Raw genomic sequence first — 45,939 nt, forward strand, 5'->3', positions numbered from 1 at the left:
TCAGGCGCACCTGGCCGGCCGTGAGATCGAGCTTGAGGCGCTCAGGCAGGAATTCCTCGACGCGCAGGCTCAGCGCCTGGTTGGCCTCTTTCGCCGCGGGGTCGAGACGGAACTCGATCTGCCAGCGTCCGGTCGGCGCGTCGGCCGGCAGTTCCTGCGTCCATTCCAGATAGCCCAGTTCGCGCGGTTCCAGCTTGGCCTGGCTCCAGGGGCGGCCATCGGGCTGCTTGAGCGTCAGGAACACCGGCTGCGGCGGAATCGGCTTGCCGTCGCTGTCGCGCAGCAGCGCGGAGACACGCAGGGTTTCGCCCGGCCGGTACAGGTCACGGCCCGACCACGCGAACACGTCGAACCATTCCTGGCGGCGCCCGGCGACGGCGAAGTCGGACAGGTCCAGCGCGGGCTGGTTGAACGGCAGCAGCGAGACGTCCTCGCCACTGCGCGCGACCAGAACCTGATTGGCGGTCAGCGTGTAGTTCAGCAGCGCGTTGCCGTCGGCGTCGGTCTGCGCGGTCAGCACGGACTCGCCCTTGGCATCGAGAATCGACAGTTCGACCTTGGCCAGCGCGTCGCCGGACTTGAGCGACGCCGCATGCACGAACAGCTGTTCGCGGTAGGCGCGCGTATGCAGGCCGATGTCGCTGACGAAGAAGAAGCTGGTTTCCCATTCGCCCTGGAAGCTGCCGGCGCGCTTCATCGCGGCGAAGTAGAGGCCGGGCTTTGAGAGTTCCGGCAGGTTCTGGATCGGCAGGTAGGTCAGCGTGCGCTCGTTTTCCTTGCCGCCGAGCACGAAGCGGTTGGCATAGACCGAGTCGGCGATGCGTGTGACCGGCGCACCCTTGCGGCCCCACCAGCCGCTTTCGGCGTCGAGGTCGTAGCTCGAGCGGCGTTCGTTGCTCTGGTAGCCGGCGAAGAAGGTGGACAGCTCCTTGTCGCGCACGCGCAGGAATTCGACATCGACCTCGCGCACGTTGACCGATACGACCGGAATGCCGCGCGTCTCTCGTGCCGGCAGCACGCTGCCCTGCGAGGCGAAGCCGACGGCGGGTTCCAGCGGTCCGGTGAAGACCTCGCGCGTCGCGTCGCTGGCCAAGGTGCTGCCGTCGACGGCGGCGAGAGCGCCCTTCAGCGTCACGCTGTACGTCAGGTTTGCCTGCACATAGGGAAAGCGCAGGGTCTTGCCGTCCTCGTCCAGCGCCCAGCTGCCGCTGACTGCGGCGCCTTTCGCATCCTTGACCGCAAGCAGGTCATCGAAGCTCTGCGCGCCGACCAGCGGCTGGCTGAATTCCAGCACCAGCGCGAGCTGCCCCTGGTACTGCTGCGCATGCGCCGCGGTGAGCGCGAAGGCTCCGCCGGTCGCGGTCGCCGCATCGGCGGGCCTGGCGACCGGCGTACCCTGGGCTTGCGGCAGACGCGGTTCGGAACGGTCGCAGGCGGCGAGCGTGCAGAGGCAGAGCGCAAGCAGCGCGCCGCGCCAGACCCGGTACGAACGCGACGAGGGTGCGAAGGCAGGTATCACTGTCATTCCCTGTTGACGATGGCCGCGGCAGTATACGGCCGCTGTTCTGGCGATCCGCAGGCAGGATCAGGGAAGGACGGCGACGCGGTTTGCAGCGCACCGCGCAAAACAAACACCATCCCCACCCAACCCTCCTGCCCGTTGGGCCTTCAGGGCAACCAGAGTGTACGGTTCTGAGCGGTTGCCCGTTCACCCCCTTTCAAGTGGATGGCTTTTCGAAGGAGTTCCGATGGAAACCCGTGACGCATCCGCAGCGCGCCTTGGCTCTTGGAGCCCCCTTAAGTCAAGGGGGGTGAAGAGTGATCGCTCAGAACCGCAGGTTCTGATCACTCTGAACGCCCGACGGGCCGGACGGCCAATGCGCAGCATTGGCCAGGGCTGTGGAGATCGGGTGCACAACCCAATAGCGACCGTGTCGGGATCGTGACGGTCGTACAGATGACCCTCGCCATCGTCTGGTTCCGCCGCGATCTGCGCCTGAGCGACAACCCCGCGCTCGAACTCGCGTTGCGCGACCACGCGCGCATCCTGCCGCTGTATATCCACGCGCCGCACGAGGAGTCGCCGTGGGCGCCCGGCGCGGCCAGCGACTGGTGGCTGCATCATTCACTGACCTCGCTGCAGCGCGATTTGCGGGCGCGCGGGGTCGAACTGCAGATACGCTCCGGCGATAGCCTCGCAGTGCTGCAGGAGGTACTGCATGCGAGCGGCGCGGCGGCGGTGTACTGGAACCGGCTCTACGAACCCTCGGTGATCGCACGCGACAAGCACGTCAAGCAGCAGCTGAAGGAACAGGGCTGCGACGCCCACAGCAGCAACGCGAACCTGCTGATCGAGCCGTGGGAGATCAGCACCGGGCAGGGCGGTCCGTATCGCGTGTTCACGCCGTACTGGCGCAATGCGCGCGCGAAGCTCGAGCCGCGTCCACCCGCACCCGCACCGGCGCGGATCCCGGCGTCGGCGATCAACGAGGTCGCCACCATCGACGATCTCTCGCTGCTGCCGCGCATTCCCTGGGACACCGGGTTCCACGCCGCCTGGCAGCCCGGCGAAGCCGGCGCTGCGGAGGCGCTCGACGATTTCTGTGCTGCCGCATTGCGCGGCTACGCCGAGCGCCGCGACTATCCGGCCGAGGTCGGCACCTCGCGCCTGTCACCGTATCTGCATTTCGGCGAGATCTCGCCGCAGCAGGTCTACTGGAAACTCGAGGAACTGGGACGCGAGCAGGGCAAGACCTTGCGCGAGGCCGGTGAACCGTTCCTGCGCGAGCTCGGCTGGCGCGAGTTCTCGCATCACCTGCTGTACCACTTTCCGCAGACGCCGCAGCGCAATCTCAATCCGGGCTTCGATACTTTCCAATGGCGCGAGCCCGACGCGGAGCAGCTTGCCGCCTGGCAGCGCGGCCGTACCGGCCTGCCGATCGTGGATGCCGGCATGCGCGAGCTGTGGCACACGGGCTGGATGCACAACCGCGTGCGCATGCTGGTCGCGAGTTTCCTGTGCAAGAACCTGCGTGTGCACTGGAGTCACGGCGCGCGCTGGTTCTGGGACACGCTGGTCGACGCAGATCTCGCCAACAATACGCAGGGCTGGCAATGGACCGCGGGCACCGGTGCGGATGCCGCGCCGTATTTCCGCATCTTCAATCCGGTCACCCAGGGCGAGCGCTTCGATGCCGACGGCGCCTATGTCAAACGCTGGGTGCCTGAGCTGTCGCGGCATGCGTTCAAATCGGTGCACGCGCCGTGGAAGCAGCCGGACCTGCTCGCGCGTAGCGGCTATCCGGAGCCGATCGTGGACCTGGCCGAATCGCGTGAGGCGGCGCTGCAGGCGTATCAGGCGATCAAGCAGTGATTTCGCGCACGCCGGTGCCCTGGCGTGCGCGACGCTGCTTACGGTTGGCGCTTGAACTTTAACGTCACGGTCTCGAGATATATCGCCGTCGGGCTCGATGTCGCGACGCGCACTTTCCAGATACCCGCGAGCGTGGTGCTGTTGACCGCGCTGAGCAGGCTGCCGCCCAGCGGCGGTGTCGTGGCGTCATCGAGGCGGAGCTGGCTATAGGTATTGACCGTCGGCGTCGTGTAGCCAACCGGGGGACTGTTGCGGTCCCACAGCGTCAGACTGAGGCCTGACGGCGATTCGAGCACGATCTTGATCAATGGGGCAGCGTCGGCGGCCCGAAGCCCCGGCGGGCTGATTAAGTTGTCTTCAACGAAGCTGAAGTCGAGATCGAGGTCGCCCACGGTCTTGCCGGTCAGATGGGACAGGTCGACTGTCATGTCCGCGTAAGCACCGAACGTGTTGCCGCCGGTCGGCGCAGCTAGCGGTACGGCCGGGTTCGGGATCTGGTACGACTGCTCGCCGGGAGCGAACGAGACATCCATGCGTTCATTGCCGCGCACGCTGCAGCCTGCGGTGGTCGGCGCGAACGTCACTTCTGCTGCTGCGCGTGTGCCGGGAGCGACCAGAGCTTCCGCATTGCTCGCGAATGAGACGATCACGCTCGCGCTCGAACCGCTTGCGCCCGCAGCGGCCAGATTCACGGTCGCCGAACTGCCGCCGTTCACCTTCAGCCAGGACTGCGATGCGCTTGCGATCAGCGAAACCGCATACGGCTTCGTGTTGGTCACAGTCAGTGTTCGCGTCGGATAGGGGCCGACAATCTGGGTGACGTCCCAGAGACTTTCCGGCGTCACGTTGAAGTCGATGGTGCTCAGATCGAAGCGATGCGGAATTACGCTGGCGAATTTACCCGCGCTCGCCGGAGAGACGCGCACTTCGGCATCGAACTGGCCGCAGATGCTGACACTGCTGGTCGCCGCCACAGTGAACGGCAGTGTTGCGCCGGGTGCCAGGGTATAGGTGCCCGCAGGCGGCACGAGCGTCAGTGCCAATTCGGTCGGGCCGGAATTCTGCGGAGAAATGCTCGTCGTCGCCACACGAAAATCCTGTGAGGCGGTAGCACTGGCCGGCAGGCTCACGCTGAACTGGCTGACCGCGTTCGTGATGCCGCCGCCGCTCGCATTCGTGTGATGCACCGGCGCCAGCGAAGTGACCTGCAACTGGTCGGGAGGCACCGGCACGTGGGTGACGAACTCGTCCATCGGCCCGTTGTTGATTTCGTTGTATCCGGCACCGAGATCGGCAGTTTGCGGTACCGGACGCCAGCATTTTCCGGCCGAATCGTATGCGCGTGCCAACCCCCCCTGTGACCTTGCGACCGCGGTCTCGACGACCTGCGAACGCAGATTGAAGACCGGTGAACCGGATGCACCGTGGCCAACCATCGGATTGCCGATGTCCAGGCCGGTCGGGCCAACGCGGCCGATATAGCCGCCGCCGACCAGCTTGAGCGGAAGGCGATGGTTGTGAGCCGCGATCAGCAGCGGATCGCCGAGCAGCGGCGCACCCGAGCGGCGAAGGGGCAACGGTTCCACACCGGTAACCGGCCGGTCGAGTTCGAAGACGACGTAGTCGGGCGAATAGGTTCCCGGAATGTCGTTCGTGTTGTAGGAAAACCCGCCGCTGAAGGTATAGATGTCCGACGCGTGGATGTATTCGAAGTCGGGCTCGCTGCAGGTGATGTCGGGCGAGTCGCTGCCGCCGGTCTTGTTACGCCGCAGACTGCGGAAGATCACGGCGTAGCCCGTGAGGTCGTAGCCGCTGGAGTTGTCGTGCGGCGCCGTGACCAGGTGCTGCTTGCCGACGAGGAACCCGGTGCGTCCCCAGTTGGCACGGACGCGGTCGTAGTAGGGGACGTCGGGGCAGAGATCGTCACCAGGGGAATGGACCTGGTACGTGTAGTTCGAGTGCAGGATCCGGTAATAGTCGAACATGCTGGTCGTTTCCAGCTGGCTGAGCGGAACAATGAAGGCCGTAGCCTGGGCAACGCGCTGGGAAAGGGGATCGGCGGTGCAGTAGTCCTGCTCGGTCGGAACCTGGGCATTGGCCGTGATGGCCAAAACCAGCAATGCCGCTGAGCAAAGTGCCTGAGTACGCATGAAGAAATTCTCCGACATGGTCCATTGATCGGGGCCGCACGGTGCGGCCGATTGGCGGCGTGCCGCTGCGCGGCATCGTCGTGCTCATACCTAACGCGAAGCTGCGTGATGCGTGATCAACAGCGTCGTACTGGACGAACCGGACCAGCGTTCCATGCGCCTGTCTCACCAGGCGCGCCGCCAGGCGCCGCAGCCGCACCGTTTCGTGAAGATCATTGCCAGGCAACCGATCGCTTCGCGCAGGATCAAGGCGAGATGCCCTACCTGCAGCTTGCCGGCCGGACTGCAGCGCCACGACCACGCCGAGCAGCAGCATGGGGAGGATGGCGTCGATGGCCGCGGCGCCGAGGATGGTGCGGCTTTGCACGCGTTACAGCGCGCCGGGTTCCTGCAGCACGCGGGCCGTGATGCCGGCCGAGGTCGCGACGAACGCTCCAGCGGCCCGCACTGCCGCGACTTGGCGCAACGACGCGTCGCGGCGAACGACACCGGAATGCTCGGAAGCTCGCGGGTTGCCGCACTCGCCGTGCCTGGCCGGTATTGCGCGACGACCCTTTGGCTGTCATACGGCCGCCACATTGTGTTTTTCCAGGCCTGCGCGGATGCTAGGCGACGCAGAGCGACCGCTGCTGCACGGTTCGGGGAGGAATCGATGTTCGAAGTATTGCGGGGCAAGCGCGACGCCATGTCCAAGGTCGATACGGCCTGGCTGCGCATGGAAAGTCCCACCAACCTCATGATGATCACCGGCGTGCTGATGTTCGAGACCCGGCTCGACCTGGCTGCGCTGAAGAAGATCATCGCCGAACGCTTCCTCGCCTTCCGCCGCTTCCGCCAGAAGGCGGTCGACAACGGCAGTTCGGCCGCGTGGGAAACCGACAAGGACTTCGATCTCGACTGGCACGTGCGGCTGACCGCGCTGCCCGGTGCGGCCGACAAGTTCGAGCTCGAGCGCCTCGTCAGCCAGCTCGCCTCCAGCCCGCTCGATCATTCCAAGCCGCTGTGGCAGTTCCATGTGGTGGAGAACTACCGCGGCGGGAGCGTGCTGATCTCGCGCGTCCATCACTGCTATGCGGACGGACTGGCCCTGGTGCAGGTGCTGTTGTCGCTGACCGACGCCGCGCCCTCGCTCGAGCAGCAGGCCGAGCTGGCGAAGGTATGGCTCAAGAAGGACCAGGGCAGCGTCATGGAGCGCCTGCTCGAACCGACCAAGGCGGGGCTGGTCAAGGCCCTGGGCGCCGGCGAGAAGATGCTCGGCAAAGGTCTGGAAATGTGGAAGGATCCGGCGCTCGCGGCGGAACTCGCACGCGAAGGCGGCGAGATCACGCGCGAACTCGCGATCGCGCTGTCGCTCGCGGACGATCCGCCGACTGCGTTCAAGGGGCCGCTCGGCGTCAGCAAGCGCGTGGCCTGGGCCGAACCGCTGCCGCTCGAAGACGTCAAGACGGTCGGCAAGGCACTGGGCTGCACCGTCAACGATGTACTGCTGGCCTGCGCCGCCGGCGCGTTGCGCGGTCACCTCGTCGATGCGGGCGAAGCGGCCGACGGACTGACGATCCGCGCGACCGTGCCGGTCAACCTGCGGCCGCTCGAGCATGCGAAGAAGCTCGGCAATCACTTCGGTCTGGTGTTCCTCGACCTGCCGATCGGCGAAGCCAATCCGATGCGCCGGCTCGAGCGCGTCGCGGCCAACATGCGCGAACTCAAGCGCTCGCGTCAGGCTGCACTGACGTTCGGCCTGCTCGCCGCGGTGGGCATGGCGCCAGTCGCGATCCAGCGTGCCGCGCTGGAGCTGTTCAGCCGCAAGGCCACTGCAGTCGCGACCAACGTGCCCGGGCCGCAGATGCCGCTCTACCTCGCCGGTGCGCGTGTGCGCGAACTCATGTTCTGGGTGCCGCAGAACGGTTCGATCGGCATGGGCATCTCGATCCTGAGCTACAACGGCAACGTGCATTTCGGCCTGATCGTCGACGCCAAGCTCGTCGCCGATCCCGAGCCAGTGGTGCAGCGCTTCGCCGGCGAATTCGAGAAGCTCGTGCTCGCGACGCTGATGGAAGACTGGGACGGTGAGCTCAGTGCCGGTGATGTGGAGGCGACGTATCGGCACTACGACACGGCGGCGGCGGAGGCAGCGACGCAACCACCGCACAAAGCGCGTGCGCGCAAGCCGAAACCGACCAAGCCGGTCGCGCCCGATCCCGCAGCTAAAAAGCCCGCGCCAAACGAGCGGCGTGCGCGCAAACCGGCGGTGGCCAAGACGCCGCCGGTCAAGTCGACCCCGGCGAATAAACGTCCGGCGCAGCCTCGTGCGGTCGCTTCCAAGGCCGGTACCAGTTCGAAGAACGATGCGTCGCCCGCGCGGCCTGGTTCAGCCGCGTTCGGCGCGCAGCTGCGACAGTTCCGGGCCAAGGTCGGCGTCGAAGACGGCGGCTGAGCGAGGCTGGGAGTCAGTCGATGCTGCTCTATGTCATCCTGGCATTTTTCTTCAGCATGATCGCGACGAGCTTGTTCGCCGCGGTGTGGCTCTCCGAACTGCGCGCCCGGCTCCGCCAGATTGCGTCTGAGCATGAGGCGGCGGTGGGAAGCGCGCCCGGGTGGTTCGGCAGAGAACCGGAAATTCTGCGTCGGTCGCTGGTGTTTGCGCCGCCGCCGGAGCTGCTGGAGCATCCGCGTATCGCGGCGCTGCTCACTCGTCTACGCTGGAAATGGGCTGTGCCGATACTCTGGGGCGTGTTGTTCATCGCTGCGTCCATCTTCGATCGCGGGTAGCGTGCGACGGTAGCTCCGGCCCGCTACACTGCCGCGCCGCGCGACACCGAAGCCTGCCATGTCCGATCTTTCCGCCTTGTCCCTTCCGCCGTCCCTGCAGCAGGCGCTGGATGCGCTGTCGTTCGACACCCTGACGCCGGTGCAGGTGCAGGCACTGCCGAGCCTGCTGGCCGGCCGCGACGTGATTGCCCAGGCCCAGACCGGCAGCGGCAAGACGGTCGCCTTCGGGGTCGGCCTGCTGTCGCGTATCGACGCGGTCGGCGGCCTGCAGGCACTCGTGCTGGTGCCGACACGCGAACTTGCCGACCAGGTTGGCAAGGCGATCCGCCAGCTCGCGCGCTTCCTGCCGAACCTGAAGCTTTCGATTCTCTGCGGCGGCGTGCCGCTGCGCGTCCAGGTCGAATCCCTGGTGCACATGCCGCAGGTCGTCGTCGGCACGCCCGGGCGAATTCTGGAACATCTGGAAAAAGGCAGTCTTGAACTCTCGGCGCTGCGCGTGCTCGTGCTCGACGAGGCTGACCGCATGCTCGACATGGGCTTCGCCGACGACATGCGCAGCGTGATCAAGTACGCGCCGCGCGAATGCCAGACCAACCTGTTTTCGGCCACGTTTCCCGACGAGATCCGCGCGCTGAGCAACGAGTTCCAGCGTGATGCGGTGCAGATCAGCGTCGACGGCGACACGCAGGTGCCCGAGATCGTGCAGCGCTTCTTCGAGGTGGAACCGGAGCGCAAGCTCGACACCGTCGCCTGGCTGCTGTCCGAGCACAAGCCGGTGTCGGCGATGATTTTCTGCAACACGCGGCGCGACACGCAGGACGTGGCCGCCGCGCTCGACGAACGCGGCTACTCGGTGCTCGCGCTGCACGGCGATCTCGAACAGCGCGATCGCGACGAGGTGCTCGTGCGGTTCGCCAACCGCAGCTGTTCCATCCTCGTCGCGACCGACGTCGCCGCGCGCGGTCTGGATATCGAAGACCTGCCGCTGGTGCTGATGTATGACATCGCGAGCGACGCGGACACGCATGTGCACCGCAGCGGCCGCACTGGCCGTGCCGGTCGCAGCGGCCTCGTGCTGACCCTGTGCAGTTCGCGCGAGATGAGTCGCGCCAAGGTCATCGAGGAACGACTCGGACAGCCGCTGCGCTGGGAACCAGCGAAGACCACGCCGGGCCGCCTCAGAACCGGCCAGCTCGCGACGATGCAGACGCTGGTCATCGACGGCGGCCGAAAGGACAAGCTGCGCCCGGCGGATATCCTCGGCGCGCTGACCGGCACGGCCGGCATCGCGGGCAGCGATGTCGGCAAGATCGCGATCTTCGATACGCGCGCCTATGTCGCGGTCACGCGCGGCATCGCCGAGCAGGCGCTGCAGCGCCTGCGCGAAGGCAAGATCAAGGGCCGCAACCTGCGCGTGCGCAAGCTGGGTTGAGGGCAGCCGGCGCACACCATGCGTGCGCCGTTCGATCGGGAGAGGGCTGATCCCGAGTGCGGCGTCGTCTCAGCGGCGCAGCTTCGACGGGTCCACGCCGTCGTCGACGCGCTGAATCTCGACCGTTTCGCTGCCGCGGCGGAAGATGCAGAGCATCCGCACGTCGTTCTTTTTCGCCCTGCCGCGCACGAGCAGGGCGGTGCCGACCTCGTCGGAAAACAGCATCAGATGGCCGTCGGGTCGCGGCTTGTCGAGCTTGCTCGCGGCGAGGCAGCGCTCGACGACGACACGGTAATGGGCGTTCCAGGCGTCCGGTGCGCTCGCTTTGGCAGGAGCCAGCGGGCTGAGGACGAAAAGCAGCGGCAACAGTCGGCGCATGGCGGGCTCTTTGAAGCCGGAAAACATCCGGGACGAGGAGAGCGTGGTCGATTGCGCGTCCAACGCGTGTGAGCAGCGGTGCGTCGCGCGGCTCGCCTACACTAGGCGACCCGACGTCGCCCTCCGCCGCGCCCATGTCCGATTTCATCGTCGCCATTCCCGCCCGCTACGCCTCGACGCGCCTGCCCGGCAAGCCCTTGAGCCTGATCGCTGGCGAGCCTATGGTCGTGCATGTGGCGCGGCGCGCGTTCGCTGCCGGCGCGCGCGAGGTCGTCGTAGCAACCGACGACGAGCGCATCGCGCACGCGCTGAAGGATCAGCCCGTGACGGTCTGCATGACCCGCGTCGACCATGCGTCCGGCAGCGATCGCCTGGCCGAATGCGTGGAGCAGCGCGGCTGGTCCGACGACACGGTCGTGGTCAACCTGCAGGGCGACGAGCCGCTCGCACCGCCGAGCGGCATACGCGCCGTCGCCGATGCCCTGATCGCGAACGATGCGCCGGTGGCCACGTTGGCCACGCCGATCGCGAGCGCCGAGGAACTGTTCAACCCGAACTGCGTCAAGCTCGTCGCCGCCGGAGAAATCGCGCTGTATTTCAGCCGCGCGCCGATCCCCTGGGCGCGCGATGCGTTCGCCGCGGCACCCGGTGTGCTGCCGCCCGGCATACCGTTCCTGCGTCATATCGGCATCTATGCCTATCGCGCCGGTTTCCTGCGGCGCTATAGCCAACTCGCGCGTACGCCGCTGGAAGCGGCCGAGTCGCTCGAGCAGCTGCGCGTACTCGAACATGGCTATCGCATCGCCGTGCGTCTCGCGCCGGACGCGTTCCCGGCCGGCGTCGACACGCCTGAAGATCTCGCGCGCGTCAACACCTTGCTGGGCCGGCCGTGAAGATCCTGTTCGTCTGTTTAGGAAATATCTGCCGCTCGCCGGTGTTCGAAGCCGTGCTGCGTACGCAGGCGGCGCGTGCCGGACTCGACTGGCAGATCGCCTCTGCCGGCACTGGCGACTGGCATGTGGGGCAGGGCGCCGATCCGCGCAGTTGCGCTTCGGCGCTGCGCCGCGGTTATGCGCTCGATGCGCACCGCGCGCGCCAGCTCTGCGCGGCCGACTATCGCGACTACGACTGGCTGCTGGCCGCCGACCGCGCCAATCTTGCCGAGATCGCGCGGCGCCGGCCCGCCACGGCGTCGGCACAGGCCGCGCTGGCGCTGTCCCATGCCGGCATCGCTCAGCCGCTCGAGGTGCCCGACCCCTATCACGGCGGTGCGGCCGGTTTCGACCGCGTGATCGATCTGGCCGAGGCGTTCGCGCGCAAAGCGATCGAACGCGCGTCGCGCTCAGACTAGCCCGCGATTCGCGCGGCACGAATCCCGGCTGGCGCGCATCGGGCAGACTGAGATCCAATCGGTCTGATCCAATGGGCGTGCGAATTCCGCATAATCGGCACGCACGGTAGCAACGGGACGAGAGCGATGGCGCAGCAAGTCGAGACGTTCGAATTCCCAGCCGGGCTGGAATGGGTCAATACCAGTCAGGTACCGCAGATGGATCAGCTGCGCGGACGGGTCACGCTGCTGTATTTCTGGACCTATGACTGCACCCATTGCCTGAACCTGCTGGCCGATCTGGCCTGGCTCGAGAATCGCCATCATGACGGCCTCTGCATGATCGGCGTGCACACGCCGCGCTATGCTGCGCAACGCAACGGCGCGGCGGTGCTCAAGGCGGTCAACCGCCACCAGCTGCGCCATCCGGTCGCGAGCGACCCGGGTTTTGTGTTGTGGCAACGGCTCGGCGTACAGGCCTGGCCCAGCGTCGTGCTGCTCGATACGCAGGCACGGCCTGTCTCTATCTTCACTGGCGAGGGACGGCGCCAGGAACTGGACCGGCGCATCACCGACCTGCTCGATGCCGCGATCGCGAACGATACCCGCGTCTATGACAGCTGGCCCGCGGTTGGCCGGCCGGAGCCGCGCCTGCCGCTGGCCTTCCCGTCGCGCGTGATCGCAACGGAAAGCCATTTGTACATTTCTGATACCGCCCACCACCGGGTGCTCGAAACCACACTCGACGGCACCGTGCAGCGCCAGTTCGGTGCGGGCAACGCCGGCTATTGGGACGGGCGGCTGGCCGATTGCGGACTGTCTTCGCCGCAGGGACTGGCCCTGGGCAAGGACTGTCTCTACATCGCCGATACCGGCAATCATGCGATTCGCCGCGTGCGCCTGCTCGCCGGCGACGTGGATACCGTGGCCGGTACCGGCAGGGTCGGGCGCGAGCGCCCGCAGCTGCATCCGGAGCCGACGAGCGTGAGCCTTTGCGCGCCCGTGGATGTCGTCGCCCACAACGAGCATCTGTATTTCACGCTGGCCGGCCAGCACCAGGTCTGGGATCTGGACCTGACCCGGCGCACGCTGGACGTCCTGGCCGGCTCCGGACGCTTCGGCGTGGACGACGGCGCCGGCAACTATGCGAGCTTCGCCCAGCCGGCCGGCATCGCGGCGCTGGGTTCGGCGCTGATCGTTGCCGACGCAGGCGGCGGCGCGATCCGCGCGATCCGGCTCGCCGATCGCCAGGTCACCACGGTGGTCGGCAAGGGACCGTGGGAGTTCGGCGACGCGGCCGGCAATCGCGACAGCGTGCGCCTGCAGCACCCGCTCGGCGTCGCGGTCGACCCGCGTGGCCTGGTCTTCGTCGCCGACAGCTACAACAGCAAGCTCAAGGCCATCAACCTCAAGAGCGGCGAAACGCGCAGCTTCAACCTGCCGTACCGCTTTGACGAACCCGAAGGCGTGAGCGTCAGCCACGGCGCCCTGTGGGTCGCCAACACCAATGCGCACGAGATCGTGCGTGTGGATCTGTCCAACGGCAGCTGCCAGCGCATCGCGGTCGGCGAATGACCGATGCGGCGGTGTTGCGCCAGGACTTGAATAAGCGCGATCCGGGCCAATAAGCCCTGCTTTGCGCGATCATCCGGACGCAATGGAATCCAGCCCCGCCACCGCACCCTTCGACGGCAAGGCCTTCGTCCGCCACCTGAGCAGCTCGCCCGGCGTCTATCGCATGATCGACGCGCGCGGTGAACTGCTGTACGTGGGCAAGGCGCGCGACCTGAAAAAGCGCGTCGGCAGCTATTTCCTCAAGCCGCGGCTGGAGCCGCGCATCATGGCGATGATCGCGCAGATCGCGCGGGTCGAGACCACGCTGACGCGCACGGAAGGCGAGGCGCTGATCCTCGAGGCGCAGCTGATCAAGTCGCTCAAGCCGCGCTACAACATCCTGCTGCGCGACGACAAAAGCTATCCGTATATTTTTATCTCGGCCGGCCCGGACGCGCAGCGCATGAGTTTTCATCGCGGCGCCAAGAATGCGAAGGGGCGCTATTTCGGCCCGTACCCGAGCGGCTATGCGGTGCGCGAGAGCCTGAGCCTGATGCAGAAGCTGTTCCTCGTGCGCCAGTGCGAGGACAGCTATTTCAAGAATCGCTCGCGCCCCTGCCTGCAATACCAGATCAAGCGCTGCAGCGCGCCCTGCGTCGGGCTGATCGACGAGACCGACTACGCCGCGAGCGTGCGCCATGCGGCGCTGTTCCTCGAAGGCAAGAGCAACCAGGTCATCGACGAGACCGTCGCGCGCATGGAAGGCGCGAGCCGCGCGCTCGAATTCGAAAAAGCCGCCGCGCTGCGCGATCAGGTCGCAACGCTCAAGCAACTGCAGGCCCGCCACTACGTGCACGGCGCCAGCGCCGACATGGACGTGCTTGGCTGCCGCATCGACAACGGCCTGGCCTGTGTGTCCGTGCTGTTCTTCCGCAACGGCGTGAGCCTGGGTTCGCGTGATTTCTTCCCGCGCCTGCCGCTGGATGCGAGCGAGGCCGACGTGCTCGCGGCGTTCATCGCGCAGTACTACCTCGAACGGCCGCTGCCGGAGGAGATCATCGTCGGCCAGGTTGCCGAGGAATTCGACGTGCTGGCCGAAGCGTTGGGAGTTCAGGCCGGGCGCAAGGTCGAGATCAAGTCGAGCGTGCGCGCCGAGCGCGCGCGTTTCCTCGAACTTGCGCAGAAGAACGCCGCCGCCGCCCTGGCCTCGCGCCTGGCAAGCCGCCAGACCGTGCGCGACCGCTTCGAATCGCTGCGCGAGCTGCTGGAACTCGACGAGCTACCGACACGCATCGAATGCTTCGACATCAGCCATACCATGGGCGAGGCCACCGTGGCCTCGTGCGTGGTGTTCGGCCACGAAGGCGCGGAGAAATCCCACTATCGCCGCTTCAATATCGCCGGCATCACGCCGGGCGACGACTATGCCGCGATGCACCAGGCGCTGGAGCGGCGCTACAAGCGCCTTTCGGCAGGCGAGGGCGTCATGCCCGACATCCTGCTGATCGACGGCGGCAAGGGCCAGGTGGCGCAGGCGCTGGACGTGCTCAACGAACTCGGCATCACCTCGGTGCTCGTCGTAGGCGTGGCCAAGGGACCGGAACGCCGCGCCGGGCACGAAACCCTGATCCTCGGCGCGAGCGGCCGCAGCGTCTGGCCGGGGCCGGATTCGCCGGCCTCGCATCTGGTCCAGTCGATTCGCGACGAGGCCCATCGCTTCGCCATCACCGGTCATCGCCAGCGCCGCGAGAAGGCGCGCGAGAAATCCAGCCTCGAGGAAATCCAGGGTGTCGGCGCACGCCGGCGCTCGGCGCTGCTCAAGCAGTTCGGCGGTCTTTCCGGTATCGCCGCCGCGGGCGTGGAGGAACTCATGCAGGTCAAGGGGGTCAGCAGGGATCTGGCCGAGCGCATCTACGCGCGATTTCATGGTTGAGTCACGCGCGGCCATGTCACACTCGTCGCGGCAGCGCCGGTCAGGGCAAGCTCATAACCGATCGCGTCGCGACGGCGTGGATGTCCGGCAGCCGACGACGGTCGTCCTCTCGTCCGGCTGTCGTGAAACGCCGGGTCGCCGCCGTGATCCGGACGGGGCCGGCAACCTGAGGTCGCTCCCGTTGTTTCAGCGATTGCGTAGCTACAAGGATGCCTGGTGCGACCGATACGTCTGACTCTGCCGACGATGCTCACGCTGTTCCGCATCGTGCTGCTGCCTGTGATGGTGATCGTGTTCTATCTGCCGTTCCGCGGCGCGAATCTCGCGGCGGCCGGTATCTTCATCGCCGCCGCACTGACCGACTGGCTCGACGGCTGGATTGCGCGGCGTTACGGCATGACATCGGCGTTCGGCGCGTTCCTCGATCCGGTTGCCGACAAGCTCATGGTCGCCGTGACCCTGTTCCTGCTCGTGCAGCAGAACCCCACACCGATGCTCGCGGTGACCAGCGCGGTGATCGTCGGCCGCGAGATCAGCATTTCCGCGCTGCGCGAATGGATGGCCGAGATCGGCCAGCGCGCGCGCGTCGGTGTCGCGAACCTCGGCAAGATCAAGACCATCGTGCAGATGGTCGCCCTCGTGGTGCTGCTGCATCAGCACGATGTCCCCGAGCTGCGTCTCTACCGCATCGGCGAATACCTGCTCGTTGCGGCCGCTACGCTGACGATCTGGTCGGCTCTGGTCTACGTACGTGCCGCGTGGCCCGTGCTGCGCGACCGCGAGGAGTAGCGCGCCGGAAGGCGCAAGAAAGTCCTCGTCGAGTGTTGACATCGACCCGCCAATCCCTAAAATGCGCGGTCTCCGGTGCGGGAATAGCTCAGTTGGTAGAGCACGACCTTGCCAAGGTCGGGGTCGCGAGTTCGAGTCTCGTTTCCCGCTCCATGATTTCCTCAAAACCTCGGCCAACCGAGGTTTTGTTTTTTTCGGAACGGCGCTCATTTGCTCCGTTGCAGCAACACAAGATGGCCTGGTGGCAGAGTGGTCATGCAGCGGCCTGCAAAGCCGTGTACGCCGGTTCGATTCCGACCCAGGCCTCCATCTTGTGGACAACTCAATGCGGGAATAGCTCAGTTGGTAGAGCACGACCTTGCCAAGGTCGGGGTCGCGAGTTCGAGTCTCGTTTCCCGCTCCAGTTCGAAGAAACCCCGCGCCGCGGGTTTTTTTTTTGTGCGCGTCGCGGCCCTGATCTTTTCGGCTGCCGCAGAATCGCGCATGCTTCCGGACGCGCGCCCCGATGGCGAAATCGGTAGACGCAACGGACTTAAAATCCGTCGACCGCAAGGTCATGCCGGTTCGAGTCCGGCTCGGGGCACCAATCCATATTGCCGTTGGCCGCAGGCGTGCGACGCCGCCCAGTGCCCCGTTGCGTCCGGCACCCTTGTTGCCTTGTTGGGTTTTTCTTCGCGTTGCGCCGTGTGTGGCCGGGCACGTCGCCGCACTGTATGCCTTGCCGGTTGAGAGTTTCCGCGCCGACGAGGCAGAGCGGGAAGAGTCGTCGCGCGTCTGCGACGCACCCTCCGACCCGCCGTCGTGGCCAAGGAGCTGTCGTGGCATTGCGCGTATTTCTGTCTTATTCCCACAAGGACGAGGAGCTTTTCGAAAAGCTCAAGGCTCACCTGGAGATCGTGGAGCGCAACGGTCATGCCGAGTTCTGGGACGACAGCCGCCTGACCGCCGGTACGTGTCTAGAGCCCGCGATTTACTCGAGGCTCGATGACGCGCACGTCATCCTGCTGCTCATCAGCGCGGATTTCCTCCATTCGGAATTCTGCTATTCCAAGGAAATGGAGCGCGCGCTGGCGCGCCAGCGTGCCGGAACGGCGCGGGTGATTCCGGTGATCCTGCGCGATTGCCAATGGAAAATAGATGGGCGCTTGGCCGCCCTGACGGCACTTCCTCACGACGCGCTCCCGTTTACGAAGTGGCCCAATATCGACAGCGCCTGCGACAACGTCGTCAAAGGTCTTTTCCGCGTCCTCGATGAGATGGCGGCGAATCGCGCGGCACCGAGGGAGGTGCCGGCGAAGCCTGCGCTCGCAATTCGTGCCGTGAGAAAAGAGCTGCCGGCGAAGCCTGCGCTTGCAATTCGCGCCGCCAAAGGAAAGGCGTCGGCGAAACCCGCACTCGCAATCGCAGCGTCCGGGCGCACGGGCCAGACAGTCGATCGTGTACGTTTCCTGCGTGATGCGCATGACTTGCTCGCATGCCACTTCGAGCGCGAACTCGCCGCGTTGCGAACCGCGCACGCCGCGCTGACGACTGAGTTCACGCGCGTCGACGGCAGCACCTTTGTCTGCCGCGCAGAGCCGGCAGGACGGCGCGCGACTGAATGCGCAATCAGTCTCGTCCCGGATCGCGGCTGGATCACGTTCTCGGACGTCGCGGCATCGCGCGGAAATCTCTACATCGAATGCCTCGGCGCTGCGGTCGACGAGCGCGGCGTGTTCCTGCGCTGCCTGGGATTGGGCTACGGCGCCGATCCGTCGCGACGGCTGACGCCGGACGATGCTGCGACGTTGCTGTGGAATCGCTTCGTCGCGCCCTTGCGGGCATAGCGCAGCGCGCCGACGCGTGCCGACGATGCAGCGGCAGTCGGATTCGGGACGGGCAGAACGCTGCATCGGCGTGTGAGAGAACGGCCGCGGGCAGGACAGTGAGCGTTGGACGCCAGGAGCGATGTCAGCGCGCCGCCGCTGATTCCGCACCAGGCATCGCTTCTCCACTGACGATGAATTCCGATGAGCGACGAGCTGCCTGATCCACCACCGCTGCCCGTTTCTGCAGGGCTGGGGCCGATGCCGGCCGCAGAATCGCCGCGCGTCATGCCGGAGTGCCTTGCGCCAACCGCGAACGCCGGCGATGGGCAGCGCGAACCGGAAGCCGTGCAGCCGGGTTCGCCAGTGCCGTCGACGGACATGCCTAAACTCGATGATGACGCGGAACGTGCCCGCGGCGGCGCGCCCGATGACGACGCCGATCCGCTGCTGCCGTCCGGCGAAAAGCAACCCGGCGGCGTTGCGGCGTTCGCCCACGACGCCGCGGAGCGCGGCACCACGGTGCTGTTGTGCGACCGCAGCACGGCGCTCAGCGACGACTGGCAGGACTATCTGATCGAAGCCATCCCGTTGCCCGGCGAGATCGCCGCCGAAGATGCCGGCAGCTTCGAGGGCTGCCTCGCCTTGCTGCAGCAACGCCGCCTGCTGCTGATCTGCCATGCGCCGACGACGTCGGCGGAGGCACGCGCAACGGCGGCACTGCGCAAGGCTGTGTCGGAACTGCTGCGGCGCGAACCGCGCTGCTCGTCGCTGTCCAGCAAGTACGACCGGCCGTTCGCGCCGCAGAACCTCGCCCACACGCCGACGTGGCGTGCCGACCGTCGGCGTTCCGTCATCTACTTGTTCCGCAGCGGCAGCGCCGACAGCGTCGGCTTCTTCAATCGGCAGGTAGAACCGGTGCGCCATCTGTGCCGCACGCTCCGCGACAATGACAGTTATTTGCTGCTGACCGTCGCCGTTGCCGACATGGCCAGCCTTTGCGAGGAAACCTTGCTGTCGCGGGAGATCGCGCTGTGGCGCCTGCGCGATGCGCCGGCGGCACCGACGGAGGCGCCGGTCGTGCTCAACGACAGTTTCGACGCCACGCTCGTGGCCTGCGCCGCGCTGTTCCCGGGACTGGGCTTCCGCGAGTTCGGCGCGCTGGTCGAGAGCCTGGTCACCGCACCTGAACCGCGGGCCGACGCGACGCCGGAGACGCGCACGCGCGCGGAGCGCTGGCAGGCTGGCGAACGCGATGCGGTGCGCGCGGAATTGCACGTCGTGCTGCGCGCGCCCCACACGCTCGACGATGTGGCGACCGCGGACGCGACTGCCGAACCGGGCATGTATCTCGACACGCGCAGTCGCCGCGTCGACATGCCCGGCTGGTTGTACGAGCGGCATGCCTCGGTGTTGGACCGCATGGCCGAAGTCCTGGCCGAGCCGTACTTCGCTGGCACCCCGACAGCGCGTTTCGGCGCTGCCTACCGTCGCCTGCTGCTGGAGCTGGACAAGGTCGGCGTGCGCCGCCTCGACACGATGTGGATCGTGCGACAGCTTGAGGCGGCGCTGGCGCGCAACCGCATGGAGCACGCCGTCCTTCGCGTCGCCGATCTGCTGGATGACGTCGTAACGGCCGGCGCCCACCGGCAGTTCGCAACGGACTGCGCGACCGACGTTGCCGCGCTGCTCGCCACGACCGAGGCGCGGCTCGTCAGGGCGCTGCGGGCGGACGATCTGCTGGACCAGCTCGGCAGTCAGCGCCGCGCGCCGTATGCGCCATTGTTCTGGAGCCGGGTAAACGGACTGCCGCGCGGCAACGTGTGTCTCGCGAGCATCGTGCAGAACCAGGGCAGTGTGCTCGACCTGCTGCTGGGCCGGTCGTTCCTGGACCCGGCGGCCGCAGTGACGGCGCTGGCAAGGCATATGGAAGAATGTGGATCTGTGCACATTGAATGGCTTACGGAGTGGGGGCTGCGGCGGCCCTCGCAGGTGCCGTTTCCGTTCGCGCGCCACGTACTACGCGATACGCTGGCGCGCTTCCTGGTGGCGTCGCCGGCGCGTTGGCTCGACTATGCGGCAGCAGCGGTGGCGCAGGGCAATCCTGCCGGCAGCAGCGCCGAGGCGGCAGCCAGCGCGCGCCGGCTCGCCCGCGATTTCGTCTCGGCCGTGGCGGAGAACTGCGAAAAGCTTCAGTCCGGCGCGTCGCCTTCCGCCGTCTATCGTTCCCTGTTCGGCGACGCCCGGATGCGCCAGCGCTTTGCCGACACCCTGGCCGGTCTGTTCGCCGTCACGAGTCCAGCGGAAGGTGCGGGTGTGCGCGAGCCGGCAAGCGTCGACCTGCCGGCCGCGATGTCGATCTACTGTTCAATCGTGCAGAGCCTGCTGCGCCACCATACCGACGCGGCCGAGCAGTTGCCGGACGCGATCGCCACGCTGTCGCGTCCCTGGGTGCGGACGCTGCGCCGGGACCAGCAGATCAGGATCGCGTCGGTCGTGGGCGACCAGTTGCGGAAGCTGCAGCAGGCGTGCACCGACTGCGTCGGCGACATGCCGTCGCTGCGCGCGGCCAACGATGCCGTGAGGGCGCTGCAGATGCTCGTGCGTAGCTGGCAATCCCCCGTCCGTCCCACCGCTTCCGGTGGATCGGCTTCCGATCAACCCGTCCTGCGGAGACTGCCATCGTGAACGAACACGATCTCGACAAATTCCTGTATCTCATCAATGCGGCCACGTTCTCGGCCAAGGTCAGCGGCGAGGGGCATCGCTTCGTGCTGCGGGACGGCAAGGTCGAACCGTTCCGGCCGCGCCAGTTCGGCTGGCTGCGCGGTGACCTCTCCGGACGCCACGTTTTCGTGAGCGAACCCGGCGTGCCTATGCGCGTGAGCAACTGGACGATGCACTGGTCCGAAGGAGCCAGCGCGATCGAGCTTGATTTCGACATCAATTTCGAGATCGAGTGCTACGGTGCGCACGCCGCGGGGCGACTGGCCGTGGCCCTGCTTTCCGGCGTGGAGACGGCGGGCACGGCGCTGCACCGGATGATCGCGCGGCACTTGAACCGGCAGCTGAAAGTGCTGCTGCAGCAGTGCGAAAAGCGCGGCGAGAGCCTGCACGACTGCTTCCTGCCGACGGCCGCCGGCATGAGCCAGCGGCGCGAGCTCGACGCCGAAGTCGGCGCGGCGGTCAGTGCCGAACTGGGCGTGCCGTTCCGCGTCGGCTTCCAGATGCGCGATCCGGCGCCGCGGCAGATCGAAGTTCGGTGCACGAACGCGTTCACGCTGCTGGACCGCAACGGCAGCAGCGAGGTCGTCACGACCGCCCTGCTTCAGTTCGACAATATCCAGGCGCACAAGCGCAGCGGCCTGCATGACGAGGCGTCGATTCGCGCTGCGCTCGAGCGGCAGGTCGCCGAAGCGGTGAAGGAATTGCTTTTTGGCAAGCGCTACTACGCCGTCGCGCGCGCCTTCGCCGCGGACGACAACGCAATCCGCGCCGACATGGCGCAGCGCCTCGAAGCATTCGCGAAGTCAATCGGCTACCGCATCCGGCTGTTCAGCACGCTGATCGACATATCGGCGCTGAAGCTGTTCCACGGACTCGTCGTCGAGGTGCCGGCCGGCGACACCTACCAGCTTCGTTCGCGCGGCGTGGTCGAGCTGTCGGTCAGCGTGCAGGTCGAGGCGGGCAGTGACGACGAGGCGATGCGGCGCCTCGTCGACGCGAACGTGACCGATCCGGCCGAACCCATCGCCGGGTTGGTCCGCCGCTGCTGCCGCGAGACGCTGGCGCAGTTCGACTACACGGCGGCCAGCGTCAAGTTCGACGTGGAAGTGCGTCCGGCGCTGGAGGCGCGGATCGTGGAAGAGCTTGCGGGCTTCGGCCTGCGCGCCACGATACTGCGCCTGCGCTCCGAGCCGACCGAGGATGTGATGCGCTTCATGGAGCTTTGCCGGCTGCCCGCGATCGACTTCACGGTCGCGGCCTCGCCTCAGGCTGACGGAGGCCACGGCGACACGATCGAGGTCGACGGCATCATCGACATCATGGACATCGCGCCCGACGAGATGGCGTGGTTACGGTTCCAGTCCGGCAATTTCGGCTATCGGCGCGACTCGCCGCGCACGCTCGATGACATGCGCGTGCAGGCGCGGCGCCGCGGCATCAGCGATGTCGATGCGAAACCCAGGCGCGCGCTGGCCGTGGCCATCGAGGTTGCCGAGATCCGCGAGCGGGTCATGGCGACGCTGCGCAACGGCATCGCGATGCAGCGGGACTTCGCGCGCGTCTGGGCTTCCGCGGAGAACGCCGCGAGCATCGAGCGCTGGGCGAACGAACTCGTCGCCAGTGCCATCGCCGACGAGTTCGGCCTGCGCGTGCAGCTGCGCGGCTTCGGCCGCCGCGACACGCTCGCCGCTTCCGCGGCGCAGGCCATCCGCATCGCTCGACTGCGCAACGACAAGGAAGCCGCCGAGCTGATCGCACAGCAGGAAAAGCGGCACGACGTGCAGGACCATGAACTCATGCACCAGCAGCGTGTGGCGCGGCAGCAGAAGCTGGCGGAGGTGGAAGCCGCCGCGCTGGGCAATACGCTGGATATCGATCACGCGACGCAGCGCGACCGGGCCGAGCGCGAGATCGTTGCGATGAGCGAGCATCTGCGTCAGCGCGAGGATCAGTGGCACCAGCCCGCCACGTCCTCGTCGCCGCCGTCGTGGCGGCCGCCGCCGATTCCCGGTACGCAGGCCGGTGCGATGCTGACGGGCACCGGTTCTCCGGCGTCAGCGTTGGAACAGGCGCGCCCTGCCGCGCAGGACGACTCCGCTGCCAGGGCACTGCCGACATCGCCGCAGTAGCGGCGCTGCTGGTGCGGTCGGGCCTGCATTGCGCGCGCCGTTTCATCTGCGCCCGCAATGCAGCGACAGGCAGCAGGTCGGCGAGCACTGCCGTCGTCGGAAGCGCGTAGCGAAAACTCGTGTCAGTCGTGCGGATGCGGAGCGGGGCTGACCGTGCCACGCGCGTGTGACGGCACCGGACCGGCTGCCGCTCAGACAGTGGTCGGATTCCGCGCCGACGATTCCACCCGCGGGATCGTGCGCATCAGTTCCTCGACCCAGCGATCCATCTCCGGCGCGCGGCCGTCCATCAGTTCGAGGAGATGGCGCTTCATCACGCGAACCGCTTTGGACTGCTGCGCGTAGCCTTGCCCGTCCAGGCGTGCGGCGACGGCGTCCACGGCGTCGAGTATCGCGCCCGACTTGAGGCGCCGGAGCTGTTCCATTTCGTGCAGGTAGCGCTCGCGTGCGCGGCTCAGATCGCCGCTCGTCGTCGCGAGCCGCCTTCGATAGGCGGCATAGGCTCCGTCGTCGTCGCGGCTGGCCGTCATCAGTTCCTCGACAACCTGCAGCTTCAGACGCAGATCGGCGATGTCCTTGGCGATGCGGGACGCGGACAGGGCGAGCGCCTCGGCTGCGATCGCGTCGGACGCGCTTACCTGGGGCGGCACGATTGCGATGCGGTGCGTCGGCGTGCCCTTGGCCTGCGGCAGCACCAGCGTGAAATGACGCGGTCCTTTCTGATGGCTGGGATCGGGCAGCAGGGTCACCGATACGCGCTGGGTGCGCTCGCCGGCCGCGAAATGCAGGAAACCGCGAGCGGCCGCGTAGTCGACGCCCTCCTGCGCCGAGGCGTCGCGCGTCTCGAATGGCACATCGATCGCTTCGTCAATGTAGGCGTCGCGGCGCAACTCGATGTCGAGCAGGGCCTCCGTGCCCGACGTCGTGGTTTCCGGCAGTACGAAGCGGATGGTCGCAGGTGCCGGTCGGTGCCGCTCCAGCAGCAGGGGTGCCGTGACCGTACCGATGCCGGTGAGCAGGGCAGCGAGCAGGACCGATCCGAGCATAGGCGCGCGTAGGTCGCGATCCTCGCCGCGCCGAAGTGGCGCACCGCAACCGCCGCGCGTGCCCAAACGGCAGAAGCCATCATGGCGGGCATGTTCTGCCGTCGTGAAAATGCGGTCGCTGCGCGCTACTGCACAGTCCCGGCGATTGATGCACCAGTACTGCGCGCGTCGGAAGGCTGCCATGGGTTCAGCTCAGTCCTGGAGTAGTGCGAAGAGCTCGCGGTGCAGGCGGGCGTTGTGCGCGCTTGCGCTCTCGACCTCGGCGCGGCGGCCGTCGATATCGTCGTCGACAGCCGCGGCGCGTGCCGTGGCGGCGAGCCAGTCGCCGTTTTCGGCGAGCAGCGACTGAAGGCGGCGTTTTTCGCCCTCGCCGAGTCGCCGCTGCTGCAGCAGGTTGCGAAGCTGCGCATCGAGCGCGCGGTTCTCGGCGCCGAGCCGGTCGAGTTCATCCTTCAGCCGTTGCGCTTCCACGTCGAGCGCGGTGTATTGGCCACGCAGGTGTTCGCGGCGCCGGTCCTCTTGCGCGACATGGGCCTCGGCGCGGCCGTTGCGTCGTTCGAGCTCCTGACTCCGGTCTCGCGCCTTGGTTTCGCTCCAGCCGAACAGCCCGCCCTGTTGCGGGTCGCCGGTCGTCGCGCATCCGCCCGCGAGCAGCACCAGGCCGCAGAGCCATCCTGGCGAACGGCGCGGCATCAGTAGGCCCGCCGTTCGTCGATCTGCTGGAGTTGCAGCCGGGCCAGTTCCAGCTGCCGCGTCTGCGTTCCGAGTTCGCGCAAGCTGGCGGCGACCAGGCGCATGCCCTCCGAAGGCTCGGCCTGCGCCTTGTTCTTCTGTGCCTTGTCCTGGGCCTGCACGGCGGCAATGAGCTGGTTCTGCCGCTCGACTTCGTTTTTCATCTGCGCGAGCTGCTGTTCAATTGTTTCGACGAGGGCGGCGCTGCGTTGCTGATTCGCGCTAGCTGCTTTCTGCCGTGATACTGCGGAGAGCCTGGCGCCAACCAGTTCGCGCACTGAGCGGTCGAGTTCGGCGATGTCGTGTTCGAGCTGCTCGTTCTGCGTCCGTGTGGATTCGGCCAGTGCCATCGTCCGCTGTGCCGACTGGCGCAGTTGTTCCTCGCGCTGGGCGTAGGCGGCTTTCTTTTCCGCAATGCGATTGCCTGCAACTGCGCCGAAGATGCCACCGATGACGGCGCCTATCGCGGTACCGCGATCGTTGCCGGTGATCGCGCGTCCCAGCGCCGCGCCCGCCACCACGCCCGCGGCGGTACCTTCGCTGCGTGTGCGCTGCTGGTCGGTTGCGCACGCGCCGAGCAGCAGCGCGAACAGAGAAAACATGACGAATCGGAAAGTCGTGAGGCGCTTCGGCGACATGGCGGGTCCAGTCCGGGGTAGCACGGACGACGCTCGTCCGCGTGATACCCCTCACTGCCGCGCCGGAACTCGTCCTCTCACCGCTGCGCGCACGTTCGAAGCCGTCGGCGCGACCAGTAAAGCGCGTCAGTCCCCGCCACCGCCGCCACAACCGCCACAGCCACTACTGCCGCTGTCCGAAGAACAGCCACTGTCGGACGAGCTGTCGCTCGATCCGCTGCTGCCGGAACTCGGGGATCGGAAATCGTGGAAGCTCGCATACGCGGTGCCGGCCAGCACGGCAGTGCCGGCCAGGGCGACGGCGAGACCGATATCGGCATCGCGCGGTGCGCGGCGCGCATGGGCGTGGCGCGTGTTCATTTCGCGCAGCACCCTGTCGCCGGCGCGGCTGCGCTCGGGACGGTTGAACAGCAGCAGCAGCGCAGCGGCCGCCGCGATCAGCGTGAGAAAGATCAGGAATCCGACGGGCCGGTCGCGCGCCAGACCGACGATGATCTTGGCGACACCGAGCACGGTTAGCAGCGCAAACGGCAGGGCGCAACTGAAACCGAGCATCCAGCGCCGCGAATCGTCGATCAGCAGCTTGCGCGCGAGCAGCGCGTTGCGGATGCGTTCGAGGCGGCCGTCGACACGGCGCACGACGCGGTTCAGCGACGGCTCGGCCGCGGCGGCACGCGCGATCTCGTCGAGCGGATAGTCGCGTACCTGCTGTGGGTGTGCGATTTCGAGGCGTTTCTTCGTGCGATCCCATTGGGCTTGACCGCCGGCGAGCAGGCTGGCCACGCCCGCATCGACGACGCGTTGAGTGCCGCCGGCGAGGTAGGCCGTCGACCAGGTGTCCAGCGCGGCGCCGCGCGCTTCTCCGCCGACCTCGGTCAACTGCCGCCGCAGCAGCACGGTGATGCCGATGCAGGCGAGGAACAGCGCGAGGTAAAGGCCCAGAAAGGTCGGGCCATCGAAATTCAGCGGGTTCAGCGGCAGCGCCTGCAGCAGCGGCGCCATGCTCAGCAGCACGGCGGCGGCGGCGAGCCGGCGCCAGTCCGGCCGCGGCCACACGGGACGCGGAAGCAGCCAGCTGCGGGCGAGGTCGATGCGACGGAAGCGCGCTGGGCTGGCGGTCTGCACCTGCGCGCTGGGCCAGAACGCTTTGGGCGGCGGACCGAACCAGCGCTGATAGCTCGCCAGGGTCTCGGCGTACTGGCTGTAGTGGCGACGATCCTGTTCCAGACCGCCGCGCGTGGGTTCGTGATGCAGATCGGTCCCCAGCACGTCGGGGCAGTAGCGCCGCCAGTAGTCCCGGCTGTAGGTCAGGTGCTGGTGCCAGACTTCGTCGACCGCATCGCTGGGCGAGACGGGGTGCCCAGCAACCGCGGCAAGAAAGCAGAAACGCTTGTACTCGCGGATTGCGCCGTCCGCATGCGCCTGGCTCCAGCCATGGTCGCGCGCGAGCTTGCGGGCGAAGCTCAGCGTGCTGTCCGCGGTGCCGAAATCGTGCGCGTCCAGCCGCTGCCAGAGTTCGCGCTGCTGTGCCGACCAGACTGCTTGTGTGCCTGTCATGACTGTCTCCACTGCAGGGGCTGGGCCACATTACCCGCAGCCGATGACAAGCGGAACGATCAGGCAGCGCCCAAGCGAACGCAAGGGGTGCAGCTAGACGAGGCCCTGCATGGCTTTCGCAAGATAATTCGTAGGCTTCAAGCTGAACCTATTGGCAGGGAACAAAAATACGAGTATCTTCGCCGCACTGTGTTTGCCTGGGTCACGGTAAATTGTGGCCTGATGCAGTTGACCGCTCGCGGTCTTCTTCATCGATTCGCCCTGCTTGCTCCCTGCAACCTCAGTCTCGATCCGGATGCCGGATCGTGATTTTCTCAAATTGTTTCATGGAGTTAAGATATGTCGAATCGTCAGACTGGCACCGTCAAGTGGTTCAATGACGCCAAGGGTTTTGGTTTCATCACCCCGGAAAGCGGCGCTGACCTGTTCGTGCACTTCCGCGCGATCCAGGGCACCGGCTTCAAGACCCTTCAGGAAGGCCAGCGCGTGACTTTTGTCGCCGTGCAGGGCCAGAAGGGCATGCAGGCCGACCAGGTTCAGGTTGTCTGAACTAGCGGGCCCTAGCTTTTAAGAAAACCCCAGGCGGAAACGCCTGGGGTTTTTTGTTTTCTGCGATCCGTCGCCACTCCGGCACTGATGGGGCGTGCGCGCCAGCATCTTCCCGCCGGCCGCCGTTTCCGGATAGCCTCGACCAGGCTCCGGGGGAGGTCGGATCATGTGGCGCGGCGCGTACAAGAATCTCTATGTGCAAGTGTTGATCGCTGTCGCGATCGGCATCACCCTCGGTCACTACGACCCGCAGCTTGGCGAGCGCATGAAACCGTTCGGCGACGGGTTCATCAGTCTGGTCAAGATGGTCATTGGTCCGGTCATCTTCGTGACCATCGTCGTCGGCATGGCGCGCATGGGCGATCTGCGCCATTCCGGACGCATCGGCCTGAAGGCGCTGATCTATTTCGAAGTGATGACGACGCTGGCGCTGGTCATCGGACTCGTCGTCGCCAACGTGCTGCAGCCGGGCGCGGGTATGGAAATACAGCCCGGCGACCTCGATCCGAAGAAAACCGATACCTATCTGCAGGCGGCCAAGGAGCAGACGCTATCGGCATTCCTGCTCGGCGTCATTCCCAAGAGTCTCGTGTCGGCCTTCGTCGACAACAACTTGCTGCAGGTGCTGCTCGTGGCCGTGCTGTTCGGCGTCGCCATGACGCACAGCGGCGCGGCCGGCCGACGCGTGCTCGATCTGCTCGAGGAGTTGTCCGAGGTGCTGTTCAAGATCGTCGCTCTGGTCATGCGCGCCGCGCCGATCGGTGCATTCGGCGCGATGGCGTTCGCGATCGGCAAGTTCGGCCTGGGCATGCTGGCGTCGCTGGGCTGGCTGCTGTTCTGCGTCTATGCGACCTGCATCTTTTTCGTGTTCGGCGTGCTCGGCCTCGTCGCGCGCCTGTCGGGATTTTCACTGTGGCGCTTTCTCGTCTTCATCCGGCGCGAGATCGTGCTCGTCGCGGGTACGTCGTCGTCGGAGTCGGCGCTGCCGCGCATGCTGATGCGGCTGGAGCAGGCCGGCTGCGACCGTTCGGTCGTGGGTCTGGTGCTGCCGACGGGTTATTCGTTCAATCTCGACGGCACCTGCATCTATCTCACGATGGCGTCGATCTTCATCGCCCAGGCCGTCGGCGCGCAATTGACCTTGCACGACGAACTCGTGCTGCTCGGCGTGCTGCTGCTGACATCCAAGGGCGCGGCCGGCATCACCGGCGCGGGTCTGACCACGCTGATCGCGACGCTCGGCGCGCTGGCCGGAAAGGTGCCGGTCGAGGGCGTGGCGCTGGTCATCGGTGTCGACCGCTTCATGTCCGAGGCGCGTGCGATCACCAATGTGATCGGCAATGGCGTCGCGACCATGGTGGTTGCGCGCTGGGAAGGTCTGCGCGACGACGCGAAGATGCACGCGGCCTTTGCCGCTGGCCCCAGCGACGAAACCGCCGAGGCCGAGCCGGCGCAATCCTGAGGCCGACGTGCGACTTGAATCGACGGAACGCGGCCCTCATGCTTCGCGGCACGTCCGGCATGCTGTCGGCGTCCCGCCCGTATCGGGCCCCATTCCGAGAAACTACATGCAGATTGCCGAGCGCTGTGTCGCCGCGTTTCACTACACATTGACCAATGAGCAGGGCGAGATCATCGACTCGTCCGCAGGCCGCGAACCGCTGGCCTATCTGCACGGCGCCGGCAATATCGTGCTGGGACTGGAACGCGAGATGACCGGCAAGAGCGCCGGCGACACGTTCAACGTAGTCGTCGCGCCCGAGGAAGGTTATGGCCTGCACCATGAGGGCCTGATCCAGCACGTGCCGCGCGAAGCGTTCCAGGGCGTGGACGTGATCGAGCCGGGCATGCAGTTCCACGCCAACGGCCCGAACGGCCCGATGACCGTGACGGTTGCCGCCGTCAACGAAGCGACCGTCTCCGTCGACGGCAATCATCCGCTGGCCGGCCAGACGCTGCATTTCGCGATCGAGGTCATCGAGGTGCGCGAAGCCAGTGCCGAGGAAGTCATGCATGGCCATGTGCATGGCGCCGGTGGCCACCAGCATTGATGTCGCGCGCGACCCGCGGCGATACCGTTTCGATGCCAGACCCAGCACGAGGTGAAGCATGACTACCGCGTACGATTTTTCCGCGACGACCCTGGATGGGGACGAGCAGCCGCTGAAGGACTACAAGGGCAAGGCGCTGCTGATCGTCAACGTCGCGTCCAAGTGCGGCTTCACGCCGCAGTACACGGGTCTGGAGGCGCTGTATCGCAAGCACAAGGATGAAGGCCTGGTCGTACTGGGCTTTCCCTGCGATCAGTTCGGCCATCAGGAGCCCGGCGATGCCGACGAGATCCGCAACTTCTGCTCGACGACCTACGACGTCAGCTTCCCGATGTTCGCCAAGGTCGACGTCAACGGCGACAAGGCGCATCCCTTGTATAAATGGCTGAAAAGTGAAAAAGCTGGATTTCTCGGCACCGAAGGCGTCAAGTGGAACTTCACCAAGTTCCTCGTCAACCGCGAAGGCGAAGTGGTCAAGCGCTACGCACCGACCGACACGCCGGAAAAGATCGACAAGGATCTTGGCGGCGTGCTCGGCTAGCGCCAGCATCACGCATTGGGGCGGCCGGCCGGCCGCCTTGTTTTGGCGCCGGGCTACGCGCCTTCGAAAGTGTCTGCGAATATCAGGTCCGGTGCCGTGATCGCGATCGGTCCGTTCATGCCGACATGGTTTTCGCAGTTGTAGTGCAGGGTGTTCGGCGCGTCGCCGGGTACGAAGAAGGTGATGTCGATCGTGCCGGTCGCGCCGTTGTTGGTGACGCCGTTGTTGTAGAGGAAGTTGGGACCGGGTGCATTGATCGTGTTGATGTTGAACGGATGGGTCGCGCCGACGTTGTTGAGATGGAACACGTAGGTGCCGCCGCGCTGCAGGGTCAGCGACGGATTGGTCTGGCCATCGATGGTCCACGCGGCAGAACCGGCCGCGCTGACCTGGAAGGTCTGCGTGACGGTGCCGCGTCCGGCGGCCTCGGCGGTGAAGGGCGCGCTCGCGATCGCGGCGAGAACGAACAGGGAACGCAGTACGGGCATCGGCTTGTCCTCGGTATGAAGGACGATTGTGCAAAAAGCCGTAGGCCGCGGGAATAGCGATGCGCTAAAGACCATGCCGGCGCGTGTTTGCTATTCCGCCGCTCACCGCACACGGCCGTCGAGCCAGCATGGCGAGCCGCGGCCCGTCGACGCGCGGCGGTCCGCCGTCGTTCGATGCGCCAACACGTTTCCTTCTGCCTGTTTGCGCGACACTGTGCGCTGATGACGTGATCGGGTAGTCGATTGGTCCGATTTATTTTCCTCGCGTGGGCTCCTGCCCGGCTGCTTGGCGCCGGATTGATCGGTGCCGGCTTGCTGGCCGCGCCGGCCCGCGCACAGAACGATCCTGCGACGCCGCTGCAGGGGATCATTGTCTTGTCGACCAGCCTGCGGTCAGTCGATCATTTCGAGGCACCGGCCTCGATCAGTGTCGTCTCGCTGGACGACGAAGTACCGGCGAGCGTGTCGGCTGCCCTGGCCGGCGTGCCGGGATTGCTCGCGCGTGAACGGCAGAACCCGGCGCAGGACACGCAGTTGTCGATCCGCGGCTTCGGTGCCCGTTCGACTTTCGGTGTGCGGGGACTGCGCCTCTATGCCGACGGCATCCCCGCGACCATGCCCGACGGACAGGGCCAGATCTCGCATTTCAACCTGCTCGCGGGCGATCGCATCGAGGTGCTGCGTGGGCCGTTCTCGGCGCTGTACGGCAACTCTTCGGGCGGCGTTGTCCAGATCGTCAGCGCCGATGGCGAAGGTCCGCTGCAACTGCGCGCGCAGGCGAGTGCCGGCCGCTACGGCAGCACCGCGTCTGGTGTCAGTGCACGCGGTGGTAACGAGCGCATTGGCTACAGCGTGGCCGCCTCGGTGACCGACAGCGATGGCTATCGCGACCATAGCGCGTCGCGGCGCGAATCGTTCAACGCGAAGCTGCGCATCGCGATGGGTAGTGACGGCACGCTGTCGCTGGTCGCGAATCGTTTCCATGCGCCTGATGCGCAGGATCCGCTCGGCCTGACGCGTGCCGAAGCGCTGGCCGACCCGCGCCAGGCGACGACCGTCGCGCACCAGTTCGACACGCGCAAGTCGGCGACCCAGAACCAGCTCGGCGCGATCCTTGAGCAGCCATTCGGCGGTGGCCACACGCTGCGCGCGATGGCCTACGCGGGTGAGCGCTCGATCGAACAGTTCCTCGCGCTGCCGGTCGCGGTGCAGGCCAATCCGCTGAACTCCGGTGGGGTCGTCGATCTGCACAGCAACTACGGCGGCGGCGACCTGCGCTGGTCGTGGCGTGGCGAACTCGCGGCGCGCGCGTTCGAAGTCAGCGCGGGCCTCGGCGCGGACATGCAGCGTCAGCAGCGCCGCGGTTTCGAGAACTTCGTTGCCGGCACGCTCGGCGTACGCGGCGCGCTGCGGCGTGACGAACGCAATACCGCACGCAACTCCGACGTCTACGCGCAGGCATTCTGGGAATTCGCGCCGCGCTGGTCGCTGCTCGCGGGCGCGCGGCGCAGCGAGATCCGCTACGTGTCGGACGACCGCTATGTCGTAGCGGGCAATCCGGACGACAGCGGTTCGGCCGACTACGCGCAGACCACGCCGGTCGCCGGCCTGATGTTCGCGCCGCGCGAGGACTGGCGCGTCTACCTGTCGGCGGGTCGCGGCTTCGAGACACCGACGTTCAATGAGCTGGGCTATCGTGCCGACGGCGCTGCGGGACTGGCGCTCGACCTGCGTCCGGCGCGCAGCCGCAATGTGGAAGTGGGTGCAAAGTGGCGCAATGAGCGCGGCGTGGCGCTGGAAGCCGCGTTGTTCCGTGCCGATACGGACGACGAACTCGCGGTCGCGCGCAATGTCGGGGGGCGTAGCAGCTTCCGCAACGTCGGCCGCGCGCGGCGCGAAGGCGTAGAAGTGGCCGGCATTCTGCCGCTTGGCGCTGCCTGGCAGATCGACCTGGCGTATACGCATCTGCGCGCGGCGTTCCGCGACACGTTTCCGATCTGCGTTGCCGCCGGCTGCACCTCGCCGAACACGCCCGTACCGGCCGGCACGCGCATTCCCGGCGTGCCGCGCGACCAATTCGCGAGCCGACTGCAATGGCGTCGTGGCGACTGGAGCGCCGGCGCCCAGGCGGTGGCGGTCGGCGCGGTCACGGTCAACGACAGCGGCAGCCAGCACGCACCGGGCTACGGATTGCTGAACCTCGATCTCGGTCGTCACTGGGCAGTCGGCAAAAGCCGCCTGCACAGCTTCGCTCGTGTAGACAACGCGTTCGACCGCCGCTACGTCGGTTCGGTCATCGTCAACGAGGGCAACAGCCGCTTCTATGAACCGGGGCCGGATCGCACCTGGTCGATCGGCCTGCGCTGGGATCACGGGGAATAGCGAAGCGAGGGCCGCCGCAATCGCAGATGCGGCAACCGTCGTCCTTGCACCGGACCCAAGGCCGATTTCGGAAGCCGGCCTGGTCTACGGTTCGAAGTCGTGCGCGAAGATGCCGTCCGGGTCGATCACCGTGATCGTGCCGTTCATCGCGCCGTGGTTGCCGCAGTTGTAGTGCAGGCTGTTCGGCGCGGCGACCGGCACGACGAAGGTGATGTCGGTGTCGCCGGTCGCTCCGTTGTTGCTGACACCAACGTTGTAGCGCGCACCGTTGCCGGTCGTGTTCGTGGTGTTGATGTTGAATGGATGTACGGCGTTCACGCCGGTGAGGTCGAATACGTACGTGCGACCGCGCTCCAGCGTCAGCGGCGGGTTGGAACTGCCGTCGATGGTCCAGGCGGAAAAGCTGCCGGCGCTGACGGCGAACGTGGTCGTGCCCTGGGGTGCGGCGGCCGCGGCCAGCGGCAGCAGGGCGATGGCCAGGGCGAAGGGACGGGCGAGCAGGCGCAATGCGTTCATTGGATTGTCCTCGGGGCGGCGGTAAGGGCGGCAGCGGCTCGTGTGCCGCTGCATACGTTGGATAGGCGCTGCAACCGGCAATGGCGAACGTCGTCATCGGCTTGACGCCGCGTCAAGCGGGCAGGGCGAAGGCCGGACATACGGCCGGTTCCGGCACGCGCCGGCAATGACGACAATGCGGTGGGTCGCGAACGGCAAGGGGTGGTGGGAGATGGGCGGGAAAGGCGCACGAGGCGCGTGGACAGGCAATCGGCCCGGGCATGTTTGACTTTCCGCCTGCCTTGCGTAGCGTGCGCGATCCCGAGAGCCGCGTGGATGCGCCCATGTCCGAAGATTTCGCCGGTCTGCTGACGGTCTTCATGCGTCGCATCCGCGCCAGTGCCTCGGGTGTCGCGACCGAGATCGGCATGAGCCGGGAAGCCGTCAACAACTGGCGCCACGGCCTGTCGATGCCCAACCGCAAGCATCGCCACAAGCTGGTCGACTGCGCTCGCTACCTGCGCCTGAGCGAGCAGGAAACCGACCGGCTGCTCAACAGTGCCGGCTTCGAACCCGAGTACCCGGTCGGCAGCCAGGCGCCGGGACAGCCCTACGCGGACTACATCGGCCGCCTGTTCGAGCGGCTGCAGCGCCTGGCGCCGTATCCGATCCTGATGCTGCTCAGCCAGGCCCACTGGGGCCAGCCACCGTTCCGCGACGCGCTGCTCGCGACGGCGCGGCAGCGCTATGGCGAAGCGGCGGTGCTGCATGTGCGGCCGCCCTACAGCGTCGAGGCCGATGCACGCAGCTATTTCAGTGCGATCGGGGCGCAGTGCGGTTTTGCCGGCATTGATTCGGACTTCGCCTTCGAGTCGGCATTGGAGCGGCGCCTGGCCGCCGGCGAGCGCGTGTTCTGCCTGGTCAGCCGCTTCGAGCAAGGCGAGGCGCACCTGCGCGAATCGCTCGCCGGCATTCTGCGCGGCCTCAGCGAGATGTACAGCGGACGCCTGCATCTGCTGCTCTGCGGCGGCGAGGCGCTGGCCGAGCTGAAGTACCAGAGTGGAGACTTGTCGTTGTTGAATATTGCGAGCGTGGAGAACTGGCCCGATCCCGGCCCGGACGAACTGCGCGCGCTGGCCGGCCGGCACTTGCCGGTCGCCGAGGTCGACGGCGCGCTGCTGGCAAGGCTGGAACAGGCCTGCGGCGGCCATCCGGCCCTGATCGACGAAGCGCTGCGCTGGCATGCGGAACCCTATTCCGGAAAGCAGACCCCGTTGCTTGAGTGCCTCGCCGGCAGCATCCGGTTGTGGGAGGGCTTCGTTCCGTTGCTCGGCGACGCCGATGCGCGTGCGCGCGTCGATGCCTGGCTGGACCAGACGAGTATCGGCCGCGCCCAGCCCTACCTGATCGACCGGCTGCTGCGCCGCCTGTTCTGGGCCAACCTCGTGACTGCGCGCGCCAGCGGCGACGGCCTGCAGCTGGAATGGCGCTGTGACGCGGTGCGCCGCGCCGGCCGCCAGATCATCGCCGCGTGGAGCGATGCCGGCGCATGAGCCCGACGCGCAAGTTCTGGCTGCGCGCCGCCCTGGTGGCCGCTGTCACGCTGTTCGTCGGCACGGCGCTGATCGTGCCGCAGTGGAATTCTTCGCTGAGCGGCGTGCTGGTCAGCCCGCAGAGCCGGGCCTGGCTGGCGAACGGCTGGGTCGAACTCCAGGCGGCGCGCATGAGTGTCAACGCCTACGTCAGCGACCGCGACGAGTGGCCTACGCGGCTGGATACGCTCGAAGTGCCTGCGCTCGGGGATACCTTCGAATTGTCGCTGCAGCCAAACGAGATCGTCGGCACGGTGCTCCCGCTGCCGCAGCTGGACCGCAGCCTGCACGGCCGGCGTGTACTGTATCGCTGGGATCCGCAGACGCGCGACTGGAGTTGCCGCGCCGGTGATCCGCCGATACCGGCCGACTACCTGCCGCTGAATTGCCGCAGCGAAGAAGACTTCAGCGGCGGCACGACGCGCAGTCTCACCTCGCTGCTCGTGCTGTCGCTGCTGGTACTGCTGGTGCTGGGGGTGCTGCTGCTCTGGCGCCATCCGCTGGTCGCGCCGATCCAGCGTGACCCGGCACGGCTCAAGCGCATGCCGCTGCCGCTGCTGCGGCGCATCGACACGGCACTGGGCTGGCTGCAGCGACGCGACGTCACGCTCGCCGCGGCCGGCGTCGATCCGGCCGACTGGAACGAGGCGATCGGGTTTGCGCAGCTCGACGAAGCGCAGCGTGCGCAGCGCTTCGCCCTGCGCGTGGCGGCGCGGTGCGCGCCGAGCGGCGGCTGGAATCTTCCGGGAAATGTATATGAGTGGACGTTTTCCAGTGATATGCCGGTGTCTTTGGAACGGTGTCTCGCGTGGTTTCCCCGCGCCGACCTCGACGGCGCGCAGCTGGTGCGTCATCTGCGCCAGCAGCAGACGGGTCTGGACGTACTGCTGGTGTTCACGCCGAACGCGGCCGCGGAGACGCAACTCCGTGGGCTGTGTGCCGAGCGCGCCAATCTGTTCGTCTGCATCAGCCAGGAAATCCAGACCGCCTGGCTGCTCGAACGCGAGCCGCTTCACGTTCTGCTGCGGGCGATGGCGCAGCAGCTGCGCCTCACGCGAATCTCGCCATACCAGACCCGCGGCGGTGTCGCGCGCGCGTCGTCGTTCTTCGGCCGCGAGAGCCTGCTGGCGCGGGTGGTGCAGCGCGAACCGTCGAATTACCTGCTGATCGGCGGCCGCCAGCTCGGCAAGACCAGCCTCATGAAGGCGATCGAACGGCGCCTGCGCGCGCACCCGCATCTGGCCTGCGTCTACGTCGTGCTGCGCGATCATCGCCTGCTGCCGCGCCTGGCCGCGCAGAGTGGCCTGCCGCTGGACAGCGACCTGTCGACTGTCGTCGCCGAACTGGTGCGCCAGCAGGGTGGCAAGCGTCTGCTGCTCCTGATCGACGAGGCCGATCCGTTCTTCCGCGCCGACGCGGCGCGCGACTACGCCGAGCTGTCGGCGATGCGCGCGCTGTCCGAGGAAGGGCGCTGCCATTTCCTGCTCGCCGGTTTCTGGGACCTCTACGCCGCCGCGGCGCTGGACTACCAGTCGCCGCTGCGCAATTTCGGTGAAGTCGTCAGTGTCGGCGGGCTGGAAGCCGAGGCCTGCCGCGAACTCGCGACCGTGCCGCTGGGCGTGCTCAACCTGCGCTTCGCGGATCACGCGCTGGTCGAGCGCATCGTGCAGCAGAGCGGCAGGCGCGCGAACCTCATCGCGATCCTGTGCCAGGAGTGCCTCGAGGCGCTGGACCGGGGCGGCCGCGCGATCGAGTCCGGCGACGTCGAGCGCGCCCTGAACTCCCAGGCCGTGCTCGACGCGCTCGCGGGCTGGGGCCGGCTCAGTCATGACGAGCGCGCCTCGCGGCTGGACCGCATCGTGGTGTACCGCGTCGCGGCGCAGGCCGGCACCAGCCTCGCGGACATGGTCGAACTGCTGCGGCCCTGGGCCAATATCGAGGTCGAGATGCTGCGGCGTTCCTTCGCGCGCCTGCAGCTGGCCTATGTGCTGGACAAGCACGGCGAGCGCTTTTTCTTTGCCGTGCCGCTGTTCGCGCGCCAGTTCGAGGCGGCGGAAATTCCGGTGCTGCTGGCCGAGGAATTGCGCCAGCTGACCTGATTTTCCGCACCCTCCGTCCGGGGCGTGCGCCCGTGCCGTCATAAACGGTAAAAAACGGCCAGAAACAAGGGCTTCCGACGCGGTTGCGACGCCGTTCTGTGGTATCCTCGCGCGTTATTTTTCGGCGTCCGCCCGGCCCAGGGCGGACTGCAGGTCGTCTAGCGTCAGAACCCTGGAATCCCGATGGCGGAACTAGCCAAAGAAGTCATACGCGTCAACATTGAAGACGAGATGCGGCAGAGCTATCTCGATTACGCCATGAGCGTGATCGTCGGCCGCGCCCTGCCGGATGTCCGCGACGGTCTCAAGCCCGTGCACCGGCGCGTATTGTTCGGCATGTACGAAGTCAACAATTTCTGGAACCGGCCGTACGTGAAGTGCGCGCGCATCGTCGGTGACGTGATGGGTAAATACCATCCGCATGGCGACGCCTCGATCTACGACACGCTCGTGCGCATGGCGCAGGACTTCTCGCTGCGCTACCCGCTGGTCGACGGACAGGGCAACTTCGGTTCCATCGACGGCGACGCCGCCGCGGCGATGCGCTACACGGAATGTCGCCTCGACCGCCTGGCCTCGGAGCTGACCGCCGACATCGACAAGGAAACCGTCGATTTCCAGCCCAACTACGACGAGAAGGAATTCGAGCCGACGGTACTGCCGACGCGCGTGCCGAACCTGCTCATCAACGGTTCCGCCGGCATCGCCGTGGGCATGGCGACGAACATTCCGCCGCACAACATGACCGAGGTCATCAACGCGACGATCGCGCTGATCGACGAGCCCTCGCTCGGCATCGATGACCTGATGCGCTACATCACCGGCCCGGACTTCCCGACCGCCGGAATCATCAACGGCGCTTCCGGCATTGTGGAAGCGTATAAAACAGGCCGTGGCCGCATCCTGATCCGCGCCAAGGCCGATATCGAGACCGAGGCGAACGGCCGCGAGACGATCATCGTTTCGGAGCTGCCCTACCAGGTCAACAAGGCGCGGCTGATCGAGAAGATCGCCGAGCTGCACAAGGAAAAGAAGATCGAGGGCATTTCGCCCGACGGCCTGCGCGACGAATCCGACAAGGACGGCATGCGCATCGTCATCGAAGTGCGCAAGGACACGATGGCCGACGTGCTGCTGAACAACCTGTTCCAGCAGACCCAGCTGCAGGTGACGTTCGGCATCAACATGGTCGCCCTGGTCGACGGCCAGCCGCGCCTGCTCGGCCTCAAGGAAATCCTCGAGGCCTTCATCCGCCACCGCCGCGAAGTCGTCACGCGCCGCACCATCTTCGAACTGCGCAAGGCGCGTGCGCGTGCGCACATCCTCGAAGGTCTGACCGTTGCGCTCGCGAACATCGACGAGATGATCGAGCTGATCAAGACCTCCGAATCGCCGGCCGTGGCCAAGGAGCGCATGCTGGCCAAGCGCTGGGACCCGGGCCTGGTGCGCAGCCTGCTCGAAGCCGCCGGCTCCGGTGCCTCGCGACCCGAGGAACTCGACGCGAACGCCGGCCTCGGCGAGCACGGCTACCAGCTGTCGGAGGTGCAGGCCAAGGAAATCCTCGAAATGCGCCTGAACCGCCTGACCGGGCTGGAGCAGGACAAGCTGACCGACGAATACAAGCAGCTGCTGTCGGCGATCAAGGGCCTCATCGAGATCCTGTCCGATCCGGCCGTGCTGCTCGCACTGATCCGCGGCGAGCTGGTCGAGATGAAGGAAGCCTACGGCGACGAACGCCGCACGGTGATCCAGCACAGCCAGGAAGACCTCGATGTGCTCGATCTCATCGAGCCTGAGGACGTGGTGGTCACGCTGTCGCACACGGGCTATGTCAAGCGCCAGCCGATCACGACCTATCGCGCGCAGAAGCGCGGCGGCAGGGGCCGCTCCGCCACCGCGATGAAGGAAGAAGATTTCGTCGCCCAGGTCTGGATCGTCAACACGCACGATACGCTGCTGACGTTCACGAGCGCGGGCCGTGTGTTCTGGCAGAAGGTCTACCAGATTCCCGACGCCGGTCCGAACTCGCGCGGCAAGCCGATCGTGAACCTGCTGCCGCTGGAGCCCGGCGAGAAGATCCAGGCGGTGCAGTCGGTGCGCGAATTCCCGGTCGACCGCTACGTGTTCTTCGCGACGCGCCAGGGCACGGTGAAGAAGACCTCTCTGGCCGACTATTCGCGTCCGCGCGCCAATGGCATCCGCGCGATCGATCTCGACGACGGCGACGGCCTCGTTGGCGTCGCGTTGACCGACGGCACACGCGACGTGCTGATGTTCGCGTCCAACGGCAAGGCCGTGCGATTCGCCGAAGACGAAGTACGGCCGATGGGCCGCGTCGCCCACGGCGTGCGCGGCATGAGACTGACCGACAGCGCCGAAGTGGTGTCGATGATCGCGGTGGACGGCGACGGCGACATCCTGACGGCGACCGAACGCGGCTACGGCAAGCGCACGCCGCTCGAGGAATACCCGCGCAAGGGTCGCGGCACGCAGGGCGTCATCGCGATCCAGTGTTCGGGGCGCAACGGCGCGTTGGTCGCGGCGGTACAGCTCGACGATGCGCATGAGCTCATGCTGATCTCCAACCAGGGCACGCTCGTGCGCACGCGTGCAGCGGAGATCGCCCGTGTCGGCCGCAACACGCAGGGCGTCACCCTGATCCGCCTGCCCGAGAACGAGGCACTGACCAGCGTGGTCGGCTTGGCCCTGCTCGGCGACGATGAGGCTGATGCGGAAAGTCAGGCTGGCGAAGGCGACTCCGCCGACGCCGTCGCCACTGCCGGGCCACTGCAGGACGCTGCCTCGCCGGACGATGCCGCATCGTCGGGCGAGGCAGCCGCCAGCGACGACGCGTCGACCGAGTAAACCCTCCGCCGGCGTGAGTCCCAAAGAAAAACCGCGGCAGCGATGCCGCGGTTTTTCTGTTTTCGCGTTTCGCGCGGCTGGCCGGGCGTCGCGCGGCGGTCGATTCAGTCGCCGATGGTTTCGAGCACGGCCTGCGCGCTGGAGACCTTGAACTCGCCGGGTGCATCGACGTTGAGCGCCTTGACCACGCCGTCCTCGGCATACAGCGCGAAACGTTTGGAGCGCACGCCCATGCCGAATGCACTCGCGTCCATTTCCAGGCCCAGCGCACGGGCCAGGTTCGCGTTGCCGTCGGCGAGCATGATCAGCGCCTCGGGAACGTGCTGGTCCTTGGACCAGGCCTTCATGACATAGGCGTCGTTAACCGCCATGCATGCGACGTCGATGCCGCGACTCTGGAACTTGTCGAAATTTTCCACATAGCCGGGCAGGTGCTTGGCCGAGCAGGTCGGTGTGAACGCGCCGGGCACCGAGAACAGCACGACCTTGCGGCCGCTGAAGATCTCGTCGGTGGTGATGGCCTGCACGCCGTCCTTGAGCACGTTGAGCGTCACCGACGGAATGCGTGAGCCGATTTCGATGGTCATGCGGAATCTCGCTTGCGGGGGAGGCGGGGATCATAGCCGGATTGCAGCCGGCACCGGCACCGCGCAGCCGATCGCATGGACACCTCTTGAAAGCGCCAGAGCGGTACCTACTTTCCAGGCCATGGCGCGGTGGTCGCGCCGCCCGAATCAGGAGATAGCATGAACATTTCGCGTAACTACCGCTGGTCTGTTCCCGCCGGCTTCCAGGACGAAATCAAGCACGCGTTCGAGCGTCTGTTCCATACCGACGAGTCGGACCAGTCCAACGTCGTCACGAGCCAGTGGACGCCACGCGTCGACATCCGCGAGGAGGACAAGCGCTTCGTGATCCTGGCCGATGTGCCCGGCGTGGACCCCAATGCCATCGAGATCCAGATGGACAAGGGAATTCTGTCTATCAAGGGCGAACGCAGGAATGAGGCTGAGCCGAGCGGCAAGGCGAGCCGTACCGAGCGAGAGCAGGGCGTGTTCTACCGCCGCTTCGCGCTGCCGGACAGCGCCGATGCCGAGGGCATCACCGCGAGTGGCAAGCTCGGCGTTCTCGAGATTTCGATCCCGAAGCGCCCGGAAAGCTCGCCGCGCCGCATCAGCATCGCCGCGAGCTGACGCCACGGCGCAGCCGATGCAACCCCGGCCCGTGGCGGAGTGATCCGCCGCGGGCCTGTTCGTTTGTCGGCCGTACCATTACTGTTGCGCAGCTCGCCAGGACCGCGGTGCGGCCTGGGCAAACTGATTCCGCAGGGTAGACAGCATGCAGTTCAAGGACTACTACGACACCTTGGGCGTCAAGCCCGAGGCCACTGACGCCGAGCTCAAGAGCGCATTCCGCAAGCTCGCACGCAAATACCATCCGGACGTCAGCAAAGAGGCTGGCGCCGAGGACAAGTTCAAGGCCGTGAACGAGGCCTACGAGGCGCTCAAGGACCCGGAAAAGCGCCGCGAATATGACGCGCTGCGCGCGCGCGGCTACAAGCCTGGCGAAGAGTTCCAGCCGACGCCGGATTTCGGCGGCTTCGGTGGATTCCGCCAGGGCGCAGAAGGCGCTGGCAACGAAGGCTTCAGCGATTTTTTCGAATCGTTGTTCGGCCGCAGCGGCGGGCGCGCGAACGCGAATACGAACCCGCGCCGCGGCCAGGATCTGCGCGCGCATGCGGCGATTGATCTGGAAACCGCGTTCACCGGCGGCACGCAGCGGCTGGAACTCAACGGCGAAAGACTCGATGTGACGATTCCGGCCGGCATCCTGCCGGGCCAGACCATCCGCCTGCGCGGCAAAGGTCATCCGGGACGCAATGGCGGCCCGGCCGGCGACGTGCTGCTGGAGATCCAGCTGCGGCCGCATGCGCGCTTTGTGCTCGATGGCCGCGACGTGACGGTGAAACTGCCGATCGCGCCGTGGGACGCCGCGCTGGGCGCGACGCTGAAGGTGCCCACCCTCGCGGGCGAAGTGGACCTGAAAATTCCACCGGGCTCGGATTCGGGCCGCAAGATGCGGCTCAAGGGCCGTGGCATGCCGGGCGGCGAATCCGGCGACCAGTATGTCGTGCTCGAGGTGCGTGCTCCTGCGGCCCACAGCGACGAGCAGCGCGAGGCCTATATGCGCCTGCGCGACGCGTTCGGCGAGTGACGGTTGCGCAAACTTCGGCATTCGCCGCGCAAACAAAAAAGGAGCCTCGCGGCTCCTTTTTTGTGTCCAGCAGTGGCGTGACTTACTTCGGCAGCAGCTCGTTGATGACCTTGACCAGCTCCGCCTCGTTGATCGGCTTGGTCACATAAGCCTTGGCGCCCTGGCGCATGCCCCAGACCTTGTCGGTTTCCTGGTCCTTGGTCGTGACCAGGATGATGGGAATGTGACTGGTCTTGGCTTCGCGCGAGATGGTGCGTGTGGCCTGGAAGCCGTTCAAGTTCGGCATGACCACGTCCATGAGGATGAGGTCGGGGATTTCACGCTTGGCGACTTCCACACCGGCGGCGCCGTCTTCGGCCGTAATGATTTCGTGGCCCATTTTCTCGACGATGCGCTTGAGGCCCAGCAGCTGGGACTGGGAATCGTCGACGATCAGAATTCGCGCCATGATTGCTTTATCACCCCTGTAGGCCGCGATGCGGCTGGGACATTCTACCGGCGGGCGACCGCTTGGCAACAGCGGCGCCCGGTGCCGGTCGTGGTTAGCGGATGGTTGGCGCAGCGGGCAGGACGAAGCCGCGGCGCATCAGCCGATGTTTACCAGAGTTCGCCCGAGCGAGCCACCGGCGAGCATGCCGTCGAAGACATCCGGCAGTTGGTCGAGGGTGATCTCGCGCGTGCAGATCGTATCCAGCCCTGCTGGCTTCCAGTCGCCGGCGAGGCGTTCCCAGACGCGCTCGCGCGTAGGCCTGGCCGTGCCGGAGGAGGCAATGCCGAGCAGGCTGACGCCGCGGATGATGAAAGGCATGACCGTGGTCGCGAGATCGTGGCCGCCGGCCAGTCCGCAGCTCGCGATATTGCCGTAGGGATGGATGACGCGCGTCAGGCCCGCCAGCATCTCGCTGCCGACGTTGTCGATCGCGCCGGCCCAGCGGCTGGTTTCGAGCGGACGCTGACCCCAGTACAGCTCTTTGCGCGCGATGCACTGTTTGGCACCCAGGCCGATCAGCCAATCGAACTGCTCGACTTTGCCGGTGATGGCATGCGCTTCGTAGCCCGCCTTGCTCAGGATCGCGATGGCGAGCGAGCCCACGCCGCCGGTCGCACCGGTCACGACGACCGGACCCAGGTCCGGATGCTGCTCGTTCTGTTCCATGCGATACAGCGACAATGCGGCGGTGAAGCCCGCCGTACCGATGATCATGCTTTCGCGCAAGGTCAGGCCGGCCGGCAGAGGGATGATCCATTCGGCCTGCAGGCGCGCGTATTCCGAATAGCCACCGTCGCGTGTCTCGCTCAGGCCCGAACCGGTGCACAGTACCGCGTCGCCCTCGCGGTAGCGGTGATCGGCCGACGCGACCACGTAGCCGGCCACGTCGATGCCGCCATTCATGGGGTACTGGCGCAGGATCTTGCCTTTGCCCGTGCCGGCGAGTGCGTCCTTGTAGTTCACGCTGGAGTGGGCAACCTTGATCACGACCTCGCCGGCGGCGAGATCGTCGAGTTGCAGCTTCTCGATGCCTGCGCGATAGCCGGCGGCGTCGTTGTGGATACGGAAGGCGCGGAAGGACGGGGTGCTGCTCATGCGCAATGCTCCTGATGGTTGGAGGACGGGGGCGTGTCGTCGGCTTGCAGCAACACGATCGAGGACATGCGCCGGACCGCTTCCTCCTTGCGGCGTGGCGCGATCCAGGACAGCGCGCGCAGGAGCGAGGCATGGGCCGTCTTGCGATCGAGGCGCCAGGCATGGTCCCAGGCCGAATGGAATTCGGTTTCGCGCCAGCCGTATGGCGCGAAAAAATGTGCCGCCCTCGCGCGGTGCGAAACGGAACGGAGCATTGCCCTGCTGAACGGCGCGGCCCCAGTCATTCGCGACGTAGCGCAGAGGCGAGATCGGCCGTCCACCAGCGCGCCTGTGCCACGTCGCGCAGGTCGCGCGCGAGGCCCACCCAATCCTCCGTCCTGTCGGGCGTTGAAGCCGCTGAGGACCTTTCGGTTCTTGGCCATCGGCTCCAACCCCGTTGAAGGTGAGAGGGCTTCAGGCGGCTCGCTATTCCCGTAGAAGCGCACGGCTTCGACCGGACGACTCCCTCCCCTTCAAGGGGAGGGCCGGGCAAGCGCTCAGGAGCGTGGGTTCTGGCTTTCCTGAACGCACAACGGACCGGAGGCTTGGGAACGGGATGACGTGTGCGGCGACGCACGCGAAAGCCGCCGTGCCCTCAGTTCGCCTTGTGGATCGCGCGCTTGTCGACCGCGAGGGCTGCCTCGTGGACGGCTTCCGAGAGCGTCGGATGGGCATGGCAGATGCGCGCGAGATCTTCGGCCGAACCCTTGAATTCCATCGCGACCACGGCTTCGTGGATCATTTCGGAGACGCACGCGCCGACCATGTGTACGCCGAGCAGGCGGTCGGTGTCGGCGTGAGCGATGACCTTGACCATGCCGGCGGTTTCGTTCATCGCGACGGCGCGGCCGATAGCGGCGAACGGGAACGAACCTGTGCGATAGGGCACGCCCTCTGCCTTGAGCTGTTCCTCGGTCTTGCCGACCCAGGCGATCTCTGGCTCGGTGTAGATGACCCAGGGCACGGTGTCGAGGTTGACGTGACCCGCACGGCCGGCGATGAGCTCGGCCACGGCGATGCCTTCCTCGGAACCCTTATGCGCGAGCATCGGGCCGCGTACGCAGTCGCCAACAGCCCAGACGCCATCGACGCCGGTGTGGCAGTGATCGTCGACGACGACGCGGCCGCGCTCGTCGAGCTGCACACCGGTGCCTTCGGCGAGGAGGCCGTTCGTCGCGGCGCGACGGCCCACGGCGACGAGCAGCCGGTCGACGACGAGGTTCTGCTCGCTCTTGGCATCGCTGTAGGTCAGGTGCACTTCGTTGCCGTTGATCTGCGCCTTGCTGAGTTTGGCGCCGAGGCGGATGTCGAGGCCCTGCTTCTTGAACTCGCGCGCGGCAGCCTTGGCGATGTCGGCATCGGCGGCTGCGAGGAAGTCGGGCAGCGCTTCCAGGACGGTCACTTCGGAACCCAGACGCTTCCACACGCTGCCGAGTTCGAGGCCGATCACGCCGGCGCCGATGACGCCGAGGCGCGCCGGCGTCGCGTCGAAATCGAGTGCGCCAGCATTGTCCACAATGAGCTTGTTGTCGAATTTCGCGAAGGGAAGTTCGATCGGCACCGAGCCCACGCCTATGATGACGTTGGTGCCGCTTATCTCCGATACGCTGCCGTCATGGCCCTTGATCGATACCACACGGCCCGGCTTCAGCGTCGCGAAGCCCGCGATCGGCGTCACCTTGTTGGCCTTGAACAAGGAGGTGATGCCGCCGGTGAACTGTTTGACGATCTTGTCCTTGCGCCCGACCATGGTGCCGACGTCGATGCTCGGATTCGCGGCCGCGATGCCGTGCACGGCGAAGTTGTGGGTCAGGTTGTGGAACTGCTTGGACGAATCCAGCAGCGCCTTGGACGGAATGCAGCCGACATTGAGGCAGGTGCCGCCGAGGGCGGGCTTGCCGTCCTTGCCGATGAAAGCGTCGACGCAGGCGGTCTTGAGGCCCAGTTGCGCGGCGCGGATCGCAGCCACATAGCCGGCCGGGCCGGCGCCGATCACGACGACGTCGTAGTGTTGTTCGCTCATCATGTTCTTCCTGGTTTAGTCGACGGACGCGGGCGGCGGCAGGCTCGCGGCAAGCTTCTGGATGTAGTCGCCGTGGCGCTCGAACAAGGCCTTGGCCTTGTCGAGCACGGCAAGACATTGGTCGGCGCTCGGGTTGTGCTCGACGTTCGCGGGCGCTTCGGGCTTGAGTTCGAAGTGATCCAGCACGCGCTTCATCGCGACTGAGTCCGGCGAATCGACCAGCGCCTCATACGCTTTGCTGAATGCCGGATACTCGTGGTCGCAATTGCCAAGGTCTATGACAGAGATCGCGTCGAACTCCGTGAGGATCTCGACCACTCGCGTCCGCGCAACCGGATCCGGCGCTGCATTGGCAGCGCCAGACACCGCGGCCAGCACGGCGCCGATCAGCAGTCCGGCCGGTTTCATCACAGGCCCAGCAGCATCTTGGCCGGGTTTTCCAGCTGGTTCTTGATGTCGACGAGAAACAGCACCGCATCCTTGCCGTCGATGATGCGGTGATCGTAGGACAGCGCGACGTACATCATCGGCGCGGCCACGACCTGGCCGTTCTCGACGATGGCGCGGTCTTTTATCGCATGCATGCCGAGGATCGCGCTCTGCGGCGGGTTGACGATCGGCGTGGAGAACAGCGAACCGAAGGTGCCGCCGTTGGTGATGGTGAAGGTGCCGCC

38 protein-coding genes and 4 tRNA genes (1 of these 42 only partly in view) are annotated in these 45,939 nt (G+C 66.5%); 26 read left to right on the forward strand and 16 right to left on the reverse strand.

The window, feature by feature from the left end; translation table 11 throughout:
• On the reverse strand, nucleotides 1–1,465 hold the 5' end (the start) of the coding sequence (locus tag RUU78_RS02430; protein ID WP_313913374.1) for an alpha-2-macroglobulin. Its footprint begins 3,428 nt before the window's first position; the window shows 1,465 of its 4,893 coding nt (coding positions 1–1,465); its start codon is at nucleotides 1,463–1,465; its stop codon lies off the left edge, out of view.
• 492 nt (nucleotides 1,466–1,957) lie between these two features.
• On the opposite strand from RUU78_RS02430, the gene RUU78_RS02435 reads away from it, so the two are divergent.
• A complete protein-coding gene (locus tag RUU78_RS02435; protein WP_313913304.1) occupies nucleotides 1,958–3,373 on the forward strand; it encodes a deoxyribodipyrimidine photo-lyase in 1,416 nt (471 codons plus the stop codon).
• Between the two features lie 38 nt (nucleotides 3,374–3,411).
• Here the strand turns inward: RUU78_RS02435 and RUU78_RS02440 are convergent, their stop codons facing one another.
• The gene (locus tag RUU78_RS02440; RefSeq protein ID WP_313913306.1) at nucleotides 3,412–5,523 is read right to left on the reverse strand and encodes a serine protease; all 2,112 of its coding nucleotides are present in this window, start codon (nucleotides 5,521–5,523) and stop codon (nucleotides 3,412–3,414) included.
• Nucleotides 5,524–6,175: 652 nt separating this feature from the next.
• Between RUU78_RS02440 and RUU78_RS02445 the strand changes: the two genes are divergently transcribed.
• From RUU78_RS02445 to dbpA, 3 genes are read left to right on the forward strand one after another with little or no spacing between them, the layout of a single operon-like run.
• A complete protein-coding gene (locus RUU78_RS02445; protein WP_313913308.1) occupies nucleotides 6,176–7,957 on the forward strand; it encodes a wax ester/triacylglycerol synthase family O-acyltransferase in 1,782 nt (593 codons plus the stop codon).
• A gap of 20 nt (nucleotides 7,958–7,977) precedes the next feature.
• On the forward strand, nucleotides 7,978–8,292 hold the full coding sequence (locus RUU78_RS02450) for a hypothetical protein (protein ID WP_313913310.1): 315 nt from the start codon (nucleotides 7,978–7,980) through the stop codon (nucleotides 8,290–8,292).
• Nucleotides 8,293–8,350: 58 nt separating this feature from the next.
• Nucleotides 8,351–9,724 (forward strand): ATP-dependent RNA helicase DbpA, encoded by a 1,374-nt coding sequence (dbpA, locus tag RUU78_RS02455; RefSeq protein ID WP_313913312.1) that lies wholly within the window; start codon nucleotides 8,351–8,353, stop codon nucleotides 9,722–9,724.
• 69 nt (nucleotides 9,725–9,793) lie between these two features.
• Here dbpA and RUU78_RS02460 read toward each other — a convergent pair whose 3' ends face one another.
• Complete coding sequence (locus tag RUU78_RS02460) at nucleotides 9,794–10,165, reverse strand: hypothetical protein (protein WP_313913314.1); 372 nt, start codon at nucleotides 10,163–10,165, stop codon at nucleotides 9,794–9,796.
• Between the two features lie 71 nt (nucleotides 10,166–10,236).
• Between RUU78_RS02460 and kdsB the strand changes: the two genes are divergently transcribed.
• The 12 genes from kdsB to RUU78_RS02520 all read left to right on the forward strand — a co-directional run bounded on the left by kdsB (nucleotide 10,237) and on the right by RUU78_RS02520 (nucleotide 22,369).
• Nucleotides 10,237–10,995, forward strand: coding sequence for a 3-deoxy-manno-octulosonate cytidylyltransferase (gene kdsB, locus RUU78_RS02465; RefSeq protein WP_313913315.1), 759 nt, complete (start codon nucleotides 10,237–10,239; stop codon nucleotides 10,993–10,995).
• Nucleotides 10,992–11,453 (forward strand): low molecular weight protein-tyrosine-phosphatase, encoded by a 462-nt coding sequence (locus tag RUU78_RS02470; RefSeq protein WP_313913317.1) that lies wholly within the window; start codon nucleotides 10,992–10,994, stop codon nucleotides 11,451–11,453. The genes kdsB and RUU78_RS02470 overlap by 4 nt, the downstream gene beginning before the upstream one ends.
• A 126-nt stretch (nucleotides 11,454–11,579) precedes the next feature.
• Nucleotides 11,580–13,007 carry a thioredoxin-like domain-containing protein gene (locus RUU78_RS02475; RefSeq protein ID WP_313913318.1) on the forward strand — a complete coding sequence of 476 codons (1,428 nt, stop codon included), beginning with the start codon at nucleotides 11,580–11,582 and terminating at the stop codon, nucleotides 13,005–13,007.
• Between the two features lie 82 nt (nucleotides 13,008–13,089).
• Entirely contained in the window at nucleotides 13,090–14,919 is a 1,830-nt protein-coding gene (uvrC, locus tag RUU78_RS02480; protein WP_313913320.1) for an excinuclease ABC subunit UvrC, read from the forward strand.
• A 225-nt stretch (nucleotides 14,920–15,144) separates the two neighbouring features.
• Nucleotides 15,145–15,708: a CDP-diacylglycerol--glycerol-3-phosphate 3-phosphatidyltransferase gene (gene pgsA / locus RUU78_RS02485; protein ID WP_313913376.1), complete on the forward strand. Its 564-nt coding sequence runs from the start codon at nucleotides 15,145–15,147 to the stop codon at nucleotides 15,706–15,708.
• Between the two features lie 77 nt (nucleotides 15,709–15,785).
• Nucleotides 15,786–15,861: transfer RNA gene (locus RUU78_RS02490), tRNA-Gly, on the forward strand.
• A gap of 82 nt (nucleotides 15,862–15,943) precedes the next feature.
• Nucleotides 15,944–16,017 (forward strand) — tRNA-Cys (locus RUU78_RS02495).
• An 18-nt stretch (nucleotides 16,018–16,035) separates the two neighbouring features.
• Nucleotides 16,036–16,111, forward strand: a tRNA-Gly gene (locus RUU78_RS02500).
• 96 nt (nucleotides 16,112–16,207) lie between these two features.
• Nucleotides 16,208–16,294: transfer RNA gene (locus RUU78_RS02505), tRNA-Leu, on the forward strand.
• 13 nt (nucleotides 16,295–16,307) lie between these two features.
• On the forward strand, nucleotides 16,308–17,534 hold the full coding sequence (locus tag RUU78_RS02510; protein WP_313913322.1) for a TIR domain-containing protein: 1,227 nt from the start codon (nucleotides 16,308–16,310) through the stop codon (nucleotides 17,532–17,534).
• A gap of 183 nt (nucleotides 17,535–17,717) precedes the next feature.
• Nucleotides 17,718–20,201, forward strand: coding sequence for a hypothetical protein (locus RUU78_RS02515; RefSeq protein WP_313913324.1), 2,484 nt, complete (start codon nucleotides 17,718–17,720; stop codon nucleotides 20,199–20,201).
• Nucleotides 20,198–22,369: a hypothetical protein gene (locus RUU78_RS02520; RefSeq protein WP_313913326.1), complete on the forward strand. Its 2,172-nt coding sequence runs from the start codon at nucleotides 20,198–20,200 to the stop codon at nucleotides 22,367–22,369. The genes RUU78_RS02515 and RUU78_RS02520 overlap by 4 nt, the downstream gene beginning before the upstream one ends.
• 191 nt (nucleotides 22,370–22,560) lie before the next feature.
• Here RUU78_RS02520 and RUU78_RS02525 read toward each other — a convergent pair whose 3' ends face one another.
• From RUU78_RS02525 to RUU78_RS02540, 4 genes are all read right to left on the reverse strand, one after another.
• Nucleotides 22,561–23,415: a Calx-beta domain-containing protein gene (locus RUU78_RS02525; RefSeq protein WP_313913328.1), complete on the reverse strand. Its 855-nt coding sequence runs from the start codon at nucleotides 23,413–23,415 to the stop codon at nucleotides 22,561–22,563.
• A gap of 192 nt (nucleotides 23,416–23,607) precedes the next feature.
• Complete coding sequence (locus RUU78_RS02530) at nucleotides 23,608–24,108, reverse strand: hypothetical protein (RefSeq protein WP_313913329.1); 501 nt, start codon at nucleotides 24,106–24,108, stop codon at nucleotides 23,608–23,610.
• A complete protein-coding gene (locus RUU78_RS02535) occupies nucleotides 24,108–24,749 on the reverse strand; it encodes a glycine zipper domain-containing protein (protein WP_313913331.1) in 642 nt (213 codons plus the stop codon). Before RUU78_RS02535 ends, RUU78_RS02530 begins: the two co-directional genes overlap by 1 nt.
• A gap of 162 nt (nucleotides 24,750–24,911) precedes the next feature.
• The gene (locus RUU78_RS02540; RefSeq protein ID WP_313913333.1) at nucleotides 24,912–26,342 is read right to left on the reverse strand and encodes a TIGR04222 domain-containing membrane protein; all 1,431 of its coding nucleotides are present in this window, start codon (nucleotides 26,340–26,342) and stop codon (nucleotides 24,912–24,914) included.
• 339 nt (nucleotides 26,343–26,681) lie between these two features.
• On the opposite strand from RUU78_RS02540, the gene RUU78_RS02545 reads away from it, so the two are divergent.
• From RUU78_RS02545 to RUU78_RS02560, 4 genes are all read left to right on the forward strand, one after another.
• A complete protein-coding gene (locus RUU78_RS02545; RefSeq protein ID WP_133818751.1) occupies nucleotides 26,682–26,891 on the forward strand; it encodes a cold-shock protein in 210 nt (69 codons plus the stop codon).
• A gap of 166 nt (nucleotides 26,892–27,057) precedes the next feature.
• Nucleotides 27,058–28,353 carry a C4-dicarboxylate transporter DctA gene (gene dctA, locus RUU78_RS02550; protein WP_313913339.1) on the forward strand — a complete coding sequence of 432 codons (1,296 nt, stop codon included), beginning with the start codon at nucleotides 27,058–27,060 and terminating at the stop codon, nucleotides 28,351–28,353.
• A gap of 106 nt (nucleotides 28,354–28,459) precedes the next feature.
• Nucleotides 28,460–28,942, forward strand: a complete 483-nt coding sequence (locus RUU78_RS02555) for a peptidylprolyl isomerase (protein ID WP_313913340.1) — start codon at nucleotides 28,460–28,462, stop codon at nucleotides 28,940–28,942.
• A gap of 58 nt (nucleotides 28,943–29,000) precedes the next feature.
• Nucleotides 29,001–29,483 (forward strand): glutathione peroxidase, encoded by a 483-nt coding sequence (locus tag RUU78_RS02560; protein WP_313913342.1) that lies wholly within the window; start codon nucleotides 29,001–29,003, stop codon nucleotides 29,481–29,483.
• Nucleotides 29,484–29,536: 53 nt separating this feature from the next.
• Here the strand turns inward: RUU78_RS02560 and RUU78_RS02565 are convergent, their stop codons facing one another.
• The gene (locus RUU78_RS02565) at nucleotides 29,537–29,971 is read right to left on the reverse strand and encodes a hypothetical protein (protein ID WP_313913344.1); all 435 of its coding nucleotides are present in this window, start codon (nucleotides 29,969–29,971) and stop codon (nucleotides 29,537–29,539) included.
• A 243-nt stretch (nucleotides 29,972–30,214) separates the two neighbouring features.
• Between RUU78_RS02565 and RUU78_RS02570 the strand changes: the two genes are divergently transcribed.
• Entirely contained in the window at nucleotides 30,215–32,353 is a 2,139-nt protein-coding gene (locus RUU78_RS02570) for a TonB-dependent receptor (protein WP_313913346.1), read from the forward strand.
• An 84-nt stretch (nucleotides 32,354–32,437) separates the two neighbouring features.
• Here the strand turns inward: RUU78_RS02570 and RUU78_RS02575 are convergent, their stop codons facing one another.
• Nucleotides 32,438–32,869 (reverse strand): hypothetical protein, encoded by a 432-nt coding sequence (locus RUU78_RS02575; RefSeq protein ID WP_313913347.1) that lies wholly within the window; start codon nucleotides 32,867–32,869, stop codon nucleotides 32,438–32,440.
• A 323-nt stretch (nucleotides 32,870–33,192) separates the two neighbouring features.
• On the opposite strand from RUU78_RS02575, the gene RUU78_RS02580 reads away from it, so the two are divergent.
• From RUU78_RS02580 to gyrA, 3 genes are all read left to right on the forward strand, one after another.
• Nucleotides 33,193–34,401 (forward strand): hypothetical protein, encoded by a 1,209-nt coding sequence (locus tag RUU78_RS02580; RefSeq protein WP_313913349.1) that lies wholly within the window; start codon nucleotides 33,193–33,195, stop codon nucleotides 34,399–34,401.
• Complete coding sequence (locus RUU78_RS02585) at nucleotides 34,398–36,539, forward strand: hypothetical protein (protein ID WP_313913351.1); 2,142 nt, start codon at nucleotides 34,398–34,400, stop codon at nucleotides 36,537–36,539. Before RUU78_RS02580 ends, RUU78_RS02585 begins: the two co-directional genes overlap by 4 nt.
• Nucleotides 36,540–36,722: 183 nt before the next feature.
• Nucleotides 36,723–39,404, forward strand: coding sequence for a DNA gyrase subunit A (gene gyrA / locus RUU78_RS02590; RefSeq protein WP_313913353.1), 2,682 nt, complete (start codon nucleotides 36,723–36,725; stop codon nucleotides 39,402–39,404).
• Between the two features lie 104 nt (nucleotides 39,405–39,508).
• On the opposite strand, the gene RUU78_RS02595 is transcribed toward gyrA, so the two are convergent.
• Nucleotides 39,509–39,991: a peroxiredoxin gene (locus RUU78_RS02595; protein WP_313913354.1), complete on the reverse strand. Its 483-nt coding sequence runs from the start codon at nucleotides 39,989–39,991 to the stop codon at nucleotides 39,509–39,511.
• A gap of 159 nt (nucleotides 39,992–40,150) precedes the next feature.
• Between RUU78_RS02595 and RUU78_RS02600 the strand changes: the two genes are divergently transcribed.
• Together RUU78_RS02600 and RUU78_RS02605 are read left to right on the forward strand one after the other, a co-directional pair.
• Nucleotides 40,151–40,597, forward strand: a complete 447-nt coding sequence (locus tag RUU78_RS02600; RefSeq protein ID WP_313913356.1) for an Hsp20/alpha crystallin family protein — start codon at nucleotides 40,151–40,153, stop codon at nucleotides 40,595–40,597.
• A gap of 145 nt (nucleotides 40,598–40,742) precedes the next feature.
• A complete protein-coding gene (locus RUU78_RS02605; RefSeq protein ID WP_313913358.1) occupies nucleotides 40,743–41,618 on the forward strand; it encodes a DnaJ C-terminal domain-containing protein in 876 nt (291 codons plus the stop codon).
• Between the two features lie 82 nt (nucleotides 41,619–41,700).
• Here the strand turns inward: RUU78_RS02605 and pilH are convergent, their stop codons facing one another.
• From pilH to RUU78_RS02635, 6 genes are all read right to left on the reverse strand, one after another.
• Nucleotides 41,701–42,066 carry a twitching motility response regulator PilH gene (gene pilH, locus RUU78_RS02610; RefSeq protein WP_313913359.1) on the reverse strand — a complete coding sequence of 122 codons (366 nt, stop codon included), beginning with the start codon at nucleotides 42,064–42,066 and terminating at the stop codon, nucleotides 41,701–41,703.
• 138 nt (nucleotides 42,067–42,204) lie between these two features.
• Nucleotides 42,205–43,203, reverse strand: coding sequence for a YhdH/YhfP family quinone oxidoreductase (locus RUU78_RS02615; RefSeq protein ID WP_313913361.1), 999 nt, complete (start codon nucleotides 43,201–43,203; stop codon nucleotides 42,205–42,207).
• Complete coding sequence (locus tag RUU78_RS02620) at nucleotides 43,200–43,457, reverse strand: hypothetical protein (protein WP_313913363.1); 258 nt, start codon at nucleotides 43,455–43,457, stop codon at nucleotides 43,200–43,202. Before RUU78_RS02620 ends, RUU78_RS02615 begins: the two co-directional genes overlap by 4 nt.
• 380 nt (nucleotides 43,458–43,837) lie before the next feature.
• Nucleotides 43,838–45,265 carry a dihydrolipoyl dehydrogenase gene (gene lpdA, locus RUU78_RS02625; RefSeq protein ID WP_313913365.1) on the reverse strand — a complete coding sequence of 476 codons (1,428 nt, stop codon included), beginning with the start codon at nucleotides 45,263–45,265 and terminating at the stop codon, nucleotides 43,838–43,840.
• A gap of 15 nt (nucleotides 45,266–45,280) precedes the next feature.
• Complete coding sequence (locus tag RUU78_RS02630) at nucleotides 45,281–45,673, reverse strand: hypothetical protein (RefSeq protein WP_313913367.1); 393 nt, start codon at nucleotides 45,671–45,673, stop codon at nucleotides 45,281–45,283.
• On the reverse strand, nucleotides 45,673–45,939 hold a 267-nt coding region (locus tag RUU78_RS02635), incomplete at its 5' end, for a 2-oxo acid dehydrogenase subunit E2 (protein WP_313913369.1). The genes RUU78_RS02635 and RUU78_RS02630, both read right to left, overlap by 1 nt.

The organism is Tahibacter sp., assembly GCF_032229445.1.
GTDB lineage: Bacteria > Pseudomonadota > Gammaproteobacteria > Xanthomonadales > Rhodanobacteraceae > Tahibacter.

Excerpts from the sequence above, each read along its gene's own strand:
- RUU78_RS02435 (WP_313913304.1), top strand. The coding sequence starts at position 1,958 with ATGACCCTCGCCATCGTCTGGTTCCGCCGCGATCTGCGCCTGAGCGAC.
- RUU78_RS02440 (WP_313913306.1), bottom strand. The coding sequence starts at position 5,523 with ATGCGTACTCAGGCACTTTGCTCAGCGGCATTGCTGGTTTTGGCCATC.
- RUU78_RS02445 (WP_313913308.1), top strand. The coding sequence starts at position 6,176 with ATGTTCGAAGTATTGCGGGGCAAGCGCGACGCCATGTCCAAGGTCGAT.
- RUU78_RS02450 (WP_313913310.1), top strand. The coding sequence starts at position 7,978 with ATGCTGCTCTATGTCATCCTGGCATTTTTCTTCAGCATGATCGCGACG.
- dbpA (WP_313913312.1), top strand. The coding sequence starts at position 8,351 with ATGTCCGATCTTTCCGCCTTGTCCCTTCCGCCGTCCCTGCAGCAGGCG.
- kdsB (WP_313913315.1), top strand. The coding sequence starts at position 10,237 with ATGTCCGATTTCATCGTCGCCATTCCCGCCCGCTACGCCTCGACGCGC.
- RUU78_RS02475 (WP_313913318.1), top strand. The coding sequence starts at position 11,580 with ATGGCGCAGCAAGTCGAGACGTTCGAATTCCCAGCCGGGCTGGAATGG.
- uvrC (WP_313913320.1), top strand. The coding sequence starts at position 13,090 with ATGGAATCCAGCCCCGCCACCGCACCCTTCGACGGCAAGGCCTTCGTC.
- RUU78_RS02515 (WP_313913324.1), top strand. The coding sequence starts at position 17,718 with ATGAGCGACGAGCTGCCTGATCCACCACCGCTGCCCGTTTCTGCAGGG.
- RUU78_RS02525 (WP_313913328.1), bottom strand. The coding sequence starts at position 23,415 with ATGCTCGGATCGGTCCTGCTCGCTGCCCTGCTCACCGGCATCGGTACG.
- RUU78_RS02530 (WP_313913329.1), bottom strand. The coding sequence starts at position 24,108 with ATGCCGCGCCGTTCGCCAGGATGGCTCTGCGGCCTGGTGCTGCTCGCG.
- RUU78_RS02535 (WP_313913331.1), bottom strand. The coding sequence starts at position 24,749 with ATGTTTTCTCTGTTCGCGCTGCTGCTCGGCGCGTGCGCAACCGACCAG.
- RUU78_RS02540 (WP_313913333.1), bottom strand. The coding sequence starts at position 26,342 with ATGACAGGCACACAAGCAGTCTGGTCGGCACAGCAGCGCGAACTCTGG.
- RUU78_RS02545 (WP_133818751.1), top strand. The coding sequence starts at position 26,682 with ATGTCGAATCGTCAGACTGGCACCGTCAAGTGGTTCAATGACGCCAAG.
- dctA (WP_313913339.1), top strand. The coding sequence starts at position 27,058 with ATGTGGCGCGGCGCGTACAAGAATCTCTATGTGCAAGTGTTGATCGCT.
- RUU78_RS02555 (WP_313913340.1), top strand. The coding sequence starts at position 28,460 with ATGCAGATTGCCGAGCGCTGTGTCGCCGCGTTTCACTACACATTGACC.
- RUU78_RS02560 (WP_313913342.1), top strand. The coding sequence starts at position 29,001 with ATGACTACCGCGTACGATTTTTCCGCGACGACCCTGGATGGGGACGAG.
- RUU78_RS02565 (WP_313913344.1), bottom strand. The coding sequence starts at position 29,971 with ATGCCCGTACTGCGTTCCCTGTTCGTTCTCGCCGCGATCGCGAGCGCG.
- RUU78_RS02575 (WP_313913347.1), bottom strand. The coding sequence starts at position 32,869 with ATGAACGCATTGCGCCTGCTCGCCCGTCCCTTCGCCCTGGCCATCGCC.
- RUU78_RS02580 (WP_313913349.1), top strand. The coding sequence starts at position 33,193 with ATGTCCGAAGATTTCGCCGGTCTGCTGACGGTCTTCATGCGTCGCATC.
- RUU78_RS02585 (WP_313913351.1), top strand. The coding sequence starts at position 34,398 with ATGAGCCCGACGCGCAAGTTCTGGCTGCGCGCCGCCCTGGTGGCCGCT.
- gyrA (WP_313913353.1), top strand. The coding sequence starts at position 36,723 with ATGGCGGAACTAGCCAAAGAAGTCATACGCGTCAACATTGAAGACGAG.
- RUU78_RS02595 (WP_313913354.1), bottom strand. The coding sequence starts at position 39,991 with ATGACCATCGAAATCGGCTCACGCATTCCGTCGGTGACGCTCAACGTG.
- RUU78_RS02600 (WP_313913356.1), top strand. The coding sequence starts at position 40,151 with ATGAACATTTCGCGTAACTACCGCTGGTCTGTTCCCGCCGGCTTCCAG.
- RUU78_RS02605 (WP_313913358.1), top strand. The coding sequence starts at position 40,743 with ATGCAGTTCAAGGACTACTACGACACCTTGGGCGTCAAGCCCGAGGCC.
- pilH (WP_313913359.1), bottom strand. The coding sequence starts at position 42,066 with ATGGCGCGAATTCTGATCGTCGACGATTCCCAGTCCCAGCTGCTGGGC.
- RUU78_RS02615 (WP_313913361.1), bottom strand. The coding sequence starts at position 43,203 with ATGAGCAGCACCCCGTCCTTCCGCGCCTTCCGTATCCACAACGACGCC.
- RUU78_RS02620 (WP_313913363.1), bottom strand. The coding sequence starts at position 43,457 with ATGCTCCGTTCCGTTTCGCACCGCGCGAGGGCGGCACATTTTTTCGCG.
- lpdA (WP_313913365.1), bottom strand. The coding sequence starts at position 45,265 with ATGAGCGAACAACACTACGACGTCGTCGTGATCGGCGCCGGCCCGGCC.
- RUU78_RS02630 (WP_313913367.1), bottom strand. The coding sequence starts at position 45,673 with ATGAAACCGGCCGGACTGCTGATCGGCGCCGTGCTGGCCGCGGTGTCT.